The 54,199-nt window shown below is 42.7% G+C and carries 49 protein-coding genes and 2 pseudogenes; 39 read left to right on the top strand and 12 right to left on the bottom strand.

Going from position 1 to position 54,199, the window contains the following annotated elements; all coding sequences use genetic code 11:
- Window positions 1–235 precede the first annotated feature (235 nt).
- From FTT83_RS08660 to FTT83_RS08625, 8 genes are all read left to right on the top strand, one after another.
- A complete protein-coding gene (locus FTT83_RS08660; protein WP_180043060.1) occupies window positions 236–1,255 on the top strand; it encodes a sulfate ABC transporter substrate-binding protein in 1,020 nt (339 codons plus the stop codon).
- Between the two features lie 311 nt (window positions 1,256–1,566).
- The gene (gene rsmH, locus FTT83_RS08655; protein ID WP_086197217.1) at window positions 1,567–2,490 is read left to right on the top strand and encodes a 16S rRNA (cytosine(1402)-N(4))-methyltransferase RsmH; all 924 of its coding nucleotides are present in this window, start codon (window positions 1,567–1,569) and stop codon (window positions 2,488–2,490) included.
- Window positions 2,490–2,822 carry a cell division protein FtsL gene (gene ftsL, locus FTT83_RS08650; protein ID WP_180043059.1) on the top strand — a complete coding sequence of 111 codons (333 nt, stop codon included), beginning with the start codon at window positions 2,490–2,492 and terminating at the stop codon, window positions 2,820–2,822. The genes rsmH and ftsL overlap by 1 nt, the downstream gene beginning before the upstream one ends.
- Window positions 2,823–2,836: 14 nt before the next feature.
- Window positions 2,837–4,663, top strand: coding sequence for a penicillin-binding protein PBP3 (ftsI, locus tag FTT83_RS08645; RefSeq protein ID WP_180043058.1), 1,827 nt, complete (start codon window positions 2,837–2,839; stop codon window positions 4,661–4,663).
- Window positions 4,664–4,673: 10 nt separating this feature from the next.
- Entirely contained in the window at window positions 4,674–6,170 is a 1,497-nt protein-coding gene (locus FTT83_RS08640; protein ID WP_180043057.1) for a UDP-N-acetylmuramoyl-L-alanyl-D-glutamate--2,6-diaminopimelate ligase, read from the top strand.
- 9 nt (window positions 6,171–6,179) lie between these two features.
- The gene (murF, locus tag FTT83_RS08635) at window positions 6,180–7,589 is read left to right on the top strand and encodes a UDP-N-acetylmuramoyl-tripeptide--D-alanyl-D-alanine ligase (RefSeq protein ID WP_180043056.1); all 1,410 of its coding nucleotides are present in this window, start codon (window positions 6,180–6,182) and stop codon (window positions 7,587–7,589) included.
- Window positions 7,590–8,708 carry a phospho-N-acetylmuramoyl-pentapeptide-transferase gene (mraY, locus tag FTT83_RS08630; protein WP_166168573.1) on the top strand — a complete coding sequence of 373 codons (1,119 nt, stop codon included), beginning with the start codon at window positions 7,590–7,592 and terminating at the stop codon, window positions 8,706–8,708.
- An 81-nt stretch (window positions 8,709–8,789) separates the two neighbouring features.
- Window positions 8,790–9,593 carry a putative RNA methyltransferase gene (locus FTT83_RS08625; RefSeq protein ID WP_180043055.1) on the top strand — a complete coding sequence of 268 codons (804 nt, stop codon included), beginning with the start codon at window positions 8,790–8,792 and terminating at the stop codon, window positions 9,591–9,593.
- A 53-nt stretch (window positions 9,594–9,646) separates the two neighbouring features.
- On the opposite strand, the gene ponA is transcribed toward FTT83_RS08625, so the two are convergent.
- On the bottom strand, window positions 9,647–12,175 hold the full coding sequence (gene ponA / locus FTT83_RS08620) for a penicillin-binding protein PBP1a (protein ID WP_180043054.1): 2,529 nt from the start codon (window positions 12,173–12,175) through the stop codon (window positions 9,647–9,649).
- Between the two features lie 165 nt (window positions 12,176–12,340).
- Here ponA and FTT83_RS08615 point away from each other — a divergent pair, with 165 nt between their 5' ends.
- From FTT83_RS08615 to FTT83_RS08550, 14 genes and pseudogenes are all read left to right on the top strand, one after another.
- The gene (locus tag FTT83_RS08615; RefSeq protein WP_180043053.1) at window positions 12,341–13,402 is read left to right on the top strand and encodes a pilus assembly protein PilM; all 1,062 of its coding nucleotides are present in this window, start codon (window positions 12,341–12,343) and stop codon (window positions 13,400–13,402) included.
- Entirely contained in the window at window positions 13,402–14,055 is a 654-nt protein-coding gene (locus FTT83_RS08610; protein WP_180043052.1) for a PilN domain-containing protein, read from the top strand. The genes FTT83_RS08615 and FTT83_RS08610 overlap by 1 nt, the downstream gene beginning before the upstream one ends.
- Window positions 14,052–14,786 (top strand): type 4a pilus biogenesis protein PilO, encoded by a 735-nt coding sequence (locus tag FTT83_RS08605; RefSeq protein ID WP_180043051.1) that lies wholly within the window; start codon window positions 14,052–14,054, stop codon window positions 14,784–14,786. The genes FTT83_RS08610 and FTT83_RS08605 overlap by 4 nt, the downstream gene beginning before the upstream one ends.
- A gap of 2 nt (window positions 14,787–14,788) precedes the next feature.
- The gene (locus tag FTT83_RS08600) at window positions 14,789–15,316 is read left to right on the top strand and encodes a pilus assembly protein PilP (protein ID WP_180043050.1); all 528 of its coding nucleotides are present in this window, start codon (window positions 14,789–14,791) and stop codon (window positions 15,314–15,316) included.
- A 62-nt stretch (window positions 15,317–15,378) separates the two neighbouring features.
- On the top strand, window positions 15,379–17,529 hold the full coding sequence (gene pilQ / locus FTT83_RS08595) for a type IV pilus secretin PilQ (protein WP_373456121.1): 2,151 nt from the start codon (window positions 15,379–15,381) through the stop codon (window positions 17,527–17,529).
- A 36-nt stretch (window positions 17,530–17,565) separates the two neighbouring features.
- Window positions 17,566–18,114: a shikimate kinase AroK gene (gene aroK / locus FTT83_RS08590; RefSeq protein WP_086197203.1), complete on the top strand. Its 549-nt coding sequence runs from the start codon at window positions 17,566–17,568 to the stop codon at window positions 18,112–18,114.
- A 17-nt stretch (window positions 18,115–18,131) separates the two neighbouring features.
- Window positions 18,132–19,217, top strand: coding sequence for a 3-dehydroquinate synthase (aroB, locus tag FTT83_RS08585; RefSeq protein WP_180043048.1), 1,086 nt, complete (start codon window positions 18,132–18,134; stop codon window positions 19,215–19,217).
- Window positions 19,218–19,220: 3 nt separating this feature from the next.
- Window positions 19,221–20,066, top strand: coding sequence for a hypothetical protein (locus tag FTT83_RS08580; protein ID WP_180043047.1), 846 nt, complete (start codon window positions 19,221–19,223; stop codon window positions 20,064–20,066).
- Window positions 20,067–20,519: 453 nt separating this feature from the next.
- On the top strand, window positions 20,520–24,995 hold the full coding sequence (gene gltB, locus FTT83_RS08575) for a glutamate synthase large subunit (RefSeq protein WP_180043062.1): 4,476 nt from the start codon (window positions 20,520–20,522) through the stop codon (window positions 24,993–24,995).
- Between the two features lie 73 nt (window positions 24,996–25,068).
- Window positions 25,069–26,490 (top strand): FAD-dependent oxidoreductase, encoded by a 1,422-nt coding sequence (locus FTT83_RS08570; protein WP_180043046.1) that lies wholly within the window; start codon window positions 25,069–25,071, stop codon window positions 26,488–26,490.
- Between the two features lie 157 nt (window positions 26,491–26,647).
- Entirely contained in the window at window positions 26,648–27,238 is a 591-nt protein-coding gene (locus FTT83_RS08565) for a LemA family protein (protein WP_180043045.1), read from the top strand.
- A gap of 30 nt (window positions 27,239–27,268) precedes the next feature.
- Window positions 27,269–28,330, top strand: coding sequence for a YgcG family protein (locus FTT83_RS08560; RefSeq protein WP_180043044.1), 1,062 nt, complete (start codon window positions 27,269–27,271; stop codon window positions 28,328–28,330).
- A complete protein-coding gene (locus tag FTT83_RS08555; RefSeq protein WP_180043043.1) occupies window positions 28,324–28,884 on the top strand; it encodes a TPM domain-containing protein in 561 nt (186 codons plus the stop codon). The genes FTT83_RS08560 and FTT83_RS08555 overlap by 7 nt, the downstream gene beginning before the upstream one ends.
- A gap of 60 nt (window positions 28,885–28,944) precedes the next feature.
- Window positions 28,945–29,238: pseudogene (locus FTT83_RS08550) on the top strand (hypothetical protein); the annotation flags it as partial.
- Between the two features lie 241 nt (window positions 29,239–29,479).
- Here the strand turns inward: FTT83_RS08550 and FTT83_RS16320 are convergent.
- Window positions 29,480–29,594: pseudogene (locus tag FTT83_RS16320) on the bottom strand (prepilin-type N-terminal cleavage/methylation domain-containing protein); the annotation flags it as partial.
- 369 nt (window positions 29,595–29,963) lie between these two features.
- On the opposite strand from FTT83_RS16320, the gene FTT83_RS08540 reads away from it, so the two are divergent.
- Together FTT83_RS08540 and FTT83_RS08535 are read left to right on the top strand one after the other, a co-directional pair.
- On the top strand, window positions 29,964–30,134 hold the full coding sequence (locus FTT83_RS08540) for a hypothetical protein (protein WP_171495978.1): 171 nt from the start codon (window positions 29,964–29,966) through the stop codon (window positions 30,132–30,134).
- Between the two features lie 300 nt (window positions 30,135–30,434).
- The gene (locus tag FTT83_RS08535) at window positions 30,435–32,069 is read left to right on the top strand and encodes a PglL family O-oligosaccharyltransferase (RefSeq protein WP_180043041.1); all 1,635 of its coding nucleotides are present in this window, start codon (window positions 30,435–30,437) and stop codon (window positions 32,067–32,069) included.
- A gap of 61 nt (window positions 32,070–32,130) precedes the next feature.
- On the opposite strand, the gene bfr is transcribed toward FTT83_RS08535, so the two are convergent.
- From bfr to gmk, 6 genes are all read right to left on the bottom strand, one after another.
- Complete coding sequence (gene bfr / locus FTT83_RS08530; protein WP_166168618.1) at window positions 32,131–32,595, bottom strand: bacterioferritin; 465 nt, start codon at window positions 32,593–32,595, stop codon at window positions 32,131–32,133.
- A 250-nt stretch (window positions 32,596–32,845) separates the two neighbouring features.
- Window positions 32,846–33,040, bottom strand: coding sequence for a bacterioferritin-associated ferredoxin (locus FTT83_RS08525; RefSeq protein ID WP_166168619.1), 195 nt, complete (start codon window positions 33,038–33,040; stop codon window positions 32,846–32,848).
- A gap of 166 nt (window positions 33,041–33,206) precedes the next feature.
- Window positions 33,207–33,590 (bottom strand): RidA family protein, encoded by a 384-nt coding sequence (locus tag FTT83_RS08520; protein ID WP_166168620.1) that lies wholly within the window; start codon window positions 33,588–33,590, stop codon window positions 33,207–33,209.
- Window positions 33,591–33,659: 69 nt separating this feature from the next.
- Complete coding sequence (locus FTT83_RS08515) at window positions 33,660–35,765, bottom strand: bifunctional (p)ppGpp synthetase/guanosine-3',5'-bis(diphosphate) 3'-pyrophosphohydrolase (protein WP_180043040.1); 2,106 nt, start codon at window positions 35,763–35,765, stop codon at window positions 33,660–33,662.
- Between the two features lie 218 nt (window positions 35,766–35,983).
- Window positions 35,984–36,265, bottom strand: coding sequence for a DNA-directed RNA polymerase subunit omega (rpoZ, locus tag FTT83_RS08510; protein ID WP_004896248.1), 282 nt, complete (start codon window positions 36,263–36,265; stop codon window positions 35,984–35,986).
- A gap of 76 nt (window positions 36,266–36,341) precedes the next feature.
- Window positions 36,342–36,965 carry a guanylate kinase gene (gene gmk, locus FTT83_RS08505; protein WP_180043039.1) on the bottom strand — a complete coding sequence of 208 codons (624 nt, stop codon included), beginning with the start codon at window positions 36,963–36,965 and terminating at the stop codon, window positions 36,342–36,344.
- Window positions 36,966–37,098: 133 nt separating this feature from the next.
- Between gmk and ispH the strand changes: the two genes are divergently transcribed.
- From ispH to rplS, 12 genes are all read left to right on the top strand, one after another.
- On the top strand, window positions 37,099–38,049 hold the full coding sequence (gene ispH, locus FTT83_RS08500; RefSeq protein ID WP_154320268.1) for a 4-hydroxy-3-methylbut-2-enyl diphosphate reductase: 951 nt from the start codon (window positions 37,099–37,101) through the stop codon (window positions 38,047–38,049).
- A gap of 163 nt (window positions 38,050–38,212) precedes the next feature.
- Window positions 38,213–38,695 carry a GspH/FimT family pseudopilin gene (locus FTT83_RS08495; protein WP_154321236.1) on the top strand — a complete coding sequence of 161 codons (483 nt, stop codon included), beginning with the start codon at window positions 38,213–38,215 and terminating at the stop codon, window positions 38,693–38,695.
- Window positions 38,695–39,201, top strand: a complete 507-nt coding sequence (pilV, locus tag FTT83_RS08490; RefSeq protein WP_178866799.1) for a type IV pilus modification protein PilV — start codon at window positions 38,695–38,697, stop codon at window positions 39,199–39,201. The genes FTT83_RS08495 and pilV overlap by 1 nt, the downstream gene beginning before the upstream one ends.
- The gene (locus tag FTT83_RS08485) at window positions 39,201–40,130 is read left to right on the top strand and encodes a PilW family protein (RefSeq protein WP_228274490.1); all 930 of its coding nucleotides are present in this window, start codon (window positions 39,201–39,203) and stop codon (window positions 40,128–40,130) included. Before pilV ends, FTT83_RS08485 begins: the two co-directional genes overlap by 1 nt.
- The gene (locus FTT83_RS08480) at window positions 40,127–40,936 is read left to right on the top strand and encodes a PilX N-terminal domain-containing pilus assembly protein (RefSeq protein ID WP_180176528.1); all 810 of its coding nucleotides are present in this window, start codon (window positions 40,127–40,129) and stop codon (window positions 40,934–40,936) included. Before FTT83_RS08485 ends, FTT83_RS08480 begins: the two co-directional genes overlap by 4 nt.
- Window positions 40,937–40,949: 13 nt before the next feature.
- Entirely contained in the window at window positions 40,950–44,810 is a 3,861-nt protein-coding gene (locus FTT83_RS08475) for a PilC/PilY family type IV pilus protein (RefSeq protein ID WP_257224433.1), read from the top strand.
- Window positions 44,788–45,309: a type IV pilin protein gene (locus FTT83_RS08470; protein WP_257234924.1), complete on the top strand. Its 522-nt coding sequence runs from the start codon at window positions 44,788–44,790 to the stop codon at window positions 45,307–45,309. The genes FTT83_RS08475 and FTT83_RS08470 overlap by 23 nt, the downstream gene beginning before the upstream one ends.
- Window positions 45,303–45,737: a type IV pilin protein gene (locus FTT83_RS08465; protein ID WP_154320273.1), complete on the top strand. Its 435-nt coding sequence runs from the start codon at window positions 45,303–45,305 to the stop codon at window positions 45,735–45,737. The genes FTT83_RS08470 and FTT83_RS08465 overlap by 7 nt, the downstream gene beginning before the upstream one ends.
- 143 nt (window positions 45,738–45,880) lie before the next feature.
- Window positions 45,881–46,138: a 30S ribosomal protein S16 gene (gene rpsP / locus FTT83_RS08460; RefSeq protein WP_180043036.1), complete on the top strand. Its 258-nt coding sequence runs from the start codon at window positions 45,881–45,883 to the stop codon at window positions 46,136–46,138.
- Window positions 46,139–46,163: 25 nt separating this feature from the next.
- Window positions 46,164–46,712 carry a ribosome maturation factor RimM gene (rimM, locus tag FTT83_RS08455; RefSeq protein WP_086197176.1) on the top strand — a complete coding sequence of 183 codons (549 nt, stop codon included), beginning with the start codon at window positions 46,164–46,166 and terminating at the stop codon, window positions 46,710–46,712.
- 42 nt (window positions 46,713–46,754) lie between these two features.
- Window positions 46,755–47,504, top strand: coding sequence for a tRNA (guanosine(37)-N1)-methyltransferase TrmD (gene trmD, locus FTT83_RS08450; RefSeq protein ID WP_180043035.1), 750 nt, complete (start codon window positions 46,755–46,757; stop codon window positions 47,502–47,504).
- 169 nt (window positions 47,505–47,673) lie between these two features.
- Window positions 47,674–48,048, top strand: a complete 375-nt coding sequence (gene rplS, locus FTT83_RS08445) for a 50S ribosomal protein L19 (protein ID WP_180043034.1) — start codon at window positions 47,674–47,676, stop codon at window positions 48,046–48,048.
- Window positions 48,049–48,115: 67 nt separating this feature from the next.
- On the opposite strand, the gene FTT83_RS08440 is transcribed toward rplS, so the two are convergent.
- The 3 genes from FTT83_RS08440 to FTT83_RS08430 all read right to left on the bottom strand — a co-directional run bounded on the left by FTT83_RS08440 (window position 48,116) and on the right by FTT83_RS08430 (window position 51,357).
- Window positions 48,116–49,081: a triacylglycerol lipase gene (locus FTT83_RS08440; protein ID WP_180043033.1), complete on the bottom strand. Its 966-nt coding sequence runs from the start codon at window positions 49,079–49,081 to the stop codon at window positions 48,116–48,118.
- A 171-nt stretch (window positions 49,082–49,252) separates the two neighbouring features.
- Window positions 49,253–50,236 (bottom strand): triacylglycerol lipase, encoded by a 984-nt coding sequence (locus FTT83_RS08435; RefSeq protein ID WP_180043032.1) that lies wholly within the window; start codon window positions 50,234–50,236, stop codon window positions 49,253–49,255.
- 89 nt (window positions 50,237–50,325) lie between these two features.
- Window positions 50,326–51,357, bottom strand: coding sequence for a lipase secretion chaperone (locus tag FTT83_RS08430; RefSeq protein WP_180043031.1), 1,032 nt, complete (start codon window positions 51,355–51,357; stop codon window positions 50,326–50,328).
- Between the two features lie 149 nt (window positions 51,358–51,506).
- On the opposite strand from FTT83_RS08430, the gene truB reads away from it, so the two are divergent.
- From truB to FTT83_RS08415, 3 genes are all read left to right on the top strand, one after another.
- Window positions 51,507–52,415 carry a tRNA pseudouridine(55) synthase TruB gene (gene truB, locus FTT83_RS08425; protein ID WP_180043030.1) on the top strand — a complete coding sequence of 303 codons (909 nt, stop codon included), beginning with the start codon at window positions 51,507–51,509 and terminating at the stop codon, window positions 52,413–52,415.
- A 16-nt stretch (window positions 52,416–52,431) separates the two neighbouring features.
- Complete coding sequence (locus FTT83_RS08420) at window positions 52,432–53,199, top strand: TSUP family transporter (protein ID WP_180043029.1); 768 nt, start codon at window positions 52,432–52,434, stop codon at window positions 53,197–53,199.
- A 115-nt stretch (window positions 53,200–53,314) separates the two neighbouring features.
- On the top strand, window positions 53,315–53,782 hold the full coding sequence (locus FTT83_RS08415) for a hemerythrin domain-containing protein (RefSeq protein ID WP_180043028.1): 468 nt from the start codon (window positions 53,315–53,317) through the stop codon (window positions 53,780–53,782).
- Window positions 53,783–53,799: 17 nt separating this feature from the next.
- Here the strand turns inward: FTT83_RS08415 and FTT83_RS08410 are convergent.
- Window positions 53,800–54,199 (bottom strand): IS30 family transposase (locus tag FTT83_RS08410; protein WP_180176529.1); only part of this gene is annotated, 400 nt, incomplete at its 5' end.

Raw genomic sequence — 54,199 nt, 5'->3', positions numbered from 1 at the left:
AAAATACAAAATAATTCGGTAATATGATCCATCGAGAAGCCTTGTTTTATAACATTTTGTATTGAGAACCAATATGTTATAAATTCAGGGCTTTTTTTCTACTCTTTTTTATATCGAACTCAGGTTAAGTAGAAAAACCTTTTATCTTAATCGGTTACGCCTAAGTTTGATGAATTGCGGATTATGACTTTATTTCATATAGTTAGCATTAATGAAGATAATTGATCTGTATGTCATGAAAACTCAATTTAAAGCCTTATTCAGTGCAGCATTGCTTGCTACCGGCATGGCTTTTACTGCAACTTCTGCTCAGGCGGCAGAACGTGAATTTTTAAATGTATCTTATGATGCAACGCGTGAATTTTATGAAGAATTCAACAAGTCTTTTGGTACTTACTGGAAAGAACGTACCGGCCGTACTGTCAATTTTAAACAGTCGCATGGTGGTTCAGGTAAACAGGCACGTTCCGTAGTGGATGGCCTAAAAGGCGATGTGGTGACTCTGGCTCTGGCCAATGATATTGAAGAAATCGTCAAGTCCGGCCAGATTCAACCGGGTTGGCAAAAAGAGTTCCCGCATAACTCTGCGCCTTATACTTCCACCATCGTGTTTATGGTGCGTAAAGGTAATCCAAAGCATATTAAAGACTGGTCTGACTTAACCAAACCAGGCGTACAGATTATTACTCCGAACCCGAAAACAGGTGGTTTACCACGCTGGGTATACTTGTCGGCTTGGGGGTATGCGCTGAAACAACCGGGGAGTAATGAGGCCAAAGCCAAAGACTTTGTCGGTAAAATGTACCACAACGTTAAAGTGATGGACTCGGCTGCACGTGCTTCAATGACGACTTTCGCGGAACGTGGTATTGGTGATGTGTTATTGACCTGGGAAAATGAAGCTCTGGTGACGCAAAAAACTTTGGGCAAAAACAAGTTTGAAATTGTCTATCCATCCATGTCTATTTTAACTGAACCATCAGTTGCTATCGTGGATAAAACCGTCGAGAAAAACGGTAACAAGTGGTTAGCCAAAGGTTATATTAATTACTTGTACTCACCATTGGGTCAGGAAATGGCAGCAAAATACTACTACCGTCCGCGTAACCCGGAAGTGTTAGCAAAATACTCTGCTCAATTCCCTAAACTAAAAACCTTTACCATTGATGAGGTATTTGGTGGTTGGGCTAAAGCACAACAGACCCATTTTGTGAATGGTGCGATTTTTGACCAGATTTATAATAGCAAACGTTAATTTTGCGTGATCTAAAAAGCCAATCATCTGTGATTGGCTTTTTTATTTTGAAGAAGGCATAAATTTAAAAAAGATGAGTGGTAGTTCTCTATTTTTATTGGTTCAGCAAAGTTTGGCAGATTCTAACAAACAATAAAGAGAAGAATTGGGTTTTTAAAAGAATATGCATTCACAGCAAAATTTGGTTCAATATTCCTAAAAACGGTTTTCTCTATGAAAAGTAATATTTCCCTACAAAAAGTCGTTTGGAGCTTTATCAAAACAAGGTAATAATGTGCAGTTACATTTTTCCTAGTATTGATTGAACCCTTATGTCGCATATTTCTGTATTACTTCACGAAACTGTTGATGCCTTGTTGGCAGATCGCAATACAGGAATTTATGTCGATGGGACTTTCGGTCGCGGCGGTCATACCCGTTTATTGCTGTCTAAGTTAGATGAAAATGCACGTGTTTATGCCTTTGATAAAGATCCGCAAGCTTTGCAAACAGCGGCACTTTTGGAACTGGAAGATTCACGTTTCAAGATTATTCATGCCAGCTTTGCCGATTTAAAGCAGGAGCTGGAAGCATTGGGTATTGACCAGGTGGATGGGGTGATGGCGGATTTAGGCGTGTCATCGCCACAATTGGATCAGGCGGAACGTGGCTTTAGTTTTATGAAAGATGGTCCACTGGATATGCGTATGGATAATTCGCAAGGTCCAACGGCGGCCGAGTGGCTGGTGGATATTGAAGAAGAAGCCTTGGCAAATATCATTTTCCAGTATGGTGAAGAACGTTATAGCCGCCGTATTGCCAAAGCCATTAAAGCTGCCGGTTATATTGAAACTACGGCTCAACTGGCAGAAATTGTCAAAGTTGCCCACCCGAAATGGGAAAAAAACAAACATGCGGCAACCCGAACTTTTCAGGCCATCCGTATTGCCATTAATAAAGAATTAGATGATATTGAAGCTTTCTTGCCACAGGCTGTGGAAGTTTTAAAACCCGAGGGACGTTTGGCGGTGATCAGTTTCCATTCACTGGAAGACCGTTTAATTAAACAATTTATTCAAAAAGAATCGACTTTAGCGGAAGATACTAGTTGGGGATTACCACAAAAGCGGGAAGATACCCGTCGTTTAAAGAAAATTTCCCGAGTCCGTGCCAGTGAAGAAGAGGTGAAGGCCAACCCTCGTTCTCGTAGTGCATGGCTTAGAGTTGCAGAGCGCTTAGCTTCAAAAGGCGAATAATGAAAACTGAAGTTGTTGAAAAGAAAACTGACAAAAAACCGATGAAAAAATTCATCAGTTATATCATTTTGCTGATGTTGGTCTTTGTCAGTGCAATCATGGTGGTATTTCAAGTGTTTGAATATCGTCATGACTACCGCGAACTCAGTTCTTTTATGCGGGAAAGGGATGATCTGAATGCAGAGTGGGGTCGTTTGCTGATTGAACAACAAACTTTTGGTGCGACGGCACAGATTGGCACGCGTGCAGTAACGCAATTGCGCATGTATTCGCCTCCTGCAGCACAGACGGTTGTAATTGCTTTACCAATGACTTCAAAAGATAAAAAATAGGGCTAGCTGTAATTATGGTGGACAAAAGAACAACACAGGCAACACGCAAAAAGCAGCAGCCAATTAGTGAGAAAAATGCCCTCAGTGTAGACATGTGGCGTTTTTATTTGATGTGGAGCGTGGTTTTACTCTGCTTTTTAGCTCTGGTGAGTCGTGCATTTTATGTGCAGGTGATCAATAAGGACTTTTTACAAAACAAGGCCAATGCCAATATTTTAAGAACTGAAAAAATCAAGGCGATGCGTGGCGTCATCTATGACCGTCATGGTGTACCTCTGGCTATCAGTACGCCAGTGATGAAGGTGGTGATTGATCCGCGTGACTATTTTGAAACCAAAAAACAGTTTGACGAGATTACTGCTGAACTGGCCAAAGATCCCAATAATCGCAAACTGAAACGCCAGTTACCCGATAAAAACCTCAATTTGGATGAGCTTGCTGATGCAGTGGGCATCGACCGTGCCGAGCTGAAAAAGAAAATGAACGACAAACCTCGTTCACGTTATCTGGTGCTGCAAAAAGAAATTCCGCCCCAGCAGGCGGAACTGATTGCCAAGCGTGAGTTCCAGGGGGTTTATACTGAGAAAAACTATAAACGTTACTATCCGCAGCCGCAGCCCAATGCGCAGATTATTGGTTTAACCAATAGTGAAGGCGTGGGGATTGAAGGCCTGGAGATGCAGCTGAATAAGACTTTATCTGGTCATGATGGCGAACAGCAGATTGTGCGTGATAAAAAAGGCAACCGTTTTAAAGATCCTGAAATTATCAAGGAAGTCGAAGCTGGGGAAAATATCACCTTAAGTATCGATTCACGGCTGCAATATATTATGTACCGTGAGTTGACTGCTGCCGGTGTGGCCAATAATGCCCGCTCTGCAACCGCGATTGCGGTAGATGTCAAAACTGGTGAAATTCTGGCCATGACCAGCTGGCCTTCATATAATCCCAACGATAAAAAGAGTCTGGCCAATAAAGATGCCATGCGTAACCGCGGTGCCGTGGACTCGTTTGAGCCGGGTTCTACCATGAAACCGCTGACGGTGGCGATGGCGCTGGAAAGTGGCAAATATACCGCGAACTCTATCGTCAATACTTCGCCGGGCAGTATGCGTATTGGTAACCATACCATCCGTGATACGCATAACTATGGCGCACTGACCCTAGGCGGCATCATCCAGAAATCTTCCAACGTGGGTGTGGCAAAAATTGCCTTGTCACTGCCTTATGCAACTTTACCGACTTTCTATAAACGCGTAGGTTTGGGACAGCGTTCTGCGGTGAAATTCCCCGGTGAAAGTGCGGGTCTGATTTTGCCGCCAAGCAAATGGAATGTTTCGGAAGTGGGCACCATGGCCTATGGCTATGGCTTGAATGCGACGGTACTGCAAATTGCCGATGCTTATGCCATGATTGCCAATAAAGGGGTCAAAGTCCCTTTAAGCTTATATAAATTAGAACAGCCACCGAAAGGCGAACAGATTATTGATGCAAAAATTGCCGATCAGGTTTTGCTGATGATGGAAGCTGTGACCTTGCCGGGTGGTACAGCACAACAGGCGAATATTCCAGGTTATCGTGTGGCAGGTAAGACCGGTACTGCGCATAAATTGCGTGCAGACCGTAAAGGTTATTCAGATAGTGAGTACCGTGCGCTGTTTGCCGGTATGGCACCGGTCAGTGATCCGCGTTTGGCGATGGTCATTGTGGTGGAAAACCCGAAAGGACAATATTACGGCGGTTTGGTGGCCGCGCCAGTGTTTGCACGTGTGATGCAGGAATCCTTACGTTTGATGAACGTGCCTTTAGATAAACCTTTAGATACTCCCAAAATCCAGTAACAGGTGATAAATGTCGATTACATTTCAAGATATCTACCATACTGAGAAAACCGCTGGATGGATGAGCAAGCCATTCACTGGCTTTAGTTTAGATAGTCGTAAAGTTGACGCAGGGCAAATTTTTATTGCCCTGACTAGTTTTTCTCAGCCTGAAAAAACCTTGCAGTTTGCCCAATCGGCTTTGGCAAGGGGGGCTCTGGCTGTGGTCAGCGAAACAGAGTTAGGTCTGGAAAATAGTATAGTGGTAGCGAATGTCCGTCATTTGATGGGACAGTGGCAAAAACAGTATTTACAAGCGACCAAAGCTGTAAATGCCGCGCGCATTATTGCAGTGACAGGAACCAACGGTAAAACCACCATCTCGCGTTTAATTGCTGAACTGCTGATGTTGCAAGGCAAGAAATGCGCCGTGATGGGAACCACCGGTAACGGTATTTTACCGAATCTGGAAGCCTCTACGCATACTACGCTGGATGCTTTGCAGCTGCAAAATGCCTTACATGAATATGCGCAGGTCGGTGCTGAATTTGCAGCGATTGAAGCCAGCTCGCATGGTCTGGAACAGGGGCGTTTAAATGGCTGTGATATCGAAATTGCGGCATATAGTAACTTGAGTCGCGATCATCTGGATTATCACGGAACGCTTGAAGCTTATGCTGAAGCCAAGTCGCGATTATTCAAATTTTTGACTTTGAAAGTAGCTATTATCAACATTGATGATGAACATGCACAGATCATGATTGACGCTGCCCAATCAAATCCGACCCAACCGAAAATCCTTACTTACTCAACCACTCAGACAGCTGACTATCAGGTTGAAAATATTCAATATAGTTTAAACGGTGCCTACTTTAAACTGATCACTGCGGATGGTGAATTTGAAGTCAATAGCCCATTGCTGGGTCATTTTAACGTAGAAAATCTTGTAGCAAGTCTGATTGCTGCACAGCAGGCTGGCTTTAAGCTGACTGATTTGATTGCAGTTGCAGCACAACTGAAAGGTGCGCCGGGTCGTATGCAGGTCATTCGTGATGGCGAGCGCCTGTTTGTAGTGGATTATGCCCATACGCCAGATGCCCTGATTCAGGTACTGACCACCTTAAAACGCCATGTAGCGAAAAATTTATGGGCAGTCTTTGGCTGTGGTGGCGACCGTGACCGTGGCAAGCGTCCGCTAATGACACAAGCTGCCCTGGACCATGCCAATGTCGTGCTGATCACTTCAGATAATCCGCGCACCGAAGACCCAGAACAGATTTTTGCCGACATGAAAGCCGGAATTGATTTTTCAGCACATCGCGTGCATGAAATTCATGACCGCCGTGAAGCGATCAAATTTGCAGTGAAACAGGCTCAGGCAGGTGATATTGTGGTCATTGCCGGTAAGGGGCATGAAAACTATCAGGAAATTGATGGCGTACGTCATTGGTTCGATGATGTGGTTGAAGTGCAGGCGGCCATTGATGCACAGCATCACTCACCAGATTCAGCTTATCCTGTGCAATAGGAAACCATCATGCATACATCAACTACCAGTACAGTACCTTTAGAACCGTGGACAGCCGTACAGCTTGCTGAAGCCACCCAGGGTTACTGGTTGAATGAGAAAGTGCCTCAAGGCGCAATCAAACGGATTTTGACCGATTCACGCTTTGCGGAAAAAGGCGATGCTTTTCTTGCCCTGCAAGGTGAACGTTTTGATGCGCATGATTTTGTTGCCCAAGTGGCGGCTAAGGGCTGTGAAATCGCAATTGTTAGCCATCCGGTGGATGCTGATATCTGTCAGCTTGTGGTTGCCGATACCCGTCTGGCATTGGGACAGTTCGGGGCTTATCGCCGTGCGCAAAATTCACAATTGAAAGTGATTGCCCTAACCGGCAGTAGTGGTAAAACCACCACCAAGGAAATGCTCGGCAGTATCTTGTCACGTCTGGCACCAACCCTCATTACCCGTGGCAACCTGAATAACGATTTGGGCGTACCGATGATGATGCTTGAGCTACGTGCTGAACATCAGTATGCAGTGATGGAATTGGGTGCCAGCCATCAGGGTGAAATTGATTACACCTCAAATCTGGTACAACCGCATGTGGCTGGGATTATCAATATTGGTACTGCACATTTAGGTGAGTTTGGCGGACGCGATGGTATCTGTCGGGCAAAATCGGAAATTTATCGTCATATTGATAAAGCAGGCACCTCAATTGTTCCTGCGGCAGATGATTTTACCGATACGATTCGCCAAGCGGTGCAAACTGAGAAGGTATTGAGTTTTGGTCAAGGTGGGGATGTATATGCAACAGACATCGAATTGCAAGCACAATCTTCCCGCTTTACGTTAAATACCCCGCAAGGTGTGCGTCAGATCAATCTGCCATTTGCTGGTGAACACAATGTGCAGAATGCCACTGCCGCCGCTGCTTTTGCCTTGGCGATTGGTGTTGCGCTGGATGATATTGTGACCGGTTTGGAGCAGGCGAAAGGCGCGAAAGGCCGTTTGAACTTTATTCATACCGCAAAACATCTGTTTATTGATGATACGTACAATGCCAACCCGACGTCCATGCGCGCTGCAGCCGAAGTGCTGGCGCAGCAGGAAGGCGTTAAAGTGATGGTAATTGGTGATATAGGCGAATTAGGTGCAAGTGCTGCACAGCAACACTATATGCTGGGGCGTGACCTGGTTTCGGTACCGGGAGTTCACTTCGTGGTTGCTGTGGGTGAATTTGCTCCGGCTACCCAGGAAGGGGCACGCAGTACCCAGTATGGCAAAAAACTGCAGGCCTTCCTGACCCAGGCACAAGCCCTTCCTTTCTTACTTAGTTTAATTGAAACGCATCAACCTCAATCCATGAGTTTCCTGTTTAAAGGTTCTCGCTATACCCACATGGAAACATTGATGGCTGATTTGATGGAGAAACTCTAAATGCTGTTATGGCTATTTGAACATTTGGCGGGCTTTGACAGCACGTTTCAGGTGGTTCGTTATTTAACTTTACGTGCTTTGCTCAGTGTCTTAACCGCATTGACCATTGGACTGGTTTTGGGTCCGGTGATGATCCGTAAGCTCCAGGCTTTAAAATACGGGCAGGCGGTAAGTTCTTTTGCTCCTGAAAATCATGCCAAAAAAATGGGAACCCCAACCATGGGCGGGATTCTGGTCCTGCTGTCGATTGGTATTTCAACCTTGTTATGGGCAGATTTATCTAATCCTTATGTCTGGATTGTACTGGGCGTGATGGTGATTTTTGGTGCTGTCGGCTGGGCAGATGACTGGATCAAGGTACGTTATAAAGACAATGCCGGTCTGCCTGCACGAAAAAAATTCTTCTGGACTTCAGTGGCTTCTTTGGGTGCCGGTATTGCCTTGTATGTGATTGCGACCCAGCAGGCCAATCCTGTGCATACCAGCAATATGCTGGATCTGTTGATTCCTTTCTTTAAAAATCTGACCATTCCATTATCCGCTATTCCTTTAGGGATTGGTTTTATTATCTTTACCTATCTGGTGATTAACGGTGCATCCAATGCGGTAAACCTGACTGATGGTCTGGATGGTCTGGCGATTATGCCGATTGTTCTGGTTGCTGCCGGTTTGGGGGTATTTGCCTATCTGGCCGGAGATGTCCGCTTTGCCAATTATCTGCATATCCCTTATGTAAAATATTCTTCTGAACTGGTGGTGATCTGTGCAGCTATGATTGGTGCCGGTTTGGCTTTCCTGTGGTATAACGCACATCCTGCGCAAGTATTTATGGGCGATGTTGGCGCACTCTCGTTAGGCGCAATGCTGGGTACGATTGCAGTCATGGTTCGTCAGGAAATCGTGTTTGCGATTATGGGCGGGGTCTTTGTAGTAGAAGCCATTTCGGTGTTCCTGCAAATTGGCTCGCTACGGATGCGTAACAAACGTGTCTTCCTGATGGCGCCACTACATCATCATTATGAGAAAAAAGGTTGGCGTGAAACCCAGGTGGTAATTCGTTTCTGGATTATTACGATTATGCTGGTAGTTTTAGGCTTAATGACCTTAAAATTGCGTTAAGCAAATATTCGAAAAAAGCTGGCATTTGCTCCCACATCTGCCGGCTTTTTTATCGCCTGATTTCAGGCATTGGAGAAAAATATGAATCTGCTGATGTGTCCTGTCTGTCATGAAGTATTGAAACTGACTGGAAAAACATGGCGCTGTGTGAATAATCACAGTTATGACGTGGCCAAACAAGGCTATGTGAACCTGCATGTAGTGCAGCATAAGCACAGTAAGAATCCGGGTGATACACCTGAGTCGGTACAGGCGCGTCGTGCATTTTTAAGTGCCGGTTTTTATGCGCCTTTACAGCAGGCAGTGGTGAAAAAAATTCGTGAATTACGCATTGAAAATCTGCTGGATATTGGTTGTGGTGAAGGTTATTACACCAGTGCCATGCAGGCTGAAGTGCTGCAATGTGTCGGTGTGGATATTGCTAAAAATGCGGTTCAGGTGGCTGCAAAGCTCAATAAAAATATGACTTGGGTGGTAGGAACCGGAGCGACCTTACCGGTACTGGATGCTTCGATTGATTTATGTACAAGTCTGTTTAGTCCGATTCCGAAACCGGAAATATTACGGGTACTGAAACCGCATGCCTGTCTGATGGTGGTGACCCCGGCGGAAGAGCATTTATATGCCATGCGTGAGGCACTTTTTGCAGAAGTAAATCCGCATGAACCGCATAAATTTGTTACTCAGCTGCAAGATGCCTTTGAGCTGGTGGAGGAAAGTGTGGTAGATGCTCCCCTTACTTTGTCACAAGCGGATTTAAAGCATCTAATTGCCATGACGCCTTATGCCTATAAAGCCAAGCCAGAGCGACGTCAGGTGTTAGAGCAGAAAGATCAGTTTGAGTTAAAGGCCCAATTTCAGATTTATTTATTTAAAAAGAAATAAGCTCCATAAAAAAACTCCCTCAAATGAGGGAGTTTTTTTATCTGTCTAAAATTTTATTGAAATACATCAATCAGATTATCCAGCGCATCCGGTTTGCTGTTTTGTTTTTGCATATCTGGAGGATTTGCATTATTTGGAACCAGGATTTCTTCTCCGGGCAAGTCGTCAAAGTCGCTTTCCGGTGCCCGCACTGGGGCAGCAGGTGCCGGACGGTACAATGGACGAGCCAAAGGTGGAGAGGAGCGATCTGTCTGGACGGGTTCACCTATAGTAATCGTCTGGTTACGATTGGCTGGTGCTTTGGCATTTTTGTCAAAATGTACCCAGGCTGCTGGTGTACCTTTTAAGGCATTGCCCATAAAGTTGGTCCAGATTGGCAAGGCCGCAACACCACCGTATTCACGACGGCCTAGTGTAGTTGGTTGGTCAAAACCAACCCATGCTACAGTCACCAGTTTGCCATTAAACCCTGCAAACCAGGCATCTTTGGCGTCATTGGTGGTTCCTGTTTTACCGCCAATATCATCACGGCCAATTCTGAGTGCGGCACGTCCGGTACCATGCTGAATCACATCACGCAGAATATTGGCCATGTCATATGCCGAGCTTGATTTCAAGATACGCTGTGCCTGACGGTACTGGCTCTTTGTTTCATCCAGCTCAAGTTGGGCCAGCTGTTTTTCTTCTGGCAGCGTCTGATTGGTGACATTAATCACTTCATCATCAGGGGTCACGGGTTCTGCAGATGCAGTTTCTTCATCATTTTGATTGATGCAGGAAATACACGCATATTCCGGATTGCTTTGATAAATCACTTTGCCATAGGCATCTTCAATACGGTCAATAAAATGTGGCTGAATGCGGTAACCGCCATTGGCGAAAGTGGCATAGCCTGTAGCCATTTGAATAGGAAGAACTTGTGGTGTACCTAAGGCAATCGTGTAATTTCGCGGAATCTGATTTTCATGTAAACCAAAATCCATCAGTAATTGTCGGGTACGCTCGATGCCCACCGTTTGCAGCAGGCGAACCGATACCGTATTTCGCGATAAATACAGGGCACGACGTAATGGAATCATGCCAAGATAACGACCATCGGAATTTTTTGGTGACCATTTGCCAATAGTGATCGGACTGTCATTGACCATGCTATAGGGGGTCATACCACGTTCAAGTGCCAATGCATAAACAAAGGGTTTGATGGTCGAACCTGGTTGACGCCAGCCCTGTAAGGCACGGTTGAATTTGGACTGATAAAAATTGTATCCACCAACAATTGCTTCAATTGCGCCATTGTTCGGGTTTAATGCAATCAGCTGGCCTTGTGCTTTAGGAATCTGTACCAGTGCCCAAGAGGTTTTATTGTCATTCGGACGTAAGCGGATAATATCGTTTATTTTTACGATTTGTGCAGCTGTACGCGGAGCAGGACCAATGCTATTGGCATTTCGATAGGGAGCAGCCCAAGACATGCCTGACCAGGGCACAGTCACTGTAGAGCCATCTTGCATCAAAGCTTCAAAAGCATTTTTCTCGACTTTAACCACCTTGGCAGGATAGGTATTGGCATAAGGGATGAAATCGCTCAGTGGTTTGTCATGTGCCTCGGCACCTCTCCAGCCGTGTCGGCGGTCATAGGCTTCGAGACCTTCCTGTACAGACTGTTCTGCGAAGGCCTGACGCTGGCTATTGATCGTGGTATAAACTTTATAGCCAGAATCAATTGCTTGTTCACCAAACTTTTCCACCAATTCTGAACGGACCATTTCACCGACATAGGGATATTTGTTATTGATGCCGCGGTCTGGCATATCGAGGTTAACCGGTTCAGCAATGGCCTGTTTATACTGAGTCTGATTGATATAACCCAACTGCAGCATACGACCCAGAATCCAGTTGCGGCGTTCTAAGGCACGGCTAGGATTGACGACAGGATTGTATTTTGAGGGTGCTTTGGGTAGGCCGGCAATCATGGCCATTTGAGCAATACTGAGCTGATCCAGATTTTTGTTGTAGTAAATTTTTGCAGCTGCAGCAATCCCGTAGGCATTTTTACCCAAGAAGATTTTATTTACGTATAAGGTAAGAATTTCTTCTTTGGTCAGGTTCTGTTCAATTTTGCGTGCCAGAAAAATTTCAGTCAGTTTGCGTTTTAATGTACGTTCAGGGGTTAAATAATAGTTTTTTGCCACTTGCATGGTAATGGTGGAACCACCAGTTTGCACATTGGAGCCGGTGATGGTTTCACTCACCGCACGACCTAAACCTTTAAAACTGATGCCGCTATGTTCAAAGAACGATGAATCTTCTGCAGCAAGAAAAGCAGAGATAAAAGGTTTGGGAATCTGTTTGTATTCCACCGGGACAGATAACTTTCCGCCATACTCGGCAATCAGCTCATTATCTGCACTATATACTTGTAAAGGTTTTAATAATGGCGCCTTTTTTAAGGTGGTCATTTTAGGCAGGGATGGGGCAATATAGAGATACATACCATAAAATCCCATTGGAATTGAGACCAAAACTATAATTATGATCAAAAAAAATGGATGAACATGGCCCGAACAAGATAGCTTTTTCATAACAAGTAAGTTTTAATAAGAGCTAATGGCAAACTAATTGGCGGTCAGTATAGCCTTTACACATACAGATTGTTAGATGAGTTATTGTATCTGTATAAAATTATAGACCATCACTGATTAGTAAGTTACTTTTATTGGGGATAAAAAAATAATAGGAATTATATTGTGCTCAGGTTATATCGTAAGCCGAATAAGGGATTAATAGGAGTAGATATTAGTTCTACTTCTGTTAAATTGTTAGAACTTTCTGTTAAGAGCGGTAACAGGTATTGGGTAGAAAGCTATGCGCTGATTCCTTTGCCTGAAGGTAGTGTTGTTGAAAAAAATATTTTAAATCCCGAAGCAGTGGGTGATGCACTAGAGCGAGCACTCAATCTTGCCAATACTCAATGTACAGCTGCAGCGCTCGCAGTCCCAACTTCACTGGTCATTACCAAAACCATTGAAATGGATGCGGATATGACGGATGACGAACGTGAAGTCCAGATCCGTATGGATGCAGAGCAATATATTCCCTTTCCTCTGGACGAAGCCAGTCTGGATTTTGAAGTATTGCCGGATCGTTTAGCCAATCCGAATCGGGTGAATGTGCTTTTAGTTGCAACGCGTCTTGAAAATGTAGAAGCACGTGCTGAAGTGCTGGAACTGGCTAACCTGACACCAAAAATTGCCGATGTTGAAAGTTTTGCGCTAGAAAATGCCTATCAAGTGTTTTCCGATACTTTACCAATAGGTGTGAATACGGTGGGTATTTTGGATATTGGTCATACCATGACGACCTTATCTGTCATGCAAAATAATAAAGTGATTTATACTAGAGAACAGGTGTTTGGCGGTAAACAGCTGACTCAAGAAATTCAAAATCGTTATGGTCTGTCTTTTGAAGAAGCGGGCCGTGCCAAGAAAACCCGTTCATTGCCCGATGACTATGATGTTGAAGTCTTAGAGCCGTTCTTGGAAGCTGTAGTTCAGCAAGCAGCAAGATCACTGCAGTTCTTCTTCTCGTCCTCACAGTTTAATGAGATTGACCACATTTTATTGGCTGGGGGAAATGCCAATATTCCAGGGCTCGCGAAATTACTACAACAAAAACTGGGTTATCGCGTCACGATTGCCAACCCATTTTTACAAATGGGGTTTTCTCCACAAATCGATATTAAAAAAATAGAGAACGATGCTTCCTCGCTCATGGTGGCATGTGGTTTGGCATTGAGGAGTTTTGATTAATGGCAAGAATTAACTTACTTCCTTGGCGTGATGAGCTAAGAGAAAAACGAAAAAAAGAATTTATCGCCATTTGTATTGGGGCGGCATTCATTGGTGCTTTGGCGGTTACATCATCATGGTTTTATTATGATCATAAACTTGAAGACCAGGAACAGGCCAATCAGCTGATTACCAGTACCAACCAGAATCTTGATGTGCAATTAAAATCTTTAGAAGGTTTGGAAGCGCAGCGCAATGCCATTGTTGAGCGCATGAAGTTGATTCAGGGTCTGCAAGGGCAACGTCCGATTGCAGTACGTCTGATTGATGAACTGGTACGGGTTACACCAGGTAATTTATATATTACCAAATTTGTGCGTACTGGCGACAAATTCACCATTGAAGGCAGAGCTGAAAGTCCAAATACCGTTGCAGAGTTTTTGCGTAATCTGGAGGCATCTGCCTGGTATCGCAATGCTTTCATGAATTCTTTTTTAGCGGTTGAAGAGCAAAAAGATAAAGCACCAAGTTCCGTGATTCCACGTATTGAAGAGGGTTATGGTTCATTTGTGGTGACTGCCGACTTGGATGAAATCGCCCAGCCTGCTGCACCAGAAACACAACAACAAGCAGCATCCAATATAGCTAATTCAACCGTGGAGGCAGCCAAATGAGTCTCGATGAATTTGATGAATTAAATCCAAATGAAGCTGTGGTGCGTAAAAAGAAAATGACGCTGGATAAGTTTCTTCAGCAGTTCAATACCTTAGATCCAAATAATTATGGTAGTTGGCCCTTATCCGTCAAAATCACCTGTTGGATTTTGATTGTTGTCATGATTGCTTTTCTCGGGTATTTTGTAACAATTAAAAGTAAATTGGATAATATTTCGAATGCTGCTGCTCAAGAGCAAAACCTGCTTAACGAGTTTCGTGAAAAAGATTCTAAACTTCGCAATTTGCAGTTGTTGCAAGCACAGTTACAGGAAATGGAAGCGAATTTTAATCAGCAATTGGAACAATTGCCTAAAGAAACTGAAATTCCAGGACTGGTTGAAGATATCAACGTGACTGGTGTGAATTCTGGTTTGAAATTTAAAAATATCCGTTTAGAAAATGAAATAAAACAAGAGTTCTTTATTGAACAGCCAATTGTGATTGAGGCAACCGGTGATTATCACGCTTTTGGTTCTTTTGTAAGCGGGATTGCTGCACTGCCACGTATTGTGACTTTGCATGATTTTGAGATTACCGCCTCGGAAAATAAAGAGAAAAAATCTGATATTCCTCAAGTGAATTATAACGTTAAAGCAAAAACATACCGTTATATCGGTGCTGCGGATGCTCAAGCGACAGAAACGCAAGCTGCGAATGCAAATTCAACTGCTACGACTGGAGGGAAATAGTAATGAAAATGCAAAAAATCTCTCTAAGTTTGATGTTGGGCTTGTTGCTGGTCGGTTGTGATTCGCGTATTGATGCGGTGAATGAACAAATGGCCAATATTCGCAATCAGCCTCCATTGCCGATTGAACCTGCACCGGTTTTTCCACCTGTACCGACATTCGATTATGCTGCACACCAGCTTAAAAGTCCTTTTTTACCGAGCTCACTGGCTGCTGAATTAAAAATTATGTCAGGAAAACGTGTCTATCCTAATCTATCACGTCAACTGCAACCTTTAGAAAGCTATGCAATTGAATCCTTGAATATGAAGGGAAGTATGCGTAGCCAGTCTGGACAGATATTGGCATTGATTCAAACCCCGGATGGTGAAATTGAGCGGATACAGCGCGGCAGTTATATGGGCATGAATCATGGTCGTGTGGTCAATATCACGCCTACACAGATTGATCTCGTGGAAATTGTTCCAGATGGGCGAGAAGGATACGTGGAGCGTCCAAGAAGTCTAGTATTAATTGGACCGGCGCCTTAAGTTTAAAAGGAATAAAAATGAATAATAGGTTTAAAGATTTTATATTTGGGGATGGCAATACAATGAACCATTTGTTTCGTCAATTTTCTATGGGTGCTGTTGCGATTGCGATCATGCAGGTTGCAAATGCACAGGTGAGTATGACCAATATTGTACCGATGCAGATTGCAGGCCAAGGTACAGAAATTCGTGTGATATTTAACGGTTTGCCGCCACAACCTCAGGCTTACCAACTAGAGCAGCCTTCACGTCTAATTCTTGATTTTGATAAAGCCCAACAAAATTTAAAACAAAATAGCATTCCCGTTGCAACGAAAGAAGCCACTTCCATCGATGTGAGTTCTGATGCCCAACGTTCACGTTTAACTGTGAATTTGGCTGAAGCGGGTGCTTTTACCACGCGTGTTGAAGGCAATACTTTTATTTTAAAAATTAATTCTGCGGCTGCGAATGCATTTACCTCTCAGCCAATGGTTGTCCAAAAAACTGCGCAAGGTATTTCCAATATTGGTTTCCAGCGCGGCAGTCAGGGTGAAGGTCAAATTGTTGTGGATTTATTGGGGAGTAATACTCCGGTAGATGTACAACAACAGGGCAGTAAAGTGGTGGTGCGAACTCTAGGTAATAAAGTTCCAACGCACTTGGCACGTCGTTTAAATGTCAATGATTTCGCAACTCCAGTATCTACGGTTGATGCTACCAATGACGGCGGCAATGGCATGATTATCATTCAAACTTCTGGCAGCTATGAATATATGGCTTATCAGACGGATAATAAACTGACTATCAGCTTAAAACGACCTGAAGATAAGAATCCGCTTAAACCTAAAGCCGCAAATGCTTATACAGGGAAAAAGATTTCTTTAGATTTTCAGGATATTGAAGTACGTCGTGTCCTTCAGTTGCTGGCTGATTTCACTTCTATCAATATGGTGACTGCCGATAGTGTACAAGGCAATATTACCCTGCGTTTAAAAGATGTACCATGGGATCAGGCCTTAGATATTATTTTAAAAACCAAAAATCTGGATAAGCGCCGTAACGGAAATGTCATCTGGATTGCGCCGGTATCGGAATTGATTAAGGCGGAAGAGGAACAGGCGAAGGCGATAGAGCAAAGTGTAAAATTGGCGCCAATACAGACCGAGTATATGCAACTTAGCTATGCAAAGGTTGCTGATATTGAAAAACTTATTACCCAAACTAAATCTTCAAATAATTCTAATTCTAATTCTAATTCTAATTCTAATTCTAATTCTAATTCTAATTCTGGCAATGGTAATGGTAATAACAATTCTAGTGAAAGTTTATTAAGCTCACGTGGAACTATATCCTCTGATGCACGTACCAATACACTGATTATTAATGATACTGCACAGAATATAGATAAAGTGCGGAAAATGGTGGACTTACTCGATATTCCTGTCAAGCAAGTGATGGTTGAAGCCCGTATTGTTCGTGCTTCCACAGAATTTAGTAAAGAAATGGGCGTGAAGTGGGGTATATTGTCACAAGGCATTAATCAAAATAATGACCTGTTGGTCGGCGGTAGTGATACAACTTTATGGGATTTAAAGACACCGGATGATGATGGTAAATATACGATTCAACGTCCAAACAATCTAAATGTAGATTTAGGAGTCACTACTGCAGGGGCAAGTCGTATAGCATTTGGTTTAATTAGCCTTTCAGATTTTATGCTGGATTTGGAACTTTCTGCATTGCAAGCTGATGGTTATGGTGAAGTGATTTCTACTCCTAAAGTGTTAACAGGTGATAAACAAAAAGCGAAAGTGGCTTCTGGACAACAAATCCCATATCAATCAACTGGAAATGATGGTCAAGCAACAACAGAGTTTAAGGATGCTTTGTTAAGTTTGGAAGTTACTCCAAGTATTACGCCAGATGGCAAAATACATATGAATTTGGATATCAATAGTGATTCAGCAGGTCAAATCACCCCTGATGGTAATATTGCTATTAATAAAAATTTTATTAACACAAATGTATTAGTCAATAATGGAGAAACTGTAGTCCTAGGGGGAATTTTTGAACAGGAGTCCAGTAATAAGCAAGCCAAAGTACCATTCTTGGGTGATATTCCTTACGTAGGCCGTTTATTCCGTAAAGATGTGAAGTCGGATAACAAGCGAGAGCTACTGATTTTTGTTACACCACGAATTGTTAATGACAGTGTTTCAAGAAATCATTAATATATTTTAAATTTAGCAAAATAAATAGGTGACTCCTTGCCAAGCAATGAGTTTGAAACCCTGCCAAATGTCTATTTGGTAGGGCCAATGGGGGCTGGGAAAACAACTGTTGGTCGTCATTTAGCGGAACTGTTGGGGCGAGAGTTTCTTGATAGTGATCAGGAAATTGAGCGTAAAACAGGGGCGACAATCCCTTGGATCTTTGAAAAAGAAGGTGAAAAGGGATTTCGTAACCGTGAAACAATGGTGATTGATGAACTCACAGCCCGTTCACACTTGGTTGTTGCAACCGGTGGTGGCGCAGTGACCCAGTTGCCTAATCGCGAATTTTTAAAACAACGTGGAATTGTTGTTTACCTCTATACTCCTGTTGAAATCCAGTTACAGCGCACTTACCGGGATAAAAACCGTCCTTTACTGCAAGTTGAAAATCCTGAACAAAAGTTACGTGATTTATTGGCAGTTCGTGATCCTTTATATCGTGAAATTGCAGATTATATTATTGAAACAAATCAGGGTGCTGCTCGAGATTTGGCGCAAAAAATCTTACAAATGATTGTTTCTGAAGAAACAAAGCTAGTCTAATTAACGGTTTTAATTTCATGCAAACTTTACATGTTGAACTCGGTGATCGCCGTTATCCTATCTTTATTGGCAGTGATTTGGATACTCAATCATTGCTTGAGCCGTATATTCGCGGAAAACAGGTCATGCTGGTCACCAATACCACGGTTGCGCCTTTGTATCTGGAACATTATGTGACTGCAATCGAGCATTTGGGAAAAACAGTCGCAACATGTATTTTGCCTGATGGTGAGCAATATAAAAATATTGAACACTTGAACCTGATTTTTGATGCCTTGTTGGAAGCGGGTTTTAACCGTGATGCCACAGTGCTTGCTCTGGGTGGTGGCGTGATTGGGGATATGGCAGGTTTTGCATCTGCTTGTTTTCAGCGTGGCGTTTATTTTATTCAGGTGCCGACAACCCTGCTGTCGCAAGTGGATTCCAGTGTGGGCGGGAAAACTGGGATTAATCATCCACTCGGTAAAAACATGATCGGCGCTTTTCAGCAACCTCAGGTTGTGCTTGCTAATATGTCGCAGCTGTCGACCTTACCCGACCGTGAATTATCTGCGGGTCTGGCAGAAGTAATTAAATATGCCTTGCTGGGAGACCGTGATTTTCTGGTCTGGCTTGAACAAAATATGGATGGTCTGGTCGCGCGAGATGCGCAATTGCTGGCCGAAGCTGTTTATCGTTCCTGTGCCCATAAAGCACGTATTGTGGCGAATGATGAAAAAGAACAGGGCGAACGTGCCTTATTGAATTTAGGTCATACTTTTGGTCATGCAATTGAATCCTATCTGGGTTATGGGGTCTGGCTGCATGGCGAAGCTGTGGCTACCGGTATGGTGATGGCGGCTGATTTGTCACAACGTATGGGCTGGATTTCACTGGAAGATCTGGAACGTACAAAAAAAATCATTCAACGTGCACATTTGCCAGTAAAATGCCCAGCTATTCCACTGCAAGAATTTCTTGGCTATATGGCACATGATAAAAAAGTGCTGAATGGACAATTACGTCTGGTCCTGATGAAATCGCTCGGGCAGGCTGTGATCAGCAAAGAATTTGATGTGGAATTGATGAAACAGGCGATTTTAGCGAATCAAGAAAAGGCATAAATCATGGCAACCTTCCGGACACAATGGCAACGTATTCAAAACTATATCTGGCTGGTGTGTGGGATGGTGTGCCTGTTTGCAGCACTGATTTTTTGGGCGATTACCGACAGTGATGCTTTGGTTGAGGTAGAAAAGTCTGCTGAAACTGAATCTGAACTGCAAATTCAGCCGGAAAAGGTTGCTGCGACCAGCCTGCTGGGTGCGCTTCAGGAAGAGGTGCGCCCTTTACAAATGACTACACGTGTGGTGACTACAGGAAGTTATGAGCCAGAATTTCGTGGCAGCAAATTTATTAATGAGAATAAAAATGCAAGTACCATCGAATTGTTTCGGGTCACTAAAGATGATGTAATTCGAAGCTTTCTGAAAAAACAGGCGAATCGCAACAACTTTTTTTATATTCGTTTGAGTGGCGAGAACCAGATTGAACAATATGTACTTTTTTATGGTATCTATCGAAATAAAGACGAAGCTCAACGTGTATTAGAACAATTACCGCTACAATTTCCCAAGACTGTTCAGCCCAAAGTACAGGATATTGAAAATTATGTTTCTTTAGTCAATGACATGGGCGCAGATGAAATGGGCAGCAATCATAAGTTGTATGCAGTCAATCTCAAATCAGTCCGTTTGCCAAAAGTGGATGAAAGTTTGCTGGTTTTGCCGAAGCCTAAGCCGGCTGCAGCTGAGACTGATCCTAAAAATGCAACCACGACCACCACCGTAACCCGGCGTGATGAACAGGGTAATGTGGTAGATATCCAGCAGTCACATTCAGGTGCGGATATTGCACCGAAACAAGGCGGAAACAAGATTCCGGAAAAAGAAATTAATGACCCATTTAATTAAAAATATAGTTCTAAAATAGAGCAATTTGAGTTATAAAATTATTTATATGCACAAATATAGTGCGAAATATGTTTCTTGAAAATTACTCTAAAGTTAATGAAATTTTAATATTTCTATATTTAAAACATTTAGCACTCTAATTTTTAAATTGGCATATTTTTTGCTTTATTGGTGCATGAATTGAGTTAATGTCCCTGTTTTGGCGCGAAAAGATTCAATGAGTGTGCGAAATTGTCAAATTTACCTGCTTTAAAAGAGTGCGTAAACGAAGCAAAACATTTTTTGCAATTCATCCATGTACAAAGATCAAAATCAGACTATCTTAGACAGGATGAAGAAGTTTTGCTCAACATTGATCTTGATGTGAGTGAATTGGACTAAATCGCAAAGAAGTTATTTGATTGTTAGATGCCCGTTTTATGGGCCATGTTGAAAGAAGGGTACGCTATGCACATGCCATCGCCTAATACTGTAGCTCCCGCTCAAGGTTTATACCAACCGGATGAGTTTAAAGATAACTGTGGTTTCGGTTTAATCGCCCATATGCAGGGTGATGCAAGCCATGATCTCGTTAAAACCGCTATGCACAGCCTTAGCTGCATGACCCACCGTGGTGGTATTGCCGCAGATGGTAAGACAGGGGATGGTTGTGGCCTGCTTTTGGCAATGCCGAAAAAATTCTTCCGTGAAGAAGCCAAAAAACTCAGTGATATCACTTTAAGTGAAATTTTTGCTGTCGGTACGGTATTTTTAAATCTAGATCCGGCGATTGCTGCACATTCTAAACAAGTGCTGGCTAAAGAGATTGAATCTGAAGGCCTTACAGTTTTAGCCTGGCGTGTTATCCCAACCAATAATGATGCGCTTGGTGAAATTGCAATGCAGTCTTTACCTGCATTCGAACAGATTATTGTCAATTGTCCGATGGGTGTGACTGAGGTTGAGTTTAACCGCAAATTGTTCTTGGCACGCCGTCGTGCAGAACAGCAGTTAAGCAATGATCCATCATTCTACGTGACGACTTTGTGTTCTACAGTGATTAGCTATAAAGGCCTAATGATGCCTGAAGCGATTGCTGATTTTTACACCGATTTGGCAGATGAACGCCTGGAATCCCATATTGTGGTGTTCCATCAACGTTTCTCGACCAACACATTACCGCGTTGGCCTTTGGCACAGCCGTTCCGTTATCTTGCGCATAACGGTGAAATCAACACCATTACCGCAAACCGTAACTGGGCTATGGCACGTACACCAAAATTCGAAAACCCGTTATTGCCAGGTTTAACCGATCTTAACCCGATTGTGAACCGTACCGGTTCAGACTCTTCAAGCCTGGATAACATGCTTGAGATTCTTGTCGGTGGTGGCATGGACTTGTTCCGTGCATTGCGTATGCTGGTTCCACCAGCTTGGCAAAATGTTGAAACTTTAGATGCTGACCTACGTGCATTCTATGAATTCAACTCTAAGCATATGGAAGCTTGGGATGGTCCTGCTGGCTTGGTTATCCAGGATGGTCGTCATGCCATCTGTATGCTGGATCGTAATGGTTTACGTCCGGCACGTTGGGTCATTACTAAAAATGGTTACATTACTCTTGCGTCAGAAATTGGTGTGTGGGGCTATGAACCTGAAGATGTGATTTCTAAAGGTCGTGTGGGACCGGGCCAGATTTTGGTGATTGATACCTTCACTGGCAAATTGCTGGATACCAAAGATGTCAGCAATCATTTGAAAAAAATGCGTCCTTACCGTGAATGGTTGCGTGAAAATTCTGTACGTGTACAAGGTAGCCCAGAACTTGAAGAATATTTATGTGATCAAGGCTTAAAAGGCGACGAGCTAAAAGCTTCACAAAAAATGTTCCTAGTGACTTTTGAAGAGCGTGACCAGTTGCTTCGTCCAATCGCAGAAAGCGGTCAGGAAGCGGTAGGATCAATGGGTGATGATACGCCAATGGCGGTGTTATCTCGCCAGGTACGTCATGTATCAGATTACTTCCGTCAACAGTTTGCGCAGGTGACCAACCCGCCAATCGATCCACTGCGTGAATCGATTGTGATGTCGCTGGAGACCTGTTTTGGTCGTGAACAAAATGTATTCGAACAAAGTCCTGAGCATGCTGATCGTCTGATTGTTTCAAGTCCTGTGCTGTCAAATTCTAAAATGCATCAAATTCGTACCCTTGGGCGTCCAGGTTATGAAATTGCTGACATTGATTTGAACTATGCAGAAACTGAAGGTTTGGAAGCTGCCATCACACGTATTTGTGAAGAGGCTGCTCAAGCCATTCGTGATGGTAAAACTTTATTGGTGCTTTCAGACAAGAAAATCCGTCAAGGTTTCTTGCCAGCCAATGCGCTCATGGCAACAGGTGCGGTGCATCACCACCTGATCAATGTTGGCCTGCGTACCGATGCCAACATTATCGTTGAAACCGGTCTGGCGCGTGATCCGCATCAATTTGCAGTCATCTTGGGCTTTGGTGCAACTGCAATCTACCCTTACCTGGCTTATGACGTCATCAATGACCTGATTGCCAAAGGTGAATTGTTGGGTGACCCAATTCATGCACAGGCGAACTTCCGTAAAGGGATTGAGAAAGGCTTGTTGAAAGTCCTGTCTAAAATGGGTATTTCGACTGTTGCTTCTTACCGTGGTGGCCAGTTATTTGAAGCCGTTGGTCTATCTGAAGAAGTGGTCAATAAATGCTTCACAGGTGTACCAAGCCGTATTAAGGGTGCAACCTTTGCCGACCTTGAAAATGACCTGAAAAAACTGGCTGATACTGCGTGGAAATCGCGTAAGCCAATCGATCAGGGTGGCATGCTGAAATTCGTATTCGATAAGGAATATCATGCCTTTAACCCGGATGTGATCAATGCTTTGCATAAATCGGTTCGTTCAGGTGAATATGCTGATTTTAAAGAATATGCTGAATTGGTGAACAACCGTCCGGTTGCAACCATTCGTGACTTGTTGAAACTTAAAACTGATAATTCAATTCCACTGGATCAAGTGGAATCTGTAGAAGATATTCTGCCGCGTTTCGACTCTGCCGGGATGTCTTTAGGTGCATTGTCTCCTGAAGCGCACGAAGCGATTGCGATTGCCATGAATACCATTGGTGGTCGTTCCAACTCTGGTGAGGGCGGTGAAGATCCAGCACGTTATGGCACTATCCGTAACTCGAAAATCAAACAGATTGCCTCAGGCCGTTTTGGTGTAACCCCTGCGTATCTGACTTCGGCAGAAGTATTGCAGATTAAAGTGGCACAAGGTGCAAAACCGGGTGAGGGTGGTCAGTTACCGGGTGGTAAGGTAAATGGCTTGATTGCACGTTTACGTTACTCGGTTCCAGGTGTGACCCTGATTTCACCTCCACCGCACCATGACATCTACTCAATTGAAGATTTGTCACAATTGATCTTTGACTTGAAACAGGTCAACCCTCAAGCGATGGTGTCTGTGAAACTGGTATCTGAACCGGGTGTAGGAACTATTGCGGCAGGTGTTGCGAAAGCTTATGCCGATTTCATTACCATTTCCGGTTATGACGGTGGTACAGCGGCTTCTCCATTATCTTCAATTCACCATGCCGGTTCGCCATGGGAATTGGGTCTAAGTGAGGCGCATCAAGCCCTTCGCGTGAATGACCTGCGTGGTAAAGTCCGTGTACAAACTGACGGTGGTTTGAAAACAGGTCTGGATGTCGTGAAAGCGGCAATTTTAGGTGCAGAAAGCTTCGGTTTCGGTTCAACGCCAATGATCGCGCTTGGTTGTAAATACCTGCGTATCTGTCACTTGAACAACTGTGCGACCGGTGTGGCAACTCAGCAGGATCATTTACGTCAGGAACACTACATTGGTGAGCCTGAAATGTTGATCAACTTCTTCCACTTCATTGCGGAAGAAACCCGTGAATGGCTCGCAGCGCTTGGTGTTGCAAGCCTGAAAGACTTGATTGGCCGTACTGACTTACTGGAAATGTTGCCGGGTGAAACTGAAAAACATGCTCATCTGGACTTAAGTGCATTGCTTGAGTCCCATCCTGCAGCGGAAGGCAAGGCGCAATATTGCCAGGTTGAAGGGAATGCCCCATTTGACAAAGGTATTCTGGCTGAGAAGATGGTGGCAGAAATGTTGCCAGCGATTGAAGCGGGTGTCAGCGGTGAATATAGCTTCACGATTGGTAACTGTGACCGTTCAATCGGCGCGCGTATCTCTGGTGAAATCGCACGCCGCTATGGCAACCTCAGCATGGAAGCGCATCCTGTTAAAGTCAATTTAACCGGTACTGCGGGTCAGTCTTTAGGTGTATGGAATGCTGGAGGTTTACATATTAAACTTGAAGGTGATGCCAACGATTATGTGGGTAAAGGTATGGCGGGTGGCCGCGTGTCTATCTTCCCACCTAAAGGTTCACCGTTCCAGACTCAGGAAACAGCGATCATTGGTAACACCTGCTTATATGGCGCGACTGGCGGTAAACTGTTTGCTGCAGGTACAGCGGGTGAACGTTTCGCAGTACGTAACTCAGGTGCGTTTGCTGTGATTGAAGGTGCTGGCGACCACTGCTGTGAATATATGACTGGCGGTATTGTGACTGTACTGGGTAAAGTGGGTCACAACTTCGGTGCAGGTATGACCGGTGGTTTTGCTTATGTACTTGATTTGGATAACGACTTCGTTGACCATTACAACCATGAGTTAATTGAACTCAACCGTATTTCTACAGAGGTGATGGAAGAACATCAAGAATTCTTGCTTCGCATCCTGGATGAACATATTGCCGAGACAGGTAGTGCTTGGGCGTACAAGATCCGCAATGAGTTTGATTATTACAGCCGTAAATTCTGGCTTGTAAAACCAAAAGCTGCTAATTTGCAAACGCTTTTGAAAACAACCAAAGCTGATCCACAATAATTCCACTACTTGCAGATATATAGGCAGGTGTAGCAGCTAATAAAACCGGCTACACCTGCCCACGGAGAGAGACATGGCAGAGCGCCTAAACAATGACTTTCAATTCCTGGATGTCCCACGCCAAGAGCCAGAGAAAAAAGATCTAACTGTCCGCAAAGCAGAGTTTGTGGAAATTTATAAGCCTTTTACAGCGGAAATTGCGGCAAACCAGACGCATCGCTGTTTAGGTTGTGGTAACCCTTATTGTGAATGGAAATGTCCAGTACATAACTACATTCCAAACTGGTTAAAGTTAATTGCTGAAGGTCGTATTTTCCAGGCAGCTGAATTGTGCCATCAAACCAATACACTGCCTGAAGTGTGTGGTCGTGTTTGTCCGCAAGACCGTTTGTGTGAAGGGGCTTGTACCTTGAACGACGGTTTTGGTGCAGTGACCATTGGTAATGCAGAAAAATACATTAATGATACCGCTTTTGCTCTGGGCTGGCGTCCAGACATGTCACACGTGAAGTGGACAGATAAAAAAGTTGCCATCATCGGTGCGGGTCCTGCGGGTCTGGGCTGTGCGGACATTCTGGTACGTAACGGTGTTAAACCGGTGGTATTCGATAAACGTCCTGAAATTGGCGGTTTGCTGACGTTCGGTATTCCAGAGTTCAAGATGGAAAAAGACGTGATGAAGCGTCGCCGTGAAATTTTCACCGGAATGGGCGTTGAATTCCGTCTCAATACTGAAATTGGTACTGATGTTACGATTGATCAGCTGCTTGCAGACTACGATGCCGTGTTTATGGGTATGGGGACATACACGTATATGAAAGGTGGTTTTGCCGGTGAAGATCTGGATGGTGTTTATGATGCACTGGATTTCCTGATTGCCAACGTTAACCGTTGTCAAGGCTGGGAAAAAGATCCTGCTGAATACATCAGTGTAGAAGGCCAAAAAGTGATTGTACTTGGCGGTGGTGATACAGCGATGGACTGTAACCGTACTTCTATCCGTCAAGGTGCTGAATCAGTGATTTGTGCTTACCGCCGTGATGAAGAAAATATGCCAGGTTCTCGCCGTGAAGTGAAAAATGCACGCGAAGAAGGTGTGGAATTCCAGTTTAATCGTCAGCCAATCGAAATTGTTGGTGAAAACGGCAAAGTGACAGGCGTTAAGTTTGTAACTACACAATTGGGTGAGCCAGACAGCCGTGGTCGTCGTAGCCCTGAGCCTGTACCGGGTTCTGAGGAAATCTTGCCTGCTGACGCAGTTCTTTTAGCATTCGGTTTCCGTACCAGTCCTGCTGATTGGTTTAATGATGTGGAAATTAATCTGGATGGTTCAGGCCGTGTAGTTGCGCCAGAACAGCAAGAGTTTAAATTCCAGACTTCAAATCCGAAAATCTTTGCTGGCGGTGATATGGTGCGTGGTTCCGACCTGGTGGTGACTGCAATCTGGGAAGGTCGTCAGGCTGCTGAAGGTATTCTTGATTATCTGGATGTTTAATTAGAGATTAAACATGAATAAAAAACCCGCTAATGCGGGTTTTTTATTGCAGGAAATAAGATAAATATGAATAAATAAATTAAACAAAACTGCAGCTAAATATGTTTACAATAAAAATATTTAAACAAATACAAATAAATAATAGAGGAATAGCACAATGAATTTTATGAAGAAAATCGCAGCGACAGTGGTACTGGCAAGCACGTTAACCTTAACTGGCTGTGGCTATAATACTTTACAGGTGAAGGATGAAGCGGTTACGGCTTCCTGGGCAGAAGTGCAAAACCAGTATCAACGCCGTGCCGATTTGGTGCCCAATCTGGTCAATGTGGTAAAAGGGTATGCCAAGCATGAAGAGCAGGTATTGACTGAAGTCACTCAGGCACGTGCTAACGTGGCAGGTTTAAAAGTAGATAAACAAGTGCTGGAAGATCCGGCTTTATTCCAGCAATATCAGCAAGCTCAGGCACAGATGACCAGTGCACTATCACGTTTAATTGCAGTTTCAGAAAATTATCCTGACTTAAAGGCGAACGAGCAGTTCCGGGATTTACAGGTGCAACTGGAAGGGACTGAAAACCGCATTGCTGTGGCGCGTAACCGTTATATTGCATCAGTTCAAGACTTTAATGCCTATTCACGGCAGTTCCCGCAAGTGATGACGGCTAAAGTCATCGGCATGAATCCGAAACCGAATTTCAGTGCAGAACAGGGTGCACAAACAGCGCCTAAGGTTTCATTTGATTAATCGGGTAGCTGCATAAAAAAGGATGCGCTTATGTCTGCTCCAGAAAATAAAAGTACTCTCGCTATCATTGTGCAACTGCTGGTTTTGTGTTGTGCAATATTGTCCAGTCCATTCGCTTTAAGTGAGGTGGCAACAGCCACGGATAATGAAGATGCCGTGATTGCAAGGAATGTCATTCAGGAGCAACAACAAGCCCATCAAGTTCAGCAAAAACCTTCATTACAGACACCTGTTCAGCAGCCGAAAATTGCCAATGATCTGGCGGAAGGAGAATCCATACGTGGTTTGCCGACCTTAAATGAGCCGGTTGTGGATCAGGCCAATTTACTTAGTGCGGGTGAAAAGCAGGAAATCAGCCAGCGAATTCTAAACTTGCATAAGCAGGGCAAAGCACAAATAGGTGTGGTGATTGTTCCAACGACGGGACAGGAAGATATTTTTGATTTCGCCATGCGGGTGGCCGAGAAGTGGCAACTTGGATCTGCGAAACAGGATAATGGTCTGCTCATGGCGATTGCTGTGAATGACCACCGTATCCAGATTTTAACCGGCTATGGTCTGGAAGGTGTACTGCCTGATATTGTCGTAAGCCGAATCATTCGTAATCAAATCACACCTTATTTTAAACAGGCCCAATATACCCAAGGCATTGATGCTGGTCTGGCTGAAATTGAACGGATTTTAAATATGGATCCTGAAATTGCCGCCAATGCAGCGCAGGAACTGAAAGAACGTCAGGAAAAAGCCTTGCATGAACAGCAGGCCAAAGAAAAAACTTTTAGTACCGCCTTATTGATTTTAATTGCCGGGATTATTGGTTCATTTATTGTAGGCAAACCTTTAAGTGCTTCTACAGCAGCTCTCGCGGGTACGGTGGCTGGACTGGTCAATGGGGCTGGCTTGGTTACCAGTTTATTGATTGGCGTAGGGATCTTCTTTTTACTCATTACTGCAATTGCGCAAACCATTTTTCAGCTGGTACTTTCATCTGTCGGTCGTGGAGGTGGTAGAGGAGGGGGCGGCTTCGGTGGCGGTGGATTTAGTGGAGGCGGTGGCGGCTTTGGTGGAGGAGGAGCATCAGGATCATGGTAACAACAACAGATACGACAGAGATTGTCACACAAGCTAAAATAGAAGACGTGAATCAGCCAAGTTTTAAGCGTTGGTTAAAGCATTTTTTGTATATGCCTGCAACCAAACGATACTTTTCCAAACAGGATCAGGCAGCCATTGCTCAGGCAGTTAGCGAGGCTGAACATGATCATGTGGGTGAAATTCAGGTGGTGATAGAAGGTCATCTACCTGTAAATCAGGCCTATTTTCAAAATACCCGCATGCGTGCTCGCCAACTGTTTGCAGAACTTGGGGTATGGGATACTGAATATAATAGTGGTGTACTGCTGTATATTAACTTATGTGAGCGTAAAGTTGAAATTGTGATTGATCGGGGGATTCAGCAGGCAACCGAACAAGCAGTTTGGGATGAAATTTGCCAAAATATGATTGCTCAGTTGGCTCAGAAGCAGTTTAGGTTGGCTGTAGTAACAGGTGTAATGAACATTGGGGAAGTGCTTAACCGGTTTTATACACACTCTGTCCAAGAACAAGATAATGAATTGGAGAATGAGCCTGTAATTTTAAGATAGGTGATAATCAGTGTAATTGTAATTGTGCTTTATATTTATGATCAGAGAAAACATAAAAAATTAGAGAGAAGCTCTGCCATTAATAATGACACCGTGGCACTTGAAGCAGGACGTAAACGAGGTTCGATCAAGAAGAGCCGTCACGCCGCACTGGTGGAGGCAATTGAGCAGGCTGCAAAAGAAGCGGGACAAAATAAACTTTCACCTGCCCAGCAGATTGAGCAAGCGAAAAATAAAACTAAAGCGGTGAAAAGTGATTATGAGCAGCTGAAAGAAGATTATGAAAAACTGCTGGAAAAGTGCAATTCGCTGTTGTTAGAAAATTTTGGGTTAAAACAAAAAACGCATCTTTAAAGATGCGTTTCTCATAATAAATATTAAATTTATTTACAAATACCATCAGTACCACAGCTGATTGAAGCACCGCTTGGATCTTCAGCTGTAGCTGTAAGTGGGAAGTCGGTAATTGCGGTAATTTTTTTATAGTCTTTACATGCCCCACCCGAAGGAGCTGTAGGAATTGTTTCAGCTTCGCTAATCGCAATAAGAACAGAATTGGTATAACCTTTCGCTTCACCAATACATGCTTTCGTTGCAGATTTAATAGTATAGTCTTTATAGGCAGGAATTGCGATGGCAGCCAAAATACCGATAATAGCGACCACAATCATGAGCTCGATCAAGGTAAAGCCTTTTTGAACTGATTTCATAACATTCTCCACAAATGTTTTGTTAATTTAATTATAAGCTTTGTAAGCTAGTTTATAGATTGCACAAAGTGTGCCAAAGCATATTATCGAATTATTCTACATGAAATCAATACATTGTTTAATGGATTAAAAATCTTAAAAACTTCAAAAGTAAATTTATGCAATTAAGTGACAAAAAATGTCAGTTTTGTTGGTTTTTAGAGATGTAAATATGAAGATTGCTTGTAGCGGGAAAAGCTAAATTATTAGCATCTAAGTGAGCAGACGACTATATTGGTTTAGTCATGATTGCTCGTGTGAGGATGAAAGCAATCTGAAATTGAAAATGTTGTTCTATGCGGAATGTTTCATACATGGTGGAGTAATAGAATGAAACGACTAAAAGACTTCAAAGTAACCGAACGAATATCTCGTCCAGCTGTAAACTTTTTGACTATACAATTTGGCGATGACGAAGCGACTCGTCGTATTGTTGTGCATCATGCAAGATGTGTGATTCTTCAGCATAAAAAAGAAATACAGAAGTTGGCTTATAAATGAGTCTGGATTTTTTTATTCCGTTTTTAGCTTATCAAAATTTTAAAATATCTCCCGACCAGTCTGCTTTTATAAAATTAATCCTATCGCATTCAACAAAAGCCATTTTCTGATATGGACAAAACTCAAAATTTTGTCTATCAAAAAGCATGTCCATATGGACAAGATGAATTAATAAGTAAAATAATATAATTCAATGGTTTGATGCATGTCCATATAAAGTGACTTATGGATTGTAAAAGCACAGAAAATAATAGCTTTTTGAATTATCATATTGCACAGCACTTTAACCTGCGGCACAGCATGAAATTCCTCCTCCTTCTCTTAGCCAGTGTGTTTATCTCACTGGCTTGGCTTTTGCCTATCCATTACCGCCCTTGGGTTACCTATACGGGTGAACTCTTTGCCTTTTTATCACTTTTTACATTGGCTGCCATTTATTTAAAAGACAAAATTAAATTGCCAGTCATTAGTTTACTGCTATTGTTTCTTGCTGCTATTCCATTGGTTCAATATGGGGCAGGTGAACTCTTTTTCTTTGACAAAGCCCTGATCTGTACCTTGTTTGTGCTTGGCTTTTGGTTGAGCATGGTGGTTGGCTATAATTTATCGAGCGACAAAGCAGACCGAACTAGCATTTTTACCGGACTCAGCTATGTGTTTCTCATGGCCGGAACAGCGACGGGTGTGATTGCCATTTGTCAGTGGCTCACCCTGGATGCTTATATTCCCGGAATGGTGGATATGCAACGTGCTGTTCGTCCCTATGCCAATTTTGCCCAGCCAAACAATATGGCCACTTTTTTGCTCATGTCCCTTTTGGCATGTTTATATTTATATGAAACCAAAAAAGTTCAGACCAAATGGCTGGTTCCTGCAGCATTCATTATGTTGATGAGTGTGGCATTAAGCCAATCTCGAACCTCATGGGTAGCTTGTGTCTTTATTCTAGTTTATTTGGCCTATCAGCAATTTAAAGGCTATATCCATATTAAGTGGTATTCTTTGGCGGCATGGTTGGGTGTATTTATAGGATTCGTCCTTGTATTGCCTGTCATTGGGAGCTATTTAACGCAATTATTGGACGTACAGATTAAAGCTGTTGATGTCGCCAGACGTGCAACAGGAGATATGTCGCGTTTAGCCATTTGGCAGCAAATGCTGCATGCCATTGCTGACCGTCCATGGTTTGGCTATGGCTGGAACCAAACCAGTGTTGCTTATACTCTGGTCAGTGATCATTTTCAGGGTCCAGTGTGGATTCGTAGCGCACATAATTTTATTCTCGATTTTATCCTGTGGAATGGTCTCATTATCGGACTTCCTTTTCTGGCCTACTTTGGTTATTGGGGCTATCAGCTGAATAAGCGGGTCAATTCAGTTGAATCCGTGATCGGGATTTTAATGGTGGGTGCAGTATTGATTCACTCAATGCTGGAATTTCCTCAGTACTATGCCTATTTCCTGCTTCCCGTGGGTTTTATTATTGGTCTGATTCAGTCGCAACAGGCAGATACCAAAGTCTTGACTCTTTCACCCAATTATATGCGTGTTGCTTACGGGTTATTTTTCTTGCTGTTGATTCTGATCGTGCGAGATTATGCAGTGATGGTTCCTAAGCTCAATCAAACGCTACGCTATGAAAAAACACCGGAAAAAATTACCAATCAAGATCAGGTTTATTTGCTGGAAGAATTTAACCGGCGTATAGACTGGATTCGTATGAATCCCTATACCAAGCTGAGTGCACAACAGCTCGAGGAAATTAGGGAGATGGTGCTTAATTATCCGACCACCTATGATTTATACAAGTATGCCAAGATCCTAGCTTTTAATGGTTATGAGCAGGAGGCTAAACACCAGCTCTGGTTATTAAAAAAATTACGTAAAGTTGATCTGGATTACGCATCATTGGCCCAGCCTGTTGCCAAGAAGTAAAATTTAAAAAAGTGAATCTCATAAATAAAAAAAGCCAGTCAATAGACTGGCTGTTTTTAAATTAAATCTGGCTTTGAATATAGTTTTCGATGCCCACTTTCTCGACCAGATCAAGCTGGGTGGTGGTCCAATCCAGATATTCTTCTTCTTTTTCCAGGATTTCCTGAACCAGATCGCGAGTTACATAATCCATTTCCTGTTCAGCCAGGCTGACCGCTTTTTGCAGGGCTTCAATATTTTCGTTGACTTTGCGTACATCGCAATTCAGTACTTCAACAGTATGCTGACCGATGTACAACTTGCCTAAATTTTGTAAGTTAGGCAGGCCTTCAAGGAATAAAATACGTTCAATAATTTTATCGGCATCTTTCATTTGTTGAATCGATTCTTTGTATTCTGCTGAACCCAGCTTTTCAATTCCCCAGTCATTGAACATACGTGAGTGCAGGAAATACTGGTTAATGGCCGTCAACTGGTGATAAAGCACCTGATTTAACTGGTTAATGACATCACGATTGCCTTTCATTGTAAGTTCTCCATCAACAATTTCTGCCTTCACCATATGTCAGGCAATCAAAACATGATTATTTCAACCATGTTAAACAACAAACCAAACAATGGCGAGTAATTTATTGAACAGCAAATGAAAATCGCAATCAAGAATGATCATGGGCGCTATGTTATACAGCGTGCATAAAAAAACCGCCGAGAGGCATAAGCGGGAGAGGAGAAAATGATCTTTTGATCATTCAGTTTGTTATTAGGGTAATCGGGTTTTAAGCCGCTACGGAGATACGAGCTGCAATTTCTGAAAGTTCTTCACTAATGATGGAACGTGCTTCAGGTGCACAACGACCACAGCAAGTCCCTAAATCAAGCAGATCACGAATTTCACGATAGCTTTCCGCGCCATTTGCGACTGCATCTTTAATATCTTGATCGGTAATACCACGACATAAGCATACGTACATTTGAACTCGCCACACAAGAGTGAAATGGGATAAGTGATATTATTGATAATTATTATCGTTTGTCAATGAAATTCATTTGAAATATTATTTATTGTGATTGAGTTTTTAAATAAAAAAACACCACTTGATCGGTGGTGTTTTGTACAATTTTATAACTGATTGAAAATTATTTATTAATAATTACAATACCATCCATTTCCACCAAAGCCCCTTTAGGCAAGCTGGCTACACCTAATGCTGCACGGGCAGGGTAAGGTTGGGCAAAATATTCACCCATAATCTGGTTGACTAACTGGAAATGAGAAAGGTCAGTCAGGAAAATATTCAGTTTAGCAATATCTGCCAATGAGCCACCGGCTGCTTCACAGACTGCTTTTAAGTTATCAAATACACGGCGAATTTGCGCTTCAATGCCTTCAACCAGTTCCATACTATAAGGATCTAAACCAATTTGACCTGAAAGGTATAGGGTATTTTCAACTAAAATTGCTTGAGAATATGTACCAATAGCTGCAGGTGCATTTTCAGTATGGATTACTTGGCGGGACATCGATTTCTCCTTGTATCATCTCTATGCATCATAGCGTAAATTGTTCAATAAGAGTTGCTTATGTTTGAATTAACTGGCTTTAGATGCTTCGGCAATATTAATAGGCTGGGCTAAACGGCTAATGCGTGGAAAACCGAAGTGCATACGTAAATCACGAATAATCTGCGCAATTTGCTTACGGTTATGTACCACAATATGCACATAGGTTTTCTCTTCATGGCCATGAACCATTTCTACACCGGTTTTTTCTTTCCGGCATTGATAAATCAGGTCAGAAATCTGTTCATCATTCATCAGCATGTCAATACTTAAATAAGCAGTGAAACTGATGTCATCGACATCTTCAGATGTCCAGTGCAAGGGCATAATATTTTCTGGATGCATATGTTGTTCATGCAACAGATTATGACAACGTGCACGATGCACAATTAAACCGCGACGTGAGAGATGTCCCTGAATGGGGTCACCAAGTACAGGGTTGCAACAATGGGCATATTTGACATCTACACCTTCAGTGCCTTGAATAAGACGGGTAGAAGACTGGTTATCCAGACTTTGTCCTTGTGCAAACAGATGGTTAGCCACTAATTGCGGTAACAGGTCGCCCACGGCAATCTGTTCAAATAAGTGTTCCTTAGATTCGATATGTCGCCATTGCAATATATCGATCCAGTCTGCTTCGGTTAAATCTTTGATGGAGCGATTAAACAGTTTTAGCGCACGGTTCAGCGCTTGCTGCCCCACCAGTTGTTGTTCTTCAATATCCTGATCACGCAAAATATTTTGGATGGCACGACGCGCTTTTTGGGTGTTAATGAAGCTGAGCCAGTCTGGATTTGGTGTCGCCAGGACATCAGTAATAATCTCGATGACTTGCCCACTCACCAGTGGTGTTGAAAGAGGCCGGGTTTCCCCATTAATTTTTGCTCCGACAGCATGGTTACCTAAAAACAGGCTGGCTGAATAGGCAAAATCGACTGCTGTAGCCCCTTGGGGAAGTTCGTGCAAATGGCCATGTGGGGTATACACCCAGATTTTTTCCTGATGTAAATAATCCAGCAGATCGCTAAAAGTGGTTTTGGCACATTCACCATCCACCAATACATTCAGGTTCTGCATGGAAGCTTGAATGGCTGAGCGGCAGGCTTGCGGTGCATTTTCACCCAATACGACGCCGAAACGGGCGGCCTTACGCATCAGCTCGGTCTGAATAGTCAGAGAGAGCGTGGTTTTCTCGCCTTTTAAACGCATCATTAAAGACTGGTTGCCACCCGGCAATGGACGGCGGATATGATCTTCATAATGCAGAATCTGGAAATTTTCACGCAGGATTTCTGCCAGGCGGTCACAGTCGGCAATGCTTTGCAGAATAATTTCAAAAGCATGGCTGTGGGTGAGCTCTTGCAGATCAATATCGTTTTTGACGAAGTGACGCAGCAATTCAATATTGTTATTTTTCTTTTTAATACGACCGCTAATTTGGTGTTGTTGCAGCAGTTCAGTCAGGTTTTTTTCCCAGATGCTCTGATATTCACAGCGTTTAGGCTTGGTTTGTAATAAGGCATCCTGAACATTGTTAAACATATCTAGGTCAAGATTTTGATAGCACAAATGTTCCAGATTGTCGGCCATCTCATTCATGCCGACAATACGTGCCATAGGTACAAAAATATCAAAGGTTTCCTGAGCAATACGTGCCCGTTTATCGGGGCGCAACGAACCTAAAGTGGTCATGTTGTGATAACGGTCAGCCAGTTTGATAATAATGACACGCGGGTCTTGCAGGGTGGCTTGCAGAATTTTACGAAAGGATGCGGCTTTATTATATTCCTTATCGCTGGAATGACTGAGTTTGGTCACGCCATCAACCAGCTCGGCCACCGTACGGCCAAATTTTTCAGCAATGTCTTCTTTGTTGAAATCGGTATCTTCAATCACGTCATGCAGCAAGGCAGCCATCAGGGTTTCTGCATCCAGACGCATATGCGAAAGAATGCTGCTGACTGCAATCGGATGCAGGATATAAGGTTCGCCACTTTTACGGGTGATGCCGTCATGGGCAATATCGGCATAATCGCAGGCCACAAGCACGCGCTCGACATCACTTGCACTTAAGTAAGCATCGATAATAATTTTGAGCTGTTGTTTGGCTTGGCTGACCTGTGGGCCTGGCATATAACACCTTTACTACTTCAGTTTTTACAATTTAAATCGCTAGAGCTCTAATGAAAAGCATATTGCATGACTTGTCAATTTTTTCGTCTAAAAAAGCAAAAAGATAAATCCTAAATCACCTATCTTTAATCTTATGTTATAACGGTTATTCAGCCAATATTAAAGTTGTGCAATAAAAAAAGCCTAGTGAAAACTAGGCTTTTTTACGATATTTTTTCTTATTGGAAAGAAAAGCCATCTAAATTCAAATTGTTTGCAGACAGTGCAAGGTCAAGGCTAGAGGTTTGATAGTCTTGATCACGTTGTTTCAGGATATCTTTAGAAACATGACCTACTGCAATTTCACGTAAAGCAACCACAGTTGGTTTGTCGTTATCCCACTCTACAGTTGGTTCAATGCCTTGACGTGCCAATTGACGCGCGCGTTTGCTTGCCACTAGTACAAGCTCAAAGCGGTTGTCTACATGGTCTAAACAATCTTCAACGGTTACGCGTGCCATAAGAATTCTCGTTTGAATATTAAATTTGAACAGACTCGGCAGTATAAAATGCTTTGCCTGCAGACTCAAGTTTTAATCACGGTTCAACAGGAGTAATTAATTTTTCAATCAATTCCTGATGACGGGTTGCCTGCTGTGAAATCACTAAACGGTTTGCAATAATCACGCATTCCAGATCATGCAGTGCCTTATTAAAGTCATCATTAATAATGACATAGTCAAAGTTTGTATACTGCTGCATATCTTCAACTGCACAGCCCAAGCGACGCTCAATTACTTCAATGGAGTCAGTGCCACGGTTAGATAGACGCTGGCGCAAATCAAACTGGCTAGGCGGTAAAATAAAAATTTGTTTGGATTCAGGAAAAAGTTTGCGGACTTGATCTGCACCTTGCCAGTCAATTTCAAGTAAAACATCATGTCCTTTGGCAAGCTGCTGTTTTACAGTCGCTTGAGCCGTACCGTAATAGTTGCCAAACACTTCTGCATATTCAATAAAACCGCCTTGCTCAACCAAGGCAATAAAATCTTCTTTTGTTGAAAAATGATAATGGATACCGTCAAGCTCACCGGGACGTTGACCACGTGTTGTGTGAGAAACTGAAACGTGTAAATTATTCACACGCTCAAGCAGGGCTTTAACAAGGGATGTTTTGCCTGTTCCTGAGGCGGCAGAAACGACAAACAATAGACCCGACATGATATTTTTCCTGATATGATAAAATATCTTCTCTATTTTAGAGTAGACGCCCCTTAAACAAAATAGCCAAGATGGCTTTTGTTGGCATAAATTTTAAACATCCCACCTATTTAACTTCAACATAGAGGGTTCTATGGAAATTGTATTGGCGAATCCACGTGGTTTTTGTGCAGGTGTAGACCGAGCAATTGCGATTGTAAATCGTGCCCTTGAGTGTTTTAACCCACCTATATATGTACGTCACGAAGTGGTACACAATAAATTTGTGGTGGACGACTTGCGTCAGCGTGGTGCAATTTTTGTCGATGAGCTGGACGAAGTGCCAGATGACAACATTGTGATTTTTAGTGCGCACGGTGTATCTAAGGCAGTACAACAAGAAGCAGAGCGTCGTGGTTTAAAAGTGTTTGATGCAACTTGTCCATTGGTCACCAAAGTGCATATTGAGGTGACTAAGTATGCGCGTGAAGGCACCGAAGCCATTTTGATTGGGCATGAAGGCCACCCAGAAGTTGAAGGCACGATGGGTCAGTATGACAAGAAAAATGGTGGTGACATTTATTTGGTGGAAGATGAAGATGATGTGGCTGCACTTGCGGTTCAGCATCCAGATAAAGTGGCTTTTGTGACACAAACCACCTTGTCGATTGATGATACTGCCAAAGTGATTGATGCCTTGCGCCAAAAATATCCAAATATTCAAGGACCGCGTAAAGACGATATTTGTTATGCCACTCAAAACCGTCAGGATGCAGTGCGTGACTTAGCCAATCAATGTGATGTGGTGTTGGTGGTTGGTTCGCCAAACTCATCTAACTCTAACCGTTTACGCGAACTTGCAGAGCGTATGGGGAAACAAGCCTACTTGGTGGATAATGCCGATGAATTAAACCAAGCATGGTTTAAAGCAAATACAAAAATTGGTGTAACTGCGGGCGCATCTGCACCTGAAATTTTAATTAAACAGGTGATTCAACGCTTACAGGATTGGGGTGCAACTGCCCCTGAAGAGCTGGCAGGTCGTGAAGAAAACATTACCTTTAGTTTGCCCAAAGAGTTACGTATTCCTGTAACACAGGCTTAAACTGCGAAGTACATAACACTTTAAAAAATTGATGAAAAATAGGCAGATAACCGTTGTATGACGGTTATCTGCTTTTTTATGCCTTTTATCCTGAAGTGTGAGGGTTTTGTAAAGTTGTTGGTTATTATTTTTAATAGGGCAAAGTCTGTGTCTTGGGGGGAGTATGCAAAGAAAAGAAAACGGGTTCACCTTAATTGAGTTGATGGTGACCATTGCGGTGTTGGCGATAGTGGCTTCAATTGCTGCTCCATCATTTTTGGATACTCTTGCATCTCAACGCTTAACCACAGCTAGTAATGAAATAGTTTCTGTATTTTCTGAAAGCAGAAGGCAAGCAATGGTTTTGAATAATACTGTTGCAGTCTGCTTAAGTAAGGATTCAGCTAAAACAAGCGTAACAGAAACAGCTTGTATCACTCAGCTTTTGCCTACGGCAAATGTGAATCAGGTCATTGCTCAAAAACGGGTACAGCTTGTGAACATCTCAGAAAAAGTGGATGTGGAATCTGCAGACTATGGTGTTGTTTTTAATGCAAATGGGACAGTTTCATCTCCAATAACAATAGAAGTATGTTCTAACGGTAAAAGTAAAACTGTGAGTGTGGCTTTAATTGGAACATTAAGCCAATCTAAAGGAACTTGCTGATGAAAAAAAATCAGATAGGCGTAGGCATGGTTGAGGTTTTAGTTGCCTTAATATTGTTGGCTATTGGTGTTTTAGGTTATTCCGCATTGCAATTGCGAGCGATTGATGCGGGCGATGAAGCTTTAGTTAAGTCTCAATCTGTCATGTTGTTACGTGGGTTGACTGAAAGCATTCGTGTAAATACGCAGGGGCAGGGGAGTTATCCTGCGGCAGTAAGGTCGTATGCATCGAAGAATGCACCTTCAGCGCCTAAAAGCTGTTTGAATTCAACGTGTACACCTGCACAAATGGCAACTTATGATGCCTATTTGGTTGCACGTGCTGCAAATCAAATAGGTGTTGTAGTTAGTATGCATCAATGTCCTGGGGTGCAGTCAGTGCGTAGACAATGCTTATTTGCAGCATGGGGAGATACAACAGTTTCTGCCAGTAGTTATGCGGGGTGCATGAGTACAACGGGTGTGTATGTCGCTAATGCGAGATGTGTAATGATGGAGGCATACTAATGAACAAGAAGCCTCATCATCTTAAATATAGTCAAAAGGGTTTTACTTTAATTGAACTCATAGTTGCACTTGCACTGGGTTTGTTAATTACAGCAGCTGCAACTCAATTGTTTCTAGGCGGTGTTGTCTCAACGCGTATTCAACAAGCTAATGCTGAACTTCAGGATAGTGGCGTATTTGGACTAGAGTATGTGGCGAGAGATGTGCGCTTGGCTAATTATGGAAATATTAGTAACCCTGAGTTGACGAATACAACCCCTATGGGAGGGATTGTATTTTCACAAGGTGGAGCAAATTCCAATGTATCTGAAGATATTGGGGAAACATCGGTTACTCGGCAGGGACTAGGGTCGAACGCTTCTGAAAACAGTGATCAATTAACGATTCAGTTTATCGCACCAAACAGAATGTTCAATTGCGAAGGTGAAGAGGTTCAAGCAGGTGAATATGTGATCCAACGTTATTTCTTGCGAAAAGATAATAATGGTGCTGCTACTGATTTAGCACTTGCTTGCGATGCAAATAAGCATGGTGTTACCTCTGCCGCAGGTATTGCAAACTTTGGTGGAAATAATGAAGGGCAGGTGATCATGCCTAGAGTTGATCACCTTCGTTTTTATTTGGGCACCATGACTAAAGATAGTACGCATACCAATATCACCTATGCATATTATAGCATTAATGACTATATTGCTGCCGTCAATGCTGCACGTAGTAATGGAGAACCTCTTCCTAGAGTTGTATCAGTAAAAGCTGTAGCTGTCGTAAGATCTATGGATAACACTAATAATGAATTAATAGATGAAACTAAGCCAGTTCAGGGGCTTGATCGTGCAGTAACTCTTACTGCGGCAAATCAAACAAAGCATTTAAGACGAACTTATATCACAACCATTGCAATACGTAATGGAATGGGAGACGCATTATGATCAACAATCACAATTTTTCTTCCCAACGTGGTGCGACGCTAATTGTTGTGATGATGATTTTATTGATCTTGACATTTGTAGGCGTTTTAGCAATTAGAGTTGCAATGTCAAGTTTAAATATTTCAACTCATACACAAGTTAGTCAGTTTTTAAGCCAAACCGCAGATACGCCAATTAATCAGGTATATACGGGTAATTTGTCGACCTTAGTTGATTTGAGTGGCGTGATTGGTTACGCATTGCAAGATAGTAAGTTGGAGCCTGGGAATGAATACAACTTTTGTTTCAAACCAATGTCTAACGAAAAATTTGGTTCAACCTTAGGTGTTGCAGTTAAGCGACCTCCTGTAAGTAATACAGCTAAAGCTTCTGGTTTAGCATCGGGTGGTAGCGACGGTTTTTGCGATTTAGATAAAGATTTTGGAAGCAGCCGTGAAGCGGTAATTACTCAGGTAGCTGTAACTATTCCTACAGATGCAATTGTTGACTTAAAACCAGGTGCCTTGTTAAGTCGAGGGACAAACCTAAGCTCAGGCACGATTATGCCTAGAAATGTGGTTGAACAACAACGTGTACGTGTTACTACGACATCTATTGTACCTAGTTTTTCACATAATCTGAGCGCTGCTCAAAACTGTATTGGTACAGGTAGTGGGTCTGTTGGCTATATTAGCGATGATACAGGTGGTGATACACGCGGTTTTGAAACGATTGCAAAATGTTTGGCGAAACTTGGCGTGCCAGTGAACTCACAAACTCAGGAGTTTAACTTGCAGACGATCTTTAATCAGACTAAAGATCCTTGATGAAGAGGATAACATGATGAAAAAGCAAACTTATAAATTAGCTGTTGTCTCAGGGTTAAAGAACATGAATTTACGTCCATTGGCTGTCGCTTGTATGTCTTTTATGGGTACTTGTGTTTTAACAGCGTCCGTGGCACAAGCCAGTGATTTGCAAATTTATGCAACGCCCGAAGCGGGGCAAAAAACTATTGTGATGATGTTGGATACATCAGGTTCTATGGGGGATTCTGATAGTGGGCAAACTGGAAGCCGATTATATAGACTTAAGCAAGGGATGTATAAATTATTAGAAAGTAATGATGGTAATCTTACTAATACAAAAGTAGGGTTAGGACGTTTTTGGGGCTCAAGCAGTCGAGATGGTGGTTACATTTTGGTAGAAGCAGCCAAAATGGGTCCTGTTGGTTCTGCACATAGACAAAAGCTCAGAACAGCGGTGGATGGGCTAAAAGCAGAAGATTGGACGCCAACTGCTCAAGCTTATGTGGAAGCGGCTGCATACCTTATGGGTACAAACAGCTTGATGCGAGCCAGTATCAGGGTTGATGCTTATCTGACTTTAACACAAAACGAAAAGACACAAGATGCTAGGTGTCCAGATGCTACACCATATTATCGATCATATAATAATTTGTGTTATGAAAATAGAATTTGGTCGAGAGGACAATACTGGTACTCAGGAGCAACAGCAGCTTTAATACCTGCAAAATATGAAGATATTACTCGTCACTATCAATGTACCGCGTTGTCTTCAACAAACTTCGCTGATGAAAGACAATATTGTAACTCTAGTGGCTGGAAAGAAGTAAGTTTAATTCCTGAAGAATATATAACAAGGGGTGGTACAGCAATCACGAATGGTACTTTATATACCTTTGAGGAAATTCAAACGCAACCAAATAACTATAGTGGTTTTACAAGAGCAACAAAAGGTGCGATTCGTGATGATATAAACTATATTTCACCTTTGCCAGAAGAATCCAAAAGACAAAGTTGTGATGGTCAAGGTGTGTATATTTTGTCTGATGGTGAGGCAAACCGGTCTGGAAAAAGTATTGTAGAACCTATGATGCAAGCAGCTTTGGATAATAAGACATTTAGTTGCCCATCGAGTGGAGGCCTAATTAGTTCAGGAGATTCAGCTTGGCATTGTATGGGGGAGTTTGCTAAATACTTATTTGATAAAACTAAAAACCCAGCGGGCGTGTCTATTCAAACAGCATTTGTTGGTTTTGGTAGCGATTTTAACGGATTATCTAAGCCACATGTACAGCAGGCATGTAAGATTAGCTCTCGTACACAAGACGACCGTCGTTCTAATGATGCTTGTTCACCGACTGCAGACACAGTACATAGATTGACTAAGCCTGGCTATGGTAATGGTGGATATTTTGAGACACAAGCTACAAAAGGAGTAACTGACAGTGTTATTCAATTTATTAAAAACTTGGGGGATACTAAAATTGAACCTTTACCGACAGGTGCAATTTCAGTTCCTGTAGATGCGCTGAATCCGAATGGCTTTCAACCTTATGGTTATTTACGTGCCTTATCACCAAATCCTGGGCAGCCTGTTTCAGTTTGGGCGGGTAATCTGAAAAAGTATAATATTGTAAATGGTGCACTTGCAGATGGTGCAACGACTGTATTTACTGAATTGGGTAAATTTGATTTAACCACGCGAGATATTTGGAATAATACAGGTGTTGCAGATGGTGGATTAGTCGATCAGGGTGGGGTGTATTGGAATTTACCAATGCCAACACAAGAAGTAGAAGCCATAACTGCTAACCCATTAACAAATACTCGTGCTGTGCCTAAAATTCAAGCAAACCCGAATGCAATCCGTAACTTGTTTACTGATGCTGCTTCTGTTTCTGCTGGTCAATTGACAGCAGCAACACAGGGAGTATTGTTAGAAATACCTGCAAAATCGGGTGCTACAACAGTGAGTGGCGCGTACATTTTGGACAAATTTAACAATCAAGCTGTACTCAAAGATTTTCCATTATTGTTGAAATACAAACTTTTAAACTATTTAGGCTATAACCTAGATTTAACCACCCCAACATCATTACCAACCCAGTTAAACGTACCGACACAACCCTTTATTAGTTTAGGTGGAAGTATTCACTCTTTCCCAGTGCAATTAACTTACTCTGGTGAGTTGGATGTCAATGGTGATTTAACCTCGGTACGTCAGCAATCGGTTTTGTATGGCAGTATGGAGGGTGGTTTGCATGTGGTTGATGCTCGAACTGGTATTGAACAAACTGTTTTTGTTCCATCTGAAATTTTAAATAATCCTGATGCATCTAGAGCATTGCGTTTTGGCGAAGCTGGGACTGTACAACATGGTATTAGTGGTGCATGGATAGCCGATCCTGCTTATAAAACGGAACGAGGTACGGGTACGGGTTCGTCTGTTGTAACTGCCAGAAAAATGAATGTTTATGGCGGGATGCGTATGGGCGGTAAAAGTTATTATGGGATGGATTTAATGAATCCAAGAAAACCAGAATTACTTTTTAGAATTGGTGCAGATCAGAGTAACTTTTCAAGAATGGGACAAACTTGGTCTAAACCTGTACTCGCAAATATTCGATACCAAGATAAAATTCGTCGTGTTTTGATCGTTGGCGGTGGTTATGATCAATGCTATGAATATCCACGATTTAGCTTAGGTAGTACAAATCCTGCCGAGTTTGGTGGTGGCTGCAGTAAAACTGCTGCGGAAGGTAATGCAGTTTATATTGTAGATGCACAAACAGGTGAGCGTTTATGGTGGACAAGTAATGCGGGTTCAAACCTAAATAATGCCAATTTAGTGCATAGTATTCCATCACGTATTAGTACTTTAGATCGTGATGCGGATGGTTTAGTAGATCACTTATATTTTGGTGATTTAGGCGGACAAGTTTTTCGTATTGATTTGAATAATGCGAAAGGTACACCTACAAGTAGTTTTGGTAAAAATGTTATTCGTCTTGCAAATTTAGCAACGAGCAATACAGGTGCGGCTGTGGCTAGTGGTGATGCACCACGTTTTTATCAGCCACCAACGATTACCATACACGATGAAGGGAGTGATACCTTTATTGTGGTTGGAATTGCATCAGGTGACCGTAGTACACCACTTGATGTTGCTCCAAGTCGAGGACGAGAGAGCTTAAAACCATTCGATCCTATTCAGAATAGACCTACTAATAAAGTCTATGGATTGATTGACCGTGACTTTATTGAGCCTGAATTAATTAGAGGTAACTATACAAGTTTTAAATCTCAAAATATAACATTGGACCAATTACAGCCAAACCCTCAAAATTTAAATGCATCACTAATTCGGAATACCTTTTTAGGTACGGGGTCAGGTGTTAAGCAAGGCTGGTATCGTTCTCTTTCAAGCAATTACTTGGGTAGTGAAGTGGCAGGGAGAACACCTGGAGGGGTAAAAGCATTTGAAGAAGAGCCTATTGCAATCAAAGGAAATTTATTTATTCCTGTATATGATCCAGAAGGTACGGGTGTTGAGGATGCTGACCCATGCCAACCAAGAATTGTTGGTGAATCTAACCGCCAGCAATATTGCTTACCGTTTGGCGTATGTTTGAAAAATGGGTTAAAGGATACTGATTCTGAAAAGCGTACGGGCATGATTATTGAAGATGGTAAAAATAAGAATGTCCTTGGGGCAGGTATTCGTGGTATCACTTTAGGTCCAGTAGGTGGTGGATCGGGCAGTGGTTCTGGAGGTCCAAATACAAATAGTTGTGGAACATTGACATTGATTGGCAATCTTCAAGGAGCGGGCGAGTGGGAATGTTTACGTGTTCTTAATCCTGTACGATGGTATGAAAAAAATGTCGCACCTTAATAGTATTAATAAAGGTAACACTGTGGCAAAGTGCCATAGTGTTGCTTTTAAAAATGGATTCACATTGATTGAGGTTATGGTGGTAGTTGTGATACTTGCGATTATTTCTGCTATTGCCTTACCATCTTATGTGGCTTATACCCGTAAAGCTGCAGCATCGCAAGCTGAACAAGAGATGCAAAAAATTGCAGAGCAATTGGAGAGGCATAAATCTCGTAATTTTAGTTATAAGGGGTTTGATCCCAATTATATATATGGGAGTAATGCTCCGATGACAGAAGTTACCTTAAAAGAGTACTCGATCACGATAAGAGATATGAATACTGGAAAGCCTCTCACCTCAGCGGATGCTGATATGCGGGGGAGAAATTGGTCAATAAAGGCGGAAACAACAGATAGTCAAAATTATAATTATTTATTTACGAGCACAGGCATACGTTGTAAATCTAAAGCTTCTATCTCGACTTATCAATCATGTCCAGGAACAGAAACATGGTAGTTAAATATAAACAAGGTTTTACGCTTATAGAGATTTTGATTGTTGTAGCAATTATTGGTATTTTGGCGATGATTGCTTATCCTTCTTATACGCAATATGTGATTAAAACGAAAAGAGTTGATGCTCAAAGTAAGATGATGGAAATATCTCAGAAGCTTATGCAGTATAAAACTGCGAATGGAACTTATTCTGGGGTGAGCTTAACCGATAGTAAAATTTATGGAGCAAGTGTATTTCCTGCGACAGGAGATTCAACATATACATTTGATTTATCAGTTCCGAATGCTAATAGTTGGATATTAACTGCAACACCTGTGAATACAAGTACTCAAAATGGAAATGGCTCAATAGCTATAAACAGTCAAGGACAAAAGTGTTGGACTAAAGGTTCAAGTTGTCTACCAACTGCTGCAACAAAATGGGAATAATTTAAATTCAAACCTGCGGATAAATACGTTTAGATCTTTCATTCAGGGCAAATTTCGCGTAAAATACTGCCCTCTATGAAAGGGGTTTGAAATGTATCGATGGTCGGTACAGGGATAATCCGTAAAAACTATAAGGTTGTATCATGGTAGTTATTCGTCTTACTCGTGGTGGTGCTAAAAAGCGTCCATTCTATCAAATCGTTGTAACTGACAGCCGCAATGCGCGTGACGGTCGTTTCATCGAACGTATCGGTTTCTTCAACCCAACAGCTCAGGGTAAAGCAGAAAAACTTCGTTTAGATGCTGACCGTTTTGCTCACTGGGTAGCACAAGGTGCTCAACCTTCTGAACGTGTTGCTTCTTTAGCTGCTCAAGCTAAGAAAGCTGCAGTTGCTGCATAATTTTTTATAAATTAGGTAGTTGCCCATGACACCAACACAGAATGTTCCCGAAGATCGTATTCAGATTGGACAGTTACGTTCAGCATATGGATTAAATGGGTGGCTCTGGGTCTATTCCAATACAGAACCCATGAGCAATATCTTTGACTATCTGCCTTGGTACATTGAGACCAAGGCGGGTTGGCAAATTGTCGATGTAAAACGTTGGAAACCACATGGCAAAGGTCTGGTTGTTTCGCTAAAAGGTGTGAGTGATCGCACTGGCGCAGACGAACTGGTTGGCTCCAATGTCTGGATTTCAAAATCGCAGCTTCCACAAGCAGGTATGGATGAGTATTACTGGACAGATTTGAAAGGCTTAACAGTATTAGGTTTGGATGACGCTGAACAGGAAGTCAATCTCGGTAAAATCCATGAAATGTTTGAGACAGGTGCCAATGATGTGATGGTGGTTCACGCAACACCAGATAGCGTTGATGCTGAAGAGCGTATGATTCCGTGGCATAAAGATGTGGTACAGCGAGTTGATCTTGAAGCTGGTCGTATCTACGTGAATTGGGGCGTAGATTATTAATCCTTTAAGGATAAACGCAGCAGGAAAATAGAGGAGTCTGCGATGTTTTTTGCAGTCATTACGCTTTTTCCTGAAATGTTTGAAGCGATTACAGCCTACGGTATCAGCGGGCGTGCGGCAAAACGTGAAATAGTACAAGTCACTTGTATTAATCCTCGCGATTATGCTGAGGGCAACTACAAAAGAGTGGATGAACGTCCATTTGGTGGTGGTCCAGGTATGGTGATGATGGCAGAACCTCTGTCAAAAGCAATCAGCCATGCCAAAGAGCTTGCAAGGCAAGCAGGATGTGTTCAGGTTCCCGTGGTGTATATGTCGCCACAAGGAAAAACCTTAAACGAACCTGCAGTACAGCAATTTGTCGAATATGACGGATTGATTGTGTTGTGTGGACGTTATGAAGGCGTTGATGAACGTTTGATCCAGCATTATGTTGATCAGGAATGGTCAATTGGAGATTACGTCTTGTCGGGCGGTGAACTGCCTGCGATGGTTTTATTGGACAGTATTATCCGGAGACTTCCGGGTGCTATGTCAGATGAACAATCTCACGTGCAAGATTCATTTGTGGATGGTCTTTTAGATTGCCCACAATATACTAAGCCAGACCATTTTGAAGGTTTGGATGTGCCTGAAGTACTTAAATCCGGGTATCATGCAAATATTGAAAAATGGCGGTTTTTGCAGCGCTATCAACGCACCTTGGAACGCCGGCCTGAGCTGGTTGAAAAGGTAGAGTTGACCAAGCAGCAAAAAAAATGGCTCAAAGATTCGCAAGAACAGAGTAAATAAGCTCAGTTTACGCAAACATACGACAAGCATGTCGCTTGAAGTATTTAATAGGCTCTTTATGCATTGAAGCGGTCAAGCATGAAGGGAAAGTCAATCGGGCCTATGCGCTTTAGCCTCTAGTCCCAGTGGATATCAGACCTCTTCTGACCCACATTATTGGAGATACCCCATGAGCGGTAAGCATCCTTTAGTACAAGCTGTTGAAAATGCTCAGCTTAAACAAGACATCCCAGCTTTTGCACCAGGTGACACAGTAGTTGTTCAAGTAAAAGTAAAAGAAGGCGACCGTGAACGTCTACAAGCGTTCGAAGGCGTTGTAATCGCTAAGAAAAACCGTGGCTTGAACTCTGCGTTCACAGTACGTAAAATTTCTAGCGGTGTTGGTGTTGAGCGTGTATTCCAAACTCACTCACCAATCGTTGCTGGTATCGAAGTGAAACGTCGTGGTGACGTTCGTCGTGCTAAACTTTACTACCTACGTGAATTGTCTGGTAAAGCTGCACGTATTCGTGAAAAATTACCAGCTCGTAAAATTAAAGCTTAATTTTAAGTTTTATACGAGTAAAAAAATGCGCCTGTTGGCGCATTTTTTATGTCTGAAATTTGAGTGGTTATAAGCCTTGCTGTTTTAAACGGTTGGCATGCTGTCGGTAAACATCTACGGGATCCGGTGCAAAGAAAGATTTCAGACCAAATACTTGATTGACTTCATCTAAATGGTTCCAATTATAGTTATCGCGGATGGTTTTACCAAACTTGGCACTACAACGTGACACCAGGCCATCATTTTCTTTACCGCCATCAATCAGCCAGCTGGTTACTTCTAAGGCTGAATCCGGATCAAGTACATTGGTCACAGTGCTGCTACCTGTAAAGGAGTAATTGTATATGCCGTTGTCAAGAAGTTTACCTTCCCCACATGGTGTGGTGGGCAGACCGATAGGGAATTTGGCATTAAACTGTGCAGCGCCTGCACGGGTTAAACTTGTTCCTCCTGCAAGTGAATCATGCGGAAAACTCTTCGGGTCAAGCCCTTGTGCCCAGGTAATTGCTTTGGAAACAAAATTGATGATACCTACCAGTGGACTTTCTATAGCTGTACCTTCAGCAGATAAAATTAGGTCTGCCACAGGCGAGCCTGTATTTGGAGCACCTACACCTGTCATGGAGGCAACTTTGTCTGGCATTGCGCCGCCCACATAGCGAATAGTTGGACCGCCATGTGAATGACCAATCAGATTGACTTTCTCTGCCCCGGTTAATGCCAGAATCTCTTCGACTTGTTGTACCAGTTGTTCACCACGAATTTCAGACGAGTTAAATGGCGATACACGGGTGGCCCAGACATTGGCGCCATTTCGTGCCAAGTCGGGCAAAATTTGGTACCAGTAATCAAGACCAAACTGGTCTGTACCTACGGTAATGAAACCTGCCATACCGTGACTAAAAACAATCGGATATTTGGTTTTTGCATAAGTTGAGACCGCTTTAGCTGTCACTTGTGAGGTGTTGGATGCCTGAACAGTACTTAATAGTGTGCTAGTGAGTAAACCAGCGAGTAATAGTCCGTATTTCATAAAAAAATCCTCATTTTTTTATTTTATGTATCCTTGCATATGCTAAATCCGGGGTGCTAAATACCAGACTCAGCGCATGATTTAAAAGTTGCAGCTCTGACCCAATCGTTAAGTGAGGTCCTGAACGATAAAGAAAATATATAAGAGTATGATTTCTGATGCGTCTAGCTATTATAAACCTTGCAGTTTGAGACGGTTGGCATGTTGTCTGAACAGGGCAACCGGATCAGGAGCAAATAGCCCTTTCAGGCCAAACATCATATTCGCCAGATCGGTATGGTTCAGATTGTAATTGTCACGAATGACCTGACCAATATGCGAACTGCAACGGGCCACCATGCCATCATTGTCTTTGTTGCCATAAGACAGTGGACCGAGTTGCATCAGAATGCTATCAATGTCCAGAAGATTGGTGGTTTGAGCTGTACCGCCCCAAGAATAGTAGTAAATATCCTTATCGACTTTTGCACCGCTCTGGTTACAGTCTGAAGCCAAAGCAGCAGTGGGGAAACGTTTATTAAAGTTTGCAGATTCCACTTCAGTCAGAGACTTCATTGAAGCATCAAAGTTCACCGGAATGTCCGGATTGGTTTGAGCCCAGGTCAGTAGTGGCCCAATAATGTATTGGCCCAGAATATTGAATGCCGTTCGGCTGATGCTATTGTTTTGAATATCATCGGCGACCTTGGAGCCGCGATAGGTTCCGCCCACGCCGGTGACTGATGCCACATATTGCGGTTCTACGGCTGCTACATATTGTACGGTTGGGCCGCCATGACTGTGGCCAATCAGGTTCACTTTATCCTGCCCCGTAATCGCGAGTACTTCTTCGACTTGAGCAATCAGTTGTTCACCACGGAACTCGGTGGTATTGGCAGGGGAGAGCTGCGCGGCAAAAACAGTCGAACCATTGCGTGCCATATCAGGCAAAATCTGGTACCAATAATCAATATTGAAACTGTCATCGCCAATGCGTGACCAGCCTAACCAGCCATGGGTCATGACAATGGGATACCGGGTCTTTGCATAGTCAGATTTGACCGTTTCTTGAATTTGCAAAATTCCTTTTGCTGCCTGTGTTTCAGCTGCCAGCCCGAGTGTCAGGGTCATCATGACAGCAAGCTTGGTCGTTTTTTTACTTTTTAAAGTTTTCATCAATTTTTTCCTTAAATATTTTTGTTTTTATTCATATCAGTACATCCATAAGTTGATTAATCTCATCTTCTTATTGGCTTACAGTGCGATTAATCGCCATACGGTAATTTTCCTCCCTGATCATGGATGGTTTCAAAAGTCCCGACTCGAAGTTGTTGTTGTGGTTTATTAAAATGCTGGGTACGTAATTTTTGCACGGCTTGCTGCTTGGCTTCGTCACTCATGCCGCTTTTCATGATGCTGTCCCGTTCATCCAGATACTGATTGACCTTAACTTTCCAGTCATTGCGTTGCTCATCTAATGCTTCTAAACGTTGAGTGGCTTCAGGACCAACCAGATTCATGCGCATCTGATGAATATCTTGCGCTGAGCCGCCACGCGCCTTAATGTCTGCCGTAAGTTTACGCAGGTCTTCCAGTTTATTGAGCTGTTCGAGGTTTGCTTTCCAGTCTTCAGGTAACTGGTTAAAAAGATCTTTTAATTTTTGTGCTTTTTGTGCTTCGGTTAAGCTCTTGTCTGCCAGAACGGTCATGCGATTGAGCGTGTATTCATGATAGGTATCTTCAGTACCAAATAAGCCTTCAATTTCGTAGTCAGAGAAAAGCTGTTTACGCAGATTTTTCATATGGGCAAAAATGCTTTGATAATATTTAGGATCTTCCTTATCGATATTTGGGGGCTGCAACTCGCCCAGTTTTTCCCGGTAATTGATATAGCGATTCCACAAATCAATAATTTGCCCTAGAGCCGGCTCCTTATAGTTTTGCTGTATATAAGTTTTAAAATCATGTTGGATCTGTTTAAGATCTTTTTCGCCATACTGGGTAATAAAATATTCAAAACAGTTGCGGGTCTGCTCATTTACGATTAAACGGTTGGCATTGTCCAGGCGTAACTGACAGTTCACTTCAGTGTCTTGCTGGCTAGGACTGACGAAAGCTCGACTCTGATCGGTAGGGGCTGGTATAGACGATGTTAAGAGATGATTCTGCACCTCAGCCCTTTGAGCGGTTTCCGTTTGTTCTGCTGTGGATTGGGAAGGTGCGAGCCAAAATAACAGCACAGCCAAGCACACTATAATAACAAGCAAAATAATCCATAATTTATGATGTTTATGCATGTCCTATGTAACCTTCTTTATTGTGTTTTTTAAGGTTCTAAAATTGAATTCAATTTGCCATAAAGAAAGTGAATAAAACGTAGAAAAGTTGTAAAAAATGACAAGCGGTTGTTAACATAGCAGCCGTTTGAACTTGTTTGATTTTCACTATGAAAAAAACGTCACCTAAAATTCAACGCCGTCATATCAGCGGCGTATTTTTACTGAATAAGCCTTTGGGTATCAGTTCAAATGCGGCCTTGCAAAAAGTACGCTGGTTGTATCGGGCACAAAAGGCCGGACATACCGGAGCGCTTGATCCACTGGCCTCAGGTTTATTGCCCATCTGTTTGGGTGAGGCAACCAAATTTTCCCATTATTTACTCGATTCGACCAAGCGTTACCAGACCACCATTCATTTGGGACACAGTACCACCACCGGTGATGTCGAAGGTGAAGTGTTACTGGAACAGGCTGTGCCTGTATTGTCTGAAGAGAAAATTACCCAGGTTCTGGAAAAATTTGTTGGTGATATTCAGCAAGTGCCGCCGATGTATTCGGCCTTGAAAAAGGAAGGCCGTCCGCTGTATGAATTGGCACGCAAAGGGATAGAAATTGAACGGGAAGCACGTCCGATTCATATTTATGCCATCGAATTACTCTCTTTTACCGAAAATAGTATTAGCCTGGATGTGACCTGTTCTAAAGGTACCTACATTCGTGTATTGGGCGAAGATATTGCCCAGGCCTTGGGAACCTTTGGTCACCTGACTTATCTGCACCGGATTAAAACCGGTCATTTTGACCTGATTCCTGAATACACCATCGAGTATCTGGAGAGTCTGACTGAGCAAGAGCGTGAGGCTTTGTTGTTGCCTGCCTATGCACCGGTCGATCATTTCCCTAAAGTTCAGGCACCTGAAGGACGTGCTGAATATTTTAGCCGTGGTATGGAAAGCAATATTGAGCATGCCGCGGAAGAGCAGGTGCTGGTGTTCGATGGTGAAAAATGTTTAGGTCTGGCGGAAATCACTGACCGTAAGCGTCTGGTTCCGAAACGTGTGTTAAATCTCGAATAATTGTTGAAATAAATGTATGGAAATTGAAATTATCTTAAGCCTTCTGTTTTTTGCATTTTTTGCCGGTGCGATTGATGCAGCAGTAGGAGGTGGCGGATTGATTCAAATTCCGGCCATTATGAATGCGATGCCGCAATTGTCGCCTGCGACGGTATTTGGTACCAACAAACTGTCATCGATCTGCGGTACCGCATCGGCAGCCTATTCATTTGTACGTCAAGTCAAATTGCGCTGGAAGCTGCTGGCGATTATTGCCAGCTGTGCATTTGTCAGCTCTTTTGCCGGGGCGGCTTGTGTCAGCATGATTCCCAAAGAAGTGCTGCGTCCTTTTGTACTGGTGATGCTGATAGTGATTGCTATCTATACCTTTATGAAAAAGCAGTTTGGGCAAGTATATGTGCGGCAGGAACTGACACCGAAAATCTTGCTGCTGGCTGCTGCGGGTAGCCTCGCGATTGGTTTTTATGACGGCATTTTTGGTCCGGGCACCGGCAGTTTCTTCATTTTCTTTTTTATCCGTTACCTGCAAGCGGACTTTCTGCATGCTTCAGCCTTGTCCAAGGTTGCCAATTTAACCACCAACCTTGCTGCACTGAGCTTTTTTGTGCCGACCGGTCATGTCCTGTTTGGTTTGGGGTTGATGATGGCTGCCGCTAATGTAGTCGGTTCAATAGTTGGTGTGCGGGCTGCATTGAAATATGGTAGCGGCTTTATTCGGATTCTGTTTTTAATTTTGGTCAGTATCCTGATTGTCCGTTTGGGATATCAGACCTTTTTTCCATAAATCATTCTCGACATTAAAATTTTTCATACAAATTCTCCTTATAAAAGTTCCTGAATATTTGTCCATTCCACTCTATGCTGGATTAAAGGCAGGATAAAAACAGGAGAAAAATTACATGATGACCATTTTCGAAGCATTAAGGGAAAGTCATGAAATCCAGCGTGATCTTTCAGAAAGATTACTGCAAACTTCTGGAGATTCACCAGAACGCCATGAATTATTCCAACAACTAAAGAATGAATTATTTGCACATGAAACGGCTGAAGATCGTTATTTTTATGTTCCACTCATGATGACAGATTCTGGACTGAATATTACCCGTCATGCCTTGGCCGAACATCATGAAATGGATGAGATGATTGAAGAGCTGAGCGAAATAGATTTCAGCAATCCCGGCTGGATTGCGTTAGCCAAAAAGCTTTCTGAAAAGGTCCATCATCATTTGAAAGAGGAAGAACACGGCTTTTTTCAACAGGCCGGAAAAATTCTGGAAGAGGAACAGAAAACAGCTTTAGCAGTGCAGTACAAGAATGAATATCGGCGTTATAAAGAAATGAAAAAAGATATGCTGGTAAAAAACTAAAATTTAAATTGGCGGATTCAAGCGGCAAGTGCAACAGTATAAAAACCAGCCATAACTTCACTCGGTGTATGCCAACCTAGTGTTTTTCTAGGACGATGGTTGAGTGCAAATTCTATCTGCTCTATTTGTTCGTTTAACACGTCATCAAACGATGACGATTTTGGCAGATATTGCCGGATTAAACCATTCGTATTTTCATTTCTAGCTCGCTGAATAGACTTGTAAGGATCAGCAAAATACGTATCTATGCCAGCATCAGTAATTCTTTTGTGTTCGGAAAATTCCTTGCCATTATCAAATGTCACACTATAAGCATGGCTCATCTGTAAACGATCTAATGCACAAGTAATCGTTTGAGAGGATGCTCTCGTTGGCCCTAAATGAACAATATGTACGTACAGGCTCTTTCGATCAACG

Source organism: Acinetobacter sp. YH01018 (assembly GCF_013420295.1).
Taxonomy (GTDB): Bacteria; Pseudomonadota; Gammaproteobacteria; order Pseudomonadales; family Moraxellaceae; genus Acinetobacter.
Note: the sequence above shows the minus strand (reverse complement) of the source record. Positions and strands in the feature narration are given on the sequence as shown.

What these genes read in the sequence shown, in the direction of transcription:
- FTT83_RS08660 (WP_180043060.1), top strand. Translation starts at nt 236, where the DNA reads ATGAAAACTCAATTTAAAGCCTTATTCAGTGCAGCATTGCTTGCTACC.
- rsmH (WP_086197217.1), top strand. Translation starts at nt 1,567, where the DNA reads ATGTCGCATATTTCTGTATTACTTCACGAAACTGTTGATGCCTTGTTG.
- ftsL (WP_180043059.1), top strand. Translation starts at nt 2,490, where the DNA reads ATGAAAACTGAAGTTGTTGAAAAGAAAACTGACAAAAAACCGATGAAA.
- ftsI (WP_180043058.1), top strand. Translation starts at nt 2,837, where the DNA reads ATGGTGGACAAAAGAACAACACAGGCAACACGCAAAAAGCAGCAGCCA.
- FTT83_RS08640 (WP_180043057.1), top strand. Translation starts at nt 4,674, where the DNA reads ATGTCGATTACATTTCAAGATATCTACCATACTGAGAAAACCGCTGGA.
- murF (WP_180043056.1), top strand. Translation starts at nt 6,180, where the DNA reads ATGCATACATCAACTACCAGTACAGTACCTTTAGAACCGTGGACAGCC.
- mraY (WP_166168573.1), top strand. Translation starts at nt 7,590, where the DNA reads ATGCTGTTATGGCTATTTGAACATTTGGCGGGCTTTGACAGCACGTTT.
- FTT83_RS08625 (WP_180043055.1), top strand. Translation starts at nt 8,790, where the DNA reads ATGAATCTGCTGATGTGTCCTGTCTGTCATGAAGTATTGAAACTGACT.
- ponA (WP_180043054.1), bottom strand. Translation starts at nt 12,175, where the DNA reads ATGAAAAAGCTATCTTGTTCGGGCCATGTTCATCCATTTTTTTTGATC.
- FTT83_RS08610 (WP_180043052.1), top strand. Translation starts at nt 13,402, where the DNA reads ATGGCAAGAATTAACTTACTTCCTTGGCGTGATGAGCTAAGAGAAAAA.
- FTT83_RS08605 (WP_180043051.1), top strand. Translation starts at nt 14,052, where the DNA reads ATGAGTCTCGATGAATTTGATGAATTAAATCCAAATGAAGCTGTGGTG.
- FTT83_RS08600 (WP_180043050.1), top strand. Translation starts at nt 14,789, where the DNA reads ATGAAAATGCAAAAAATCTCTCTAAGTTTGATGTTGGGCTTGTTGCTG.
- pilQ (WP_373456121.1), top strand. Translation starts at nt 15,379, where the DNA reads ATGAACCATTTGTTTCGTCAATTTTCTATGGGTGCTGTTGCGATTGCG.
- aroB (WP_180043048.1), top strand. Translation starts at nt 18,132, where the DNA reads ATGCAAACTTTACATGTTGAACTCGGTGATCGCCGTTATCCTATCTTT.
- FTT83_RS08580 (WP_180043047.1), top strand. Translation starts at nt 19,221, where the DNA reads ATGGCAACCTTCCGGACACAATGGCAACGTATTCAAAACTATATCTGG.
- gltB (WP_180043062.1), top strand. Translation starts at nt 20,520, where the DNA reads ATGCCATCGCCTAATACTGTAGCTCCCGCTCAAGGTTTATACCAACCG.
- FTT83_RS08570 (WP_180043046.1), top strand. Translation starts at nt 25,069, where the DNA reads ATGGCAGAGCGCCTAAACAATGACTTTCAATTCCTGGATGTCCCACGC.
- FTT83_RS08565 (WP_180043045.1), top strand. Translation starts at nt 26,648, where the DNA reads ATGAATTTTATGAAGAAAATCGCAGCGACAGTGGTACTGGCAAGCACG.
- FTT83_RS08560 (WP_180043044.1), top strand. Translation starts at nt 27,269, where the DNA reads ATGTCTGCTCCAGAAAATAAAAGTACTCTCGCTATCATTGTGCAACTG.
- FTT83_RS08555 (WP_180043043.1), top strand. Translation starts at nt 28,324, where the DNA reads ATGGTAACAACAACAGATACGACAGAGATTGTCACACAAGCTAAAATA.
- FTT83_RS08540 (WP_171495978.1), top strand. Translation starts at nt 29,964, where the DNA reads ATGAAACGACTAAAAGACTTCAAAGTAACCGAACGAATATCTCGTCCA.
- FTT83_RS08535 (WP_180043041.1), top strand. Translation starts at nt 30,435, where the DNA reads ATGAAATTCCTCCTCCTTCTCTTAGCCAGTGTGTTTATCTCACTGGCT.
- bfr (WP_166168618.1), bottom strand. Translation starts at nt 32,595, where the DNA reads ATGAAAGGCAATCGTGATGTCATTAACCAGTTAAATCAGGTGCTTTAT.
- FTT83_RS08525 (WP_166168619.1), bottom strand. Translation starts at nt 33,040, where the DNA reads ATGTACGTATGCTTATGTCGTGGTATTACCGATCAAGATATTAAAGAT.
- FTT83_RS08520 (WP_166168620.1), bottom strand. Translation starts at nt 33,590, where the DNA reads ATGTCCCGCCAAGTAATCCATACTGAAAATGCACCTGCAGCTATTGGT.
- FTT83_RS08515 (WP_180043040.1), bottom strand. Translation starts at nt 35,765, where the DNA reads ATGCCAGGCCCACAGGTCAGCCAAGCCAAACAACAGCTCAAAATTATT.
- rpoZ (WP_004896248.1), bottom strand. Translation starts at nt 36,265, where the DNA reads ATGGCACGCGTAACCGTTGAAGATTGTTTAGACCATGTAGACAACCGC.
- gmk (WP_180043039.1), bottom strand. Translation starts at nt 36,965, where the DNA reads ATGTCGGGTCTATTGTTTGTCGTTTCTGCCGCCTCAGGAACAGGCAAA.
- ispH (WP_154320268.1), top strand. Translation starts at nt 37,099, where the DNA reads ATGGAAATTGTATTGGCGAATCCACGTGGTTTTTGTGCAGGTGTAGAC.
- FTT83_RS08495 (WP_154321236.1), top strand. Translation starts at nt 38,213, where the DNA reads ATGCAAAGAAAAGAAAACGGGTTCACCTTAATTGAGTTGATGGTGACC.
- pilV (WP_178866799.1), top strand. Translation starts at nt 38,695, where the DNA reads ATGAAAAAAAATCAGATAGGCGTAGGCATGGTTGAGGTTTTAGTTGCC.
- FTT83_RS08485 (WP_228274490.1), top strand. Translation starts at nt 39,201, where the DNA reads ATGAACAAGAAGCCTCATCATCTTAAATATAGTCAAAAGGGTTTTACT.
- FTT83_RS08480 (WP_180176528.1), top strand. Translation starts at nt 40,127, where the DNA reads ATGATCAACAATCACAATTTTTCTTCCCAACGTGGTGCGACGCTAATT.
- FTT83_RS08475 (WP_257224433.1), top strand. Translation starts at nt 40,950, where the DNA reads ATGATGAAAAAGCAAACTTATAAATTAGCTGTTGTCTCAGGGTTAAAG.
- FTT83_RS08470 (WP_257234924.1), top strand. Translation starts at nt 44,788, where the DNA reads ATGAAAAAAATGTCGCACCTTAATAGTATTAATAAAGGTAACACTGTG.
- FTT83_RS08465 (WP_154320273.1), top strand. Translation starts at nt 45,303, where the DNA reads ATGGTAGTTAAATATAAACAAGGTTTTACGCTTATAGAGATTTTGATT.
- rpsP (WP_180043036.1), top strand. Translation starts at nt 45,881, where the DNA reads ATGGTAGTTATTCGTCTTACTCGTGGTGGTGCTAAAAAGCGTCCATTC.
- rimM (WP_086197176.1), top strand. Translation starts at nt 46,164, where the DNA reads ATGACACCAACACAGAATGTTCCCGAAGATCGTATTCAGATTGGACAG.
- trmD (WP_180043035.1), top strand. Translation starts at nt 46,755, where the DNA reads ATGTTTTTTGCAGTCATTACGCTTTTTCCTGAAATGTTTGAAGCGATT.
- rplS (WP_180043034.1), top strand. Translation starts at nt 47,674, where the DNA reads ATGAGCGGTAAGCATCCTTTAGTACAAGCTGTTGAAAATGCTCAGCTT.
- FTT83_RS08440 (WP_180043033.1), bottom strand. Translation starts at nt 49,081, where the DNA reads ATGAAATACGGACTATTACTCGCTGGTTTACTCACTAGCACACTATTA.
- FTT83_RS08435 (WP_180043032.1), bottom strand. Translation starts at nt 50,236, where the DNA reads ATGAAAACTTTAAAAAGTAAAAAAACGACCAAGCTTGCTGTCATGATG.
- FTT83_RS08430 (WP_180043031.1), bottom strand. Translation starts at nt 51,357, where the DNA reads ATGCATAAACATCATAAATTATGGATTATTTTGCTTGTTATTATAGTG.
- truB (WP_180043030.1), top strand. Translation starts at nt 51,507, where the DNA reads ATGAAAAAAACGTCACCTAAAATTCAACGCCGTCATATCAGCGGCGTA.
- FTT83_RS08420 (WP_180043029.1), top strand. Translation starts at nt 52,432, where the DNA reads ATGGAAATTGAAATTATCTTAAGCCTTCTGTTTTTTGCATTTTTTGCC.
- FTT83_RS08415 (WP_180043028.1), top strand. Translation starts at nt 53,315, where the DNA reads ATGATGACCATTTTCGAAGCATTAAGGGAAAGTCATGAAATCCAGCGT.